The following is a 57,671-nucleotide window of genomic DNA, read 5'->3' as shown; positions in this document are numbered from 1 at the left end:
AATAAACTTTTCGTTTAAATTGGTATAACAATTGTCCCTGATTTTTGTAAACCAATTTAAACGGAATTTATATGCAATGGTTCGGTAAAGGAAGTGGGAATATTGAAGACAGGCGGGGGATGAGCGGTGGTGTCATCGGCGGTGGTATAGGAATCATCGTGGTGATCCTCGGATTGTTCTTCGGGCAGGACTTAACAGGTCTGGTGAGTCAGCTGCCGATCGGCGAAATGACTCAGGGAACCGCTAAAACAGGTGAACCCACAGATAAAGAAGCGAAATTTGTGGATGGCGTGCTGGAATCTACCAATCAGGTATGGGAAAAGCAATTCCAGGAAATGGGAAAAAGCTATGAAAAACCGGTTTTAGTTTTATTTACCAATAGCGTTCAATCCGCTTGCGGAAGCGCCAGTGCCGCAGTAGGGCCGTTTTACTGCCCCGGCGATCATAAAGTATATATCGACCTGAGTTTCTATCAGGAATTACAAAATAGATTCGGTGCCGGAGGGGATTTCGCTCAGGCCTATGTGATTGCCCATGAAGTAGGACACCACGTTCAAAACCTATTGGGGATCTCAGAAAAAGTACAACGCGCCAGAGGACAACTCAGCGAAAAAGAATACAACAGACTTTCCGTGAAACTCGAATTACAGGCAGATTTCTTTGCCGGTCTATGGGCTAATCATGCGCAAAGTTTAAAAGACTTCAAATTGGATGAAGGCGACCTTGAAGAAGCCATTACCGCAGCAAATGCTATCGGCGACGATAAATTGCAGAAACAGGCCCAGGGAGAAGTTGTACCCGATGCCTTTACTCATGGTACCTCTGCCCAAAGAATGTATTGGTTTAAAAAAGGCTTCGATACCGGCGATATCCGTCAGGGAGATACCTTTAATACTACCCAGCTTTAAGGGGTCCTGCAAGTTTTTTGATATAAAGCATGTCTAAACACGTTTTATTCTTCAAACTTATATAAATTAGCAAAAGACTAATTGCACAATTATGCATTGGCAGCTGATGATTCAGTCGCCTTATTTATTTTATAATGATACTAATTGTAGACGATACCCCCGAGAACCTGATCTCATTAAAAAAGGTTCTGGAAAAACATACTTTTGAAGTAGATACCGCATCATCAGGAGAAGAGGCATTAAAAAAAGTTCTTAAAAATGAATATGTCCTGATTATCCTTGATGTGCAAATGCCCGGAATGGATGGTTTTGAGGTTGCTGAGGCCATTTCTGGCTATAGCAAAGCCAAAGAAACGGCTATTATATTCCTTTCTGCGGCAAATACAGAAACCAAGTTCATCACAAAAGGATATTCTTCCGGCGGACTGGACTATATCACCAAACCGGTAGATATGGACATCCTCCTCCTGAAAGTGAAAACTTTCTACCGCATTTATGAGCAAAGTCGAAAACTGATAGAAATTCAAAAGGCATTACTGGATGAAATTGAATTCAGAAAACAGGCAGAGCGTAAAAAAGATGAATTCATCAGTATTGCCAGTCATGAGTTAAAAACCCCGCTAACCAGTGTTAAAGGCTATGTTCAACTGCTCGAAAGGAGTATTGATAAAGGTGATGTACCCACTTTAAAAAAGCATCTGGCAAAAGCACAGGTACAGCTGGAAAAATTAAATGAACTCATTACCGACCTCCTCGATATTTCTAAAATTGAAAGCGGTAAATTAAAATTCAACAAACAACCATTTGTTATAGATGATCTGCTGGATAGTGTCATTGAGATCATCCACCAATCCAACCCTGAGTTTAAACTGGTTAAAACCGGTTCTGTAAGCCGGGAAATCTGTGGCGATGAAATGCGCATCGAACAGGTGGTCATTAACTTTTTAACCAATGCCATTAAGTACTCTCCGGGAACCTCTGAGGTACATATCCATGTTGAAGAACGTGGGAAAGATGTATACGTAGGGGTCAGGGATTTTGGAATTGGCATCGATAAAGAGCTGCAAAAGAACGTATTTGAAAAGTTCTACAGGGTAGAGGAAACCGCCATTCATTTCCAGGGACTGGGGATCGGACTTTACATATCCTCAGAGATTATCAGAAGACACGGCGGTGAAGTTGGCGTGAAAAGTATCCCTGGAGAAGGTTCAGAATTTTATTTTAGTATTCCATTTGAAGCTACATCCGAAAAGGATTAAAAAGAAAATAATTATATGCAAAATAAGCAACGGTCCTTAAAAGGAAAACTGCGTATTGGACTAGGTCTATCCCTGTTGATTTTATTTATCAGTTCCCTCGCTTCTTATAAAAGCATCACCAGCCTGATTACCAGTGCCGAATTGGTGCGGCATAGTAATGAGGTGATTACCGGTCTGGAAGAAATCATTTCTACACTAAAAGATGCAGAAACCGGACAGAGAGGTTATCTGCTGACTGGCGAAAATGTCTTTCTGGACCCTTATGATGGCGCTAAACAGCGTGCAATTGTCTTGCTGCAAAATATAGGACACCTCACCAGAGACAACCCTTTACAACAAAAGCAGGTGGCGAAACTGGATGAGATCATTACTGGGCGCTTAGACGTTCTTGAAAAGACGATTAGCATCAAACAAAGAGGTGGAAATGTGAGCGTTGCTGAGCTCATGAATGGCAAAACCTATATGGATAGTGCCCGTGCGGTGATTTCCAACATGGAAAAGGAAGAAAATCGACTGCTGGAAGAACGTACTGCGGACATGAACAAGCTGTCCAGATTTACCCCCATGCTGATTTTGGTAGCCGCCATGCTGGCCATCATGATTACCATTTTCTTTTACCGTAAAGTCATCTATGATTTTAATGAGCGACTGAAACTGGAAGATGAACTGAAAGAGAAAAACGAAGATATTGACCGCAGAATTGAGGTGGTCCGTGAAATTGCGTCAAAGATCTCCAGCGGAGATTATGAGGTAAGAGCAGATGAGGAAGGCGAAGATGGCCTGGGCAGTGTGGCCGTATCACTCAATGCCATGGCAGAGTCCCTTAAATATTCTTTCGCACTTCTGGAAGATAAGGAATGGCTACAATCGGGAGTTGCCAGCCTCAACGATCAGATGGTCGGTGAAAAGAGTGTCCCTGAGTTGGCAAATGACATTCTGGAAAGTATCGTTGCCCATACCAGCAGTCATGTGGCTGCCTTTTACTTACTGGAGGAAGAGTCGCACCTGGAGTTAATCGCTGGCTATGCCCTTTTGGAAAGAGAGAAAAAACAAACGTTAAAATTAGGCGAAGGTCTTGCCGGACAGGCCTGGAAATCTGCAAAACAGATCTTAATCAATGACATTCCTGATGAAGAACTCACCATCAGCTATGCTGCCGGAAATACTAAACCCCGCAATGTGGTGGCCGTGCCGGTTTTCCGTCATGAGGAACTGGTTGGCATACTGGAACTGGGTTCCTTAAACACGTTTAATCCTTTACAACTCGAGTTTTTAAATACGATTTCTACCAATATCGGCATTGCCATTCATGTGTCTCAAAACCGTAAAAAACTACAGGAGTTCCTGGAAGAGACACAGGCACAAGCAGAAGAATTACAAGCACAACATAGCGAACTGGAAGGCCTGAACGCTGAACTGGAAGCGCAAACGCAGAAAATACAAACTTCAGAAGAGGAGTTAAGGGTGCAGCAGGAAGAGCTTTTACAAAGCAATCAGGAGCTTGAAGAACGTACCAGTCTGCTGGAAGAAAAAAATCAACTGATCCAGGAGCGCAATCTGGACATTCAGCATAAAGCCGAACAGCTGGAACAAAGCACCAAATACAAATCGGAATTCCTGGCCAATATGTCTCACGAATTGAGAACTCCATTGAATTCGATCTTGTTGCTTTCCAAACTGATGTCTGATAATAAGGAGCTTGACCCGGAGTATATTGAGTATGCTGAGGTGATTCAGAGCTCCGGACAGGGATTACTGGCCCTGATTGATGAAATTCTCGACCTCTCAAAAATTGAGGCCGGAAAGATGAAACTGGAATTTGCTGAGGTCTCCATGACCGAAGTCGCAACTGATATGCGCGCCTTATTTGCACCTGTAGCCGCAGACAAAAAACTGGATCTGGAGTTGGAGCTTGCAGAAGACCTGCCCCTGGTAGAGACGGATAAAATGCGTTTGGAGCAAGTGTTGAAAAACCTGCTTTCCAATGCGATTAAGTTTACCAGCAAGGGAAAGGTAAGCCTGAGCATCAAAAAAGAGGAGACAGGTAAATTCCTGCAGTTTAAAGTGACGGATACCGGAATCGGGATTCCTGACCATAAACAGGCGATGATATTCGAAGCTTTCCAGCAAGCCGATGGTTCTACCAGACGCAACTTTGGAGGTACCGGCCTTGGGCTTTCCATTAGCCGAGAGCTGGCAAAACTACTAGGGGGCGAAATCCAGCTCAGCAGTCAGGAGCAGGTAGGTAGCGAGTTTACACTGCTATTGCCGGTGAGACAAACCGATGCCATTGTTTCTGGCTTTGGAACGTTCGAAGATAGCCCCTCCTCAGCTAAACCTTTTTATACAGAGCCGCTGGTAGAAGCACCTATAGCACGCTTTACCGTGCAAAAAATCCCTCAGGAGATTGCAGACGACAGGGATGATATTCTCTCTGGTGATAAGATCATTCTGATCATTGAGGATGACACCAACTTTGCTAAAACACTCCTGCAATTCACCAGAAAAAGAGGCTATAAAGGAATTGTGGCAGTAAGAGGTGATGTGGGTATTGAGCTGGCCAACCAATACAAACCGCTGGCAATTTTACTGGACATTCAGTTGCCCGTAAAAGATGGATGGGAGGTGATGGAAGAGTTAAAATCCAATCCGGCAACCAAACCGATTCCAGTACACATCATGTCTTCCCTGGAAGTGAAAAAGGAAAGTCTGCTGAAGGGTGCCGTTGATTTTATTAATAAACCGGTGGCCCTGGAGCACATGAAAGAGATTTTCCAGAAACTGGAAGATGCCTTTAGCCGCTCGCCGAAAAAAGTACTGATTGTAGAAGAAAACAAGCAACACGCAGAAGCACTGAGCTTTTTCCTGAGCAATTACAACATTCAGACGGAAGTGGTCAATAACGTAGGGGAAAGTATTGGCGCGCTACATAAAAAAGAGGTCGACTGTGTGATTCTGGATATGGGTGTGCCTGATAAAAATGCCTACGAGACCTTAGAGACGATCAAAAAGAGCGAAGGACTGGAGCATCTGCCAATCATCATCTTTACCGGTAAAAACCTGTCAAAAGGCGAAGAAACCAGGATCAAGCAATATGCCGATTCCATCGTGGTGAAAACCGCGCACTCTTACCAGAGGATTCTGGATGAAGCCGGTTTGTTTCTGCATTTGGTTGAAGAAAAAGAAACCGCAGGAAAACATAAAAAACCGGCATCTGAAAAACTCGGCGGGCTATATGAAGTGCTCAACAACAAGACGGTGTTAATTGCCGATGATGATATCCGGAATATTTTTTCACTAACCAAAGCATTGGAGCAGCATAAAATGAAAGTTTTGGCCGCTACTGACGGAAAAGAAGCACTACAGTTGCTTAAAGATAATCCGACGGTAGATGTTGTCCTTATGGACATGATGATGCCGGAGATGGACGGATATGAGAGTACAAGAGAGATTAGAAAGATACCTGCCTTCAAACAATTGCCTGTATTGGCTGTTACTGCGAAAGCAATGATGGGAGATCGGGAGAAATGTATTGCTGCGGGTGCTTCAGACTATATTTCTAAACCCGTAGACATCGATCAACTTATCTCCTTGCTTAGGGTATGGCTTTATGATAAAGCGTAACTTACACCCGGGCTTAAATAGAATGTTCAATTGGTTTTGATATATGGCAGAGCATAAAATACTAATAGTAGATGACGATAACAGAAACATTTTTGCCCTTTCGGCAGTGTTGAAGTCAAAAGGTTTTCAATGTGTTTCAGCAATAGGCGGGGAAGAGGGACTGGATCTTTTGAAAAAAGAGAAAGGAATAGCGGTAGTATTGATGGACATGATGATGCCCGGAATGGATGGATACCAGGCCATGGCGCATATGAGTAGACATCCGGAGCTAAAAGATATTCCGGTGATAGCCGTTACTGCACAAGCCATGCTGGGAGATCGGGAACGCTGCCTCAATGCCGGTGCCGTTGGTTATGTTTCAAAACCGATCAATGTGGACGAATTAACCGATCTGTTAAAGCTTTATATCTAACCCTATTTTGGAAATTGCTGCCGTTAACGACGATCAGGTTGAAATCCTGCTTTCAGATTTACTGGAACAATACGGGTATGATTTTACCGGATATTCTAAAGCGTCTTTAAAAAGAAGGATCAACAGGCTGTATAGCCTGGATAAGTCCCTCAGCTTTGCTGAATTCCGGTATAAAGTGAACAATGACCCGATCTATTTTAAGCGCTTTGTAGAACAGATTACAGTGAATGTGACGGAAATGTTTCGTGATCCGGAATTCTTTAAAACACTGAGGGAAGAAGTATTACCCCAACTAGGTACCTATCCTTTTATCCGCATCTGGCTTGCCGGATGTTCTACAGGAGAAGAAGCCTATTCTATTTCCATCGTACTAAAGGAGTTGAATTTACTGCATAAGTCATTGATCTATGCAACGGATTTAAACCCTACAGTGCTTGAAAAGGCCGCTCAGGGGATGTTTGCACTTGGTCAAATGAAGCAATATTCTGAGAATTACATTACCGCCGGTGGAAAGCGGGATTTTTCCAGCTACTATACGGCAAATTATTCCCTTGCTAAATTTGATGAGGAGCTGAAAAGTAAAATCATCTTTTCTACGCATAATCTGGTCTCAGACCATTCTTTCAATGAATTTCAACTGATACTTTGTCGTAATGTCCTGATCTATTTTGACCGTGATTTACAAAATAAAGTCCTGGAACTTTTTAATGACAGTCTGGAAGATTTGGGTTATCTGGCATTGGGTACCAAAGAAACCATTGAATTTTCAGATATTCACAAACATTATAAAAGATTACCAGGGAATAAAATCTGGAGGAAACAACGCTAATGAAGAAATGTAAGGCATTTATTATCGGCGGCTCGGCTGGAAGCCTGGAGGTACTGTTAAAAGTCCTCCCGGCGATTGATCCGGAGCTTTCCTTTCCGATTGTGATTGTAATACACCGGAAACATGGGGTCGATTCTTTGTTGCCGGGACTACTGTCTTCCAGAACAAAAATGGCGGTGAAAGAAGCCGATGAGAAGGAGTTGATGGTTCCCGGAACCATTTATATTGCCCCATCAGACTATCATTTGCTTATTGAAATGGATGGCACTTTCTCTTTAGACTATTCAGAGAAGGTGAATTATTCCAGACCGGCAATAGATGTGACCTTCCAAACCGCAGCAGAAGCCTATAAAGAGGATCTGGTTTGTCTGTTGCTTTCCGGTTCCAATGCCGATGGCGTAAATGGACTGCTGAGCGTAAAACACTGGGGAGGAATTGCAGTGATACAAGACCCTGAAACGGCGCAGGTAGCCTATATGCCGGAGCAGGCACAAAAAAATGTACATATAGATCGTGTGTTGCGCATTGAAGAGATGGCAACATTTATAAATTTACTAAGCTAGAAACAACAACAAGATAAATGGGGAATTTGAAAAAGGTTTTTGTGTTTGATGATAATGCGGATATTTTAGAATTGTGTACGATTATTCTGGAAGATGCAGGCTATGAGATTAAGACCTCTGCGACTTCTAACCAGATTATCGATCAGGTTATGGCTTATATGCCGGATATCATTTTTATGGACAATTGGCTACCTGATGTAGGTGGAATTGATGCCACAAGAGAGCTGAAGGGGGATGAGCGCTTAAAAAACATTCCTGTGATTTACTTTACGGCCAATAATGATGTTAAATCTTTAGCGGAACAGGCAGGCGCGGATGGCTATCTGTCTAAGCCCTTCGATATTCAGGAACTGGAAAATATCATTGTAAGACATTTGAACAAATAAAGCGGCTGTTGAACAGACCGTCTTTCTAACAAAAGCTTTTGTGGCTATGAAAAAAGGGCAGCAACCATAATCTGGTTTGCTGCCCTTTTGTATACAGGCTTGCTGCCTGTTATAAACGGAATTGCTTCGTTTATTTTACGCCAAGCACATCTACACCCTGTTCAAATATAATATCTACAGGAATGCCTTTTTGCGTCAGTTTGTCCAGGTCTTTTTGTAACTCAGCACTGATTACGGCATTCTCTTTTTGTACTTTCGCTACGGCTGCTTTATCGCCATTTCCCTGAAGGGTAATGATCAGTTTACTCAGCTTGTTCATCGCAGTTTCAAATTTCGTGAAATCTACTTTATATGTTCCGTCCGGGTTTCTGATGAAAGCACCATTCTCTTTGAAGAAATTGAAACATTGCATATTGGCTTTACCATGTGCACTTGCAGCACCAAATCTTACTGAACGTAGGATTCCGGCCATATATGTCGTGTAAAAGGTTTTGAGATCACCTTCTAACTCTCCTTTTTTAAGTAAACCGGTTACCATGTAAAGACCCAGTACATCGGCTTTACCTTCTTCTAACCAGGAATATTGCTCCTGTAAAGCTTCTTTAACGAAACCCTTACCAGTTACTGTTTTCTTGATTCCAAGACCGTGAGCCACTTCGTGGAACATCACATTGGCAAAAAAAGCATCGAAATTAATATACTGCTGCTGGTCTTTGTCGATCAGTTCTTTTGAAATCGGAAGCAAAATTTTATCAAACTTGGCTTTCATCGCGTTTTTCAATTGAGAACGTCTCGTGCCTTTTTTCTGCTGAATGATTTCATCATTCGGTAGGTTTACCGCAATGGTTTTTGATCCCGCATTACAATCTCCTGCGTAATAAACTACATCATAAGCATTTAGCTCTGAGTCGATTCCAGGTTTTTCTTTTTTGTACTTTGCCTCAACCGGTAGACCCTCCTGTAATTCAGGCAACATGGCTACATATTTGGCCAGACGTTTACTCCAAACCTTATCTTTTACCAATACATAAGACTCATAAGAAGCCCTGGCATTGAATAATTTATCTTCATAGTTTTCAATCGGACCGATAATGATGTCCAGATTATTCGTTTTCATGTCTAACCAGGCATAATCACTTGCCGTGAAATCATCTGTGGTTAAAGCATCAGCACGAAGGTTCAGGTATTTTTTGAAACCGGCATCATCAGTTAATAATGCTGCTTGCTTTAATAATGAAGAAGCATTTTGCAATTCCGAAGCGAACAATACATGGTAAGGAATTTCAACTAGTTTTCCGGTACTGTCTTTTCTGATGACAGAATACTGGTTGAATTTATTTTTTAAATCAGATTTCTCCACTTGTTCTTTAGTCATCCCGGCAGGGTAGAACGTTGCACCATCAGGTTTTGGACCGATGCCTGCAATAAATGGCTTATCACCGTTTAAGCGATCCCATGGTCCATAGTTGATCCATACAAATGCTTTGGTTTTTTCATCTTTTATCGTGCTCAGCAGACTGTCGCGTTGAGGATAAGCCTGTTTCCAGAACAAATCATCCATAATCTGAGCAGCCTGAATCAATAAAGGCAAGATCTTACGGTCGGTGGCAGATAAATCGTTCAGGTTGGTACTTAATTTCACCTTTTCATAGATGCCAATTCGCTCGTCTACGTAATGTTGTAAGCTGTCTTCACCTGAGCTGATCTCTTTGGCATGGGTATTGGTGGTTCCCTGAGGATTACTACAAGACGAAATCCATGTAGCGACCGCACATCCGGCAATAATAAGCGTTAATTTGCTTAAGTTCTTCATATAGATACTTGTTTTTTTATCGGTAGCAAAGTTACATCAAATGCGGGCATTTCTGTCACGATCCTGCATTGATCTGAGTATAAGATGGCAACTAAATTAGTAAAAAATAGTAATTTTACCAGTTCTATATCCTTCATTATGATCCCAACTTCTCAAATTAAAGGCGCAGGCTTATTTATATTCTCCTTGTTCTTTATGGCTTCCTGCTCTTCAAACAAGTATGCCGCTACCAATAAAATCTATAAAGAACAAGCGACTGGTTTTTCCGAAATCATCAAATCTACTCCACCAATAAAACAAAGTAAAGAGACGCTGGATCCGACCATGCAGGACTGGATAGGCTCAGTAAACTTCGGAATGCGCCGTCCTAACTTTGTGATTCTGCACCATACGGCACAGGATTCCCTGAATCAAACGGTGAAAACCTTTCTCAACAAAAAAGCAGAAGTAAGTGCACATTATGTGATCGGCAGAGATGGTAAAGTGGTTCAAATGGTCAATGAATACCTGCGTTCCAATCATGCAGGAATAGGGAAATGGGGCAATGATACCGATCTGAACTCCTCTTCGATAGGGATTGAGCTGGATAACAACGGAAAAGAGCCGTTTGCTGATGCACAGGTAAGAAGCCTGGTGACATTGTTAGGCGCATTAAAGAAAAAATATAACATTCCTGCGGCCAACTTTATTGGACACTCGGATGTAGCGCCAAGGCGTAAAATTGATCCTTTAAACTTCCCATGGAAGGTTTTATCAAAAAAAGGATTTGGATTATGGTATGATGACGTGTTAAAAATGCCACCGGTAGATTTTAATGCAGAACTGGCATTGAGAGCAATCGGATACAATGTAAGCAATGTAACCTCCGCGATAGTTGCCTTTAAAATTCACTTCGTACAAACAGATATAACGCCGGTATTGACACCTGCTGATAAGCTGATTCTGTATAATTTGTACACTAAATATTTATAAGCGAAGAAAAACCAGGCTCCCTGAAAGAGATGGGGATTAAATGCTTTACATGAAAAAGGCCAGATTAACGGATATCCGCTGATCTGGCCTTTAATATTTTCATCCCTTTTATCCTTAAAAGGCTGAGGTCAGCTTATTTTTTTGCTTTTGCCCAGGCATCTTTCAATCCAACCGTACGGTTAAAGATCAAATGTTCCGGAGTAGAATCTTTATCTACACAGTAATATCCTTTGCGGATGAACTGGTATCTTGAATCCAGGTCTGCATTGGCTAAATAAGGCTCGATATAAGCTTCTTTAATCACGTCAACGCTATCAGGGTTCAGGTAATCTTTGAAATCACCTTCTTCCGAATCCGGAGATTCTACTGTAAACAGGCGGTCGTAAGTTCTGATTTCTGCTTTTTTAGCATGTTTTGTACTTACCCAGTGGATTGTTCCTTTAACATTGATACCGCTGGTATCTTCGCCACTTTTCGATTCAGGGATATAAGTACAATGAACTTCCGTTACATTACCTTCTGCATCTTTTACGAAGCTTTCACACTGTACAATGTAGGCGTGTTTCAATCTTACCGTTGCACCAGGCGCTAGTCTGAACCATTTTTTAGCCGGTTCTTCCATGAAATCTTCGCGCTCAATCCATAGTTCATTGCTGAAAGGAATGGCTCTGATTCCGCCTTTATCTTCTGCTTCAGGGTTGTTTTCGCCGTTTAAGGTTTCTTCCTGTCCTTCAGGGTAATTGGTGATGATCAGTTTAATCGGATCTAATACCGCCATTACTCTGTTGGCAATTTTATTCAGGTGTTCACGTACACAGAATTCCAGTAAGCTGAGTTCGATCAGGTTTTCTCTTTTCGCAATCCCGATTCTTTCGCAGAATTCACGGATACTGTCCGGAGTATATCCTCTTCTTCTCAAACCACTGATGGTAGGCATGCGTGGATCATCCCATCCGGTTACAACGCCTTCATTTACCAATTGCAGTAGTTTTCTTTTGCTCATTACCGTATAAGAAAGGTTTAAACGGGCAAATTCATATTGTTTAGAAGGGAAAATTTCCAGGTGTTCAATAAACCAGTCGTACAGCTCACGGTGCGATACATACTCTAAAGTACAGATCGAATGCGTGATTTGCTCAATGCTATCACTTTGTCCGTGTGCAAAATCGTACATCGGATAAATACACCATTTGTTGCCGGTACGGTGATGTTCTGCATGTTTGATGCGGTAAATAATCGGATCGCGCATGATCATATTCGGGCTGGACATATCTGCCTTCGCTCTTAAAATACGTGCACCATCAGGGAATTCACCCGCTTTCATACGGGCAAACAGGTCCAGGTTTTCCGCAATGCTGCGGGAACGGAATGGGCTGTCTGTTCCGGGCTCTGTAGGCGTACCTTTCAGGGCTGCAATTTCTTCGGCAGTGCTATCGTCGATATAAGCCAGGCCTTTTTCGATCAGTTTAACTGCGAAATCGTATAAAGTATCAAAGTAATCTGAAGTATACAGTTCATTTTTCCACTCAAAACCAAGCCATTTAATGTCTTCCTGCTGACTGTCTACATATTCAGTTTTCTCAGTTACCGGGTTGGTATCATCAAACCTCAGGTTTGTATAGCCACCATATTTTTTGGTCAGACCGAAGTTCAGGCAAATCGCCTTCGCGTGTCCGATGTGTAAATAACCATTCGGTTCAGGCGGAAAACGAGTAATTAAGGTCTCGTATTTTCCACTTTTCAAATCGTTTTCAATGATCTCTTCAATAAAGTTCAATGATCTTTCCTCACTCATAAAAACTGTAAATTTAGTCTTCAAAGTTAACATAAAACCGCTAATTTACTTACATTTACAACCTACTATTCGTATATTTTATGAGCAACACATTAAACAGACCCATTCGGGTTTTAGTGGCTAAAGTTGGATTGGATGGGCACGATAGGGGCGCAAAAGTCATTGCTACTTCGTTGCGGGATGCCGGGATGGAAGTGATTTATACCGGCCTTCGACAAACGCCGGAGATGGTGGTAAACACCGCTTTACAGGAAGATGTGGACGCAATTGGGGTCTCGATTTTATCAGGCGCACACATGACCGTCTTCCCCAAAATAGTAGAAATCATGAAACAGAAAGGAGTGACGGATATCCTGCTGACCGGCGGTGGTATCATTCCGGAAAGCGACATGGACAAGCTAAAAGCGATTGGTGTCGGAGAACTATTTGCTCCGGGAACTACCATGGAAACCATCACCAATTACATCAAAGACTGGGTGGCTGAAAACAGAAACTTCTAACATTTAAACTTCCTTAACCGAAATTTATGGCGTATCAAAATCTTCTATCAGAAATCAGAGAATCCGTATTATATGTGACCATTAACAGGGAGCAGAAGTTGAATGCGCTCAATAAAGAGACCTTAACGGAGCTGGCGGATGTCATTGCTTTTGCTGCACAGAACGATCAGGTACGTGCAGTTTTACTAACCGGTGCCGGGCCAAAAGCCTTTGTTGCCGGAGCAGATATCTCCGAGTTTGCGGCCTATTCCGGTGCAGAAGGAGAGGCCCTGGCCAGAAATGGACAAAATCAGGTCTTTGATGCGATCCAAAATTGCCCTAAACCAGTAGTTGCCGCGATTAATGGTTTTGCTTTAGGCGGCGGATTGGAACTGGCCATGGCCTGCCACATTCGCATTGCTTCAGAAACGGCAAAATTAGGATTGCCGGAAGTGACTTTAGGTTTAATTCCGGGCTATGGGGGCACACAACGCCTCACACAGTTGGTAGGAAAGGGTAAAGCGATAGAAATGATCACTACCGCGGATATGATTACCGCTGCGGAAGCCGGAAAAATCGGACTGGTAAATCATGTCGTTCCTGCAGAAGAATTGCTTACAAAAGCGGAAGAAATCCTGTCAAAAATCAAGCTTCGGGCACCACTGGCAATTGGGAGTGCAATCCGCGCGGTTAATGCCGCCATTCGTTTTGACGAAAATGGCTATGAAACAGAGATTAAGGAGTTTGGTAAGTGTTTTGATACACAAGACTTTAAAGAAGGTACTTCTGCATTTTTAGAAAAAAGAAAAGCAGTGTTTTTAGGGAAATAATCTCGTTTAAACTATAATTTAGGCCCATTTGATCTTTTTCAATGGGCTTTTTTGTTGCGTAAAAAATGGCCTTTTTATAGGGCAGCGGATTTAAAAGTGTAGAAAATTTTTCCCATACAAAAAAAGTATTTATATTTATCTGGTAATAATGGAGTAAACTATTTAATTTCCCTATGAGAAAAATATTGATTGTTGACGACGAAATAAACATCGGTTTATTACTTTCTAAGTTTTTAACCCGAAATTCATTTAGTGTCTCAACAGCTACGAGTGGTGTTTCAGCGATGGAATATCTGGCAAAGGAAAGCTATGATCTGGTCTTATGTGATTACCGTTTGGAGGATACTGATGGTAAAGAAATGCTGATCAAGATTAAAGAAAGCTATCCGGGTACCGGAGTTATCATTATTACAGGATATTCAGATATTAAACTTGCTGTAGAACTCATTAAGCTGGGCGCCTACGATTACATTACCAAACCTTTATACCCTGATGAGATTTTAAATACCATCAATAAAGCGATTGATACACAAATGGCTTTGAATGTAAACAGACTGGAAATTCAGGATGAAGCACCAAAGCAAAAGGGATCAAAGCCGGGGAATAGCCATACCGATAATTTTGTTAACGGATCAAGTGCGGCCTCTAAGGAACTGTTAAGGCAGATTCACCTGGTAGCACCAACCACTTATAGTGTGATTCTGACCGGCGAAAGCGGTACAGGTAAAGAATCTGTAGCGATGGCCATTCACTTGAATAGTCCCCGGAAAAACCAGCCTTTTGTGGCAATGGATTGCGGATCATTAACGAAAGAACTTGCTGGAAGTGAATTTTTCGGTCACGAAAAAGGATCATTTACCGGCGCACTTTATACTAAAATAGGCCATTTTGAAATGGCCAATGGAGGTACTTTATTTTTAGATGAAGTAGGAAACCTTTCTTATGAAATCCAGGCCGCCTTATTGAGGACGGTACAGGAGCGTAAGATCAAAAGAATCGGAAGCACCAAGGAAATTGAACTGGATGTAAGGATCATTGTGGCCACGAATGAAAACCTGGCAGATGCCATCCAAAAGGGAAGATTCAGGGAAGATTTATACCATAGGTTTAATGAGTTTTCTTTGAGCTTGCCACCATTGAGGATGCGCGGTAGTGACATTATGTTGTTCGCACATACTTTCCTGAAAGGTGCAAATCAGGAGCTGAACCGTAAAATCCATGGCTTTTCCGAAGAAGTGGAAGAGTGTATCATGACTTATAACTGGCCTGGGAATGTGAGAGAGCTGAAAAATGTGGTTAGAAGGGCTTCCCTGCTAACTGAAACGCAGGAAATTCAATTGAAAGCCCTGCCATTGGAAATCTCTACTTATGCAAAAGCTTCCGCTATGGAAACTTCTATAGCACGTACAGAGAAGCCAAGAGACCTTAAAAACGCTGCTTTAGAAGCAGAATACGAAGCGATTTTGAAAGTCCTGAGAGAAGTGAATTTTAACAAAACTAAAGCAGCGAAAATCTTGAATATCGACAGGAAGACGCTTTACAATAAAATGAGAGCTATCAATCTGGAGAACTAAAAGCGATTATGTCCTTATTCAACCACAAACAACGGAATAACATCAATCTGGTGATTATCATTGCCCTGGGTTGTTTAATTGCTTATTCCATACAGGGGATCTTTGGATCTATTTTAAGTACCCTGGTGTTGTTTACGATATTGAGACCCGCTTATATTTACCTGGTAGAAGAGAAGAAATGGAATAAACAATTTTCTGCTCTTCTACTATTGTTTGCCTCCGTTATGGTGCTGATTCTGCCTTTTTATGCACTGAGCAGCATGGTGATCGAGAAAATTGCAGAATTGCAAAGCGATCACATCTATTTCAAAAACCTGATTTTCAAACTTAAACACCTGATTCCGCTGAACAGCGATTTTCAGAACCTGGTAGAAGAAGGATTGAAAAAGGCGGGAACATGGGCTACAGAGCTCTTTCCGTCCTTAATTTCCGGCGCCTTTAACATTATTCTGGGGCTGATTATCATGTACTTCCTATTGTATTTTATGCTGGTGGAACGGGAGAAGTTCGAAGCTTCTATGCTCAAATATGCCCCTTTCAGGGAGCAGAATGCCTATCGTTTTGCGGAAGAGATGAGAAATACCACCTATTCCAATGTATTGGGACAGGGTTTAATCACGATTGTGCAGGGCTCACTGGTTAGTCTGGCCTTTTATGTGCTGGGTTATTCTGACCCTTTATTCTGGGGGGTGATTACCATGTTCATTTCCTTCGTGCCGATATTAGGTCCGCCGGTAGTTTTTGTGCCTGCCGCCTTATTGCAGCTGGCCGATGGGAACAATTTTGCCGGCTGGGCAATGCTCATTTTTGGATTTGTGGTGGTGATCAATATCGATAATGTGCTGCGCTTCGTCATCGCCAAAAAAGTTGGAAATATTCACCCCATTATCACCGTAATTGGCGTAGTTATTGGTGTACCCTTATTTGGAATATTAGGCCTGGTCTTCGGTCCCTTGTTATTGTCATATTTCGTTTTATTGATCAAAATATACGAAAACAGCGCAATGGCGGCGGAAAGATTGGAAAGAATTAAAACAATTTCTGAAGAGGAATCGTTATAATTACTATATTCCAGCATCAACAAAATAAATATTCAACACAAAATGTAAATGTCATGAATGATAATTCAAAAGTATTAATTGGGCTATTAGCCGGTTTAGCTGCGGGTGCGGCATTGGGATTACTATTTGCTCCGGAAAAAGGCAGTGAAACAAGAGATAAATTGAGCCAGTCTTTAAAAGACCTTGGAGATACCATCAGAGATAGAGCTGCAGATGAAATTAATCAGCTGGCAAGCTTAAAAGATAAAGTTGTAGGCACTGTGAAAGAGAAGCTTCGCAAAGAAGAAGAAGAGTTTGAAGATGATTTAGAACACGCATAAGGAATCGTAAAATCACATTGTAATGCAGGAAAATAAAGAAAAAGATCTGGAGGAATTGGTAGGGGACGCCAAGGAGTATGTGAATACGAGATTGGAATATACCCGTTTGTACCTGATTGAGCGGGGCGCTAAAATGTTCGCCGATGTGGTAACCAATGCCGCGGTTGCGATTTGCTTTCTGCTGGCCTTCCTGTTCGGTACCTTTACTTTAGCCCTGTTTTTATCGGATGTTCTGGGTAGTTATACCAGAGGTTTTGGTTGTGTGGCCGCGATATATTTGCTGCTTGCCCTGATCGTCTATTTTGCGAAAGAGAAATACATTGAAAAGGCCATCATTAATTTTACCATCAGACGCTATTTTACTAAGCTAGCGGATAAGGAGGAGGAAGATGAACCGAAAGTATAACATCAACAACATCGAAGATCTACACCTGCAAGTGCGGTTGTTGAAATCTGAGTATACGGCCAAAGGGGACGCATTGGTGGGGGATTCTAAAAAATACCTTCATCAGTTTACCATAAATGGCTTTATTAAGAAGTATGCCACACCATCGGCCTTCCTTAAAATTGATGATAAATTTAACATCAGTAGTAAGGTACTTTCTATGGCGTTGCCTTTAGTGATGAACAGTACCTTTTTTAAAGGCTCTGGTTTAGTGACAAAGGCGCTGGTAAGCTTAGCCTCAGGGAAACTCGGAAAGTCGCTGGACGCAGAGCATTTGTCGGCGATATTCAATTCGGTGACCGGCTGGTTTAGTAAAACAAAGAGAACAAAAGAAAAACCACCGCTGGAAGTCGATTATGGCATTCCACCAGATAGTGAAACGTATTAAAATTTGAGATATCATAAAAAAAGGAAGCCCTGGAGCTTCCTTTTTTTATGTCCGGACGGTATTGCTGCGGCGTATATTTAAAATCTGAAACCAGATAAATCATCCGGTTTCAGATTTAGTATTTGATTAAACGGTAGTCTGAATTTTTAATTCTTTCATTTGTTTCTCATCAATAGTCGAAGGACTATCAATCATCACATCTCTTCCGGAGTTGTTTTTCGGGAAGGCGATCACATCACGGATACTATCCAGACCTGCGAAAATAGAACACAACCTGTCAAATCCGAAAGCAATACCACCATGTGGAGGTGCGCCAAATTCGAAAGCGTCCATCAGGAAGCCAAATTGTTTCTGCGCATCTTCCGGAGAGAAGCCTAAATGCTTGAACATTAATGCTTGCAGTGCTCTGTCGTGAATACGGATAGACCCACCACCGATTTCCGTTCCATTAACCACCATATCATAAGCGTTTGCTCTTACATTTCCCGGATCGGTATCTAATAAGGCAATATCTTCTGGTTTTGGCGAAGTGAATGGGTGGTGCATTGCATGGTAACGTTCAGATTCTTCATCCCATTCTAATAGCGGGAAGTCCAGTACCCAAAGGGCGCTGAATTTGTTTTTATCACGTAAACCTAAGCGGGTACCCATTTCAAGGCGTAATTCGCTCAATTGCTTGCGCACCTTATCAGTCAGACCTGACATGATCAGCACTAAATCACCCGGTTGGGTATTCATTGCGGCCGACCATTTTTTCAGTTCGTCTTCATTGTAAAATTTATCTACAGAAGATTTTAAGGAACCATCTTCGTTATGACGCATGTAAATCAGACCTGTTGCTCCAATTTGCTGACGTTTCACAAATTCTGTCAATTCGTCCATTTGCTTTCTGGTATAGCTTGCGCAACCAGTTGCATTGATTCCGAGGATCGTTTCTGCACTGTCAAAAACAGGGAAATCTTTTCCTTTTACCAGATCCGTCAATTCAACAAATTTCATGTCAAAACGGGTATCTGGTTTATCAGAACCATAGAATTTCATGGCATCTGAATATTGCATTCTTGGAACTTCCGGCAAATCAAAGTCTTTAAGGTCTTTGAATAAGGTACGGATCAGTCCTTCGAAAGTATTTAGGATGTCTTCCTGTTCGATGAAAGACATTTCGCAATCGATTTGAGTAAACTCCGGTTGTCTGTCGGCACGTAAATCCTCATCTCTGAAACATTTAACAATCTGGAAATAACGGTCAAATCCTGACACCATTAACAACTGCTTGAAAGTTTGTGGCGACTGTGGAAGGGCGTAAAACTGACCTTCGTTCATTCTGCTTGGCACCACGAAATCTCTTGCACCTTCTGGTGTAGATTTGATCAATACCGGTGTTTCTACTTCAATAAAGTCCAGTTCGTCTAAGTAACGACGAACGGCCTGAGCCATTTTATGACGCAAGATCATGTTGTTACGGACCGGATTTCTACGTAAATCCAGGTAACGGTATTTCATGCGCAAATCATCCCCGCCATCAGTTTCATCATCGATCATGAATGGTGGTATTTTTGATGCATTTAGTATTTCTAAGGCAGTGATTTTTATCTCGACTTCCCCTGTTGGCATTTTCAGGTTTTTGTTAGAGCGTTCTACGACAAGGCCGCTTGCTTTAATTACAAATTCCCTGCCCAGGCTACGTGCTGCCTCGCATAATTCCCGGTTGTCGTCCATATTGAAAACAAGTTGGGTAATCCCGTATCTGTCGCGGATGTCAATAAAAGTCATCCCTCCTAAATCTCTGGATTTTTGTACCCAGCCACATAAGATTACATTTTCACCTAAATTCTCAATAGTTAGAGCTCCGCAAGTAGTTGTTCTTAACATTATTAAAAGTATTAAGTCCCAAAAATATTGATTTTGAACCGGATATTTCAACCCTCATTGAATTTAGCTTAGTATATTCAAAATATTTTTGTTTGAGATGCAACGTTTCAAAAAATCAGCTGTCCTATAAGCGAATTGGAAAACATTGGAAACTGTATACATCGATAAGCACATCACACTCGTTCAGGAGTGCCGGCAAGGAAACCGGAAAGCACAATTTGAAATTTACAAATTGTATGCAAAGGCTATGTATAACGTGGCCCTGAGGATCGTAAATTTCGATGATGAGGCGGAAGATGTCTTGCAGGAAGCATTTCTGGACGCTTTTACACGGATAGAGAGCTTTAGAGGGGAAACAACCTTTGGACTTTGGCTGAAGCAGATTGTAATCAATAAATCGATCAATTACCTGAGGAAGCGAAAAGTGGAGTTTGTGAGTATGGATGCTGTAGATATCGCAGAACCGCTGGATCATATGGAGGAGGAAGATCTGGAATGGCGGGTTGAGGAGGTAAGAACGGCCATTGCCGCCTTGCCAGACCGCTACCGTGTGGTGCTCAGCTTATATCTTTTTGAGGGCTACGACCATGAGGAGATTTCTCATATTCTGAAAATATCTGAAAGCACTTCGAGAACACAGTACATGCGTGCGAAATTGAAATTAAATGGTTTATTAGTAAAGAGAGGGGTATAGCGATGAACAAGAGGAGTATCGAAGAGTACATTAAGGAAAACAAAAAAGAGTTTGACTTTAAAACACCATCTGATCAGTTATGGGCAAGAATCGATGCCGGATTGGATAAAGAGCAAGTAAAAAAAAAATTGGGGATGCCATTCTGGTTCGGTATAGCTGCATCGCTGATGCTGATCATGACGGTTACTTTTATTTATACTTATCGTAACCGCGATCAGGAATTGCAAATCGCAGATATCAGCCCGGTTTATGGGAAGAAAGAACTGAAATTTGCCAGCCTGATTGAAGAGAAAAAAGATAGCCTGCAGGTATATGCGAAGAAAAATCCGGTGTTATATGCGAAGTTTAGCGCAGATCTGAACCAGCTCGACGGGGATTATGAAAAGATGAAGAAGGAGTTGCAAAACAGCCCCAATCAAGAGATGGTCATTAGGGCAATGGTAAAGAATCTGGAGCTGCAATTGCAGGTGATCAATCAGCAATTGTCGATCATCAATGAAGTAAATCAATACAAAGAGGAGAATCAAATATGAAAAAGTTAGTTTGGGGAATATGTGGCCTGTTATTGGCTGCAAATCTGGCCGTCGCACAGCCGGTGATAAGAGAACTGAATAACGCGCCGATGCCTACAATGCCGCCTTTGCCACAGTTTCCGGCGATGGCAGCTATAGTACCATTGCCTGCTGCTCCGACACTACCTCCGGTACCTCCTTTACCTGCGCCGGATTTGATGAATCAAGATCCTCAGGAAGATTCCGGCGATCCGGTAAAGACAAAAAATTTTTCTAAATCTTTCTCCGTAAACGGGGCTGATAAACTGAGTCTGAGCAATAAATTTGGCGGGATTACGATCAAAACATGGGATAAAAAAGAAGTAAAGGTAGATATTGACATTAAAGCCTATAGTAATAATGCCGCTGAAGCGCAGCGTTTGCTGGAAGAAGTCAATATCGAATCTGGCAAAAGCTGTGATCAGATTGCATTCAAGACTGTTTTCTCGTCTAAGGATGGTAATTATGGCAGTGGGACAAGGAGGGGAAAGGTTTGGCGTAGAGAGCTGAAGATCAATTATGTGGTGTATATGCCCGCAAGTACACCATTAACGGTTAATAACCAATATGGTGGACTTAGTATAGGCGATTTCTCTGGCGCACTTTATGCAAAAGTTCAGTATGGCTCTTTTACCGCAGGGAACTTAGCCAGTACCAACAACTATGTAGATGTGCAATATGGAAGGGCAGATATTACGGGTATGAACAAAGGGGTGATCAAACAGCAATATGGTGCCGGATTAAATTTGGGGACCGTGGGTACCCTGGAACTGGACGCACAGTACGTTGGAGTGACCATCAATACGATAAAAGGTGATGCTTCTATCAAACAGCAATACGGAAAAGGGCTGAACATCGGCTCTGTAAATAACCTGGAACTAGACGCACAATATACCAATGTGAACGTGACTACGATAAATGGAAATGCGACGGTTAAACAACAATACAATAACCTCACGATTGGTTCAGTGAATAAGCTGAAGGTCAATTCCGGATACGTTACGGTGAAGGTCGGCACGTTAAAAGGAGATGGGGATTTCAATCTGGCCTATAATAAGCTGTTGGTCGACAATGTGCTTGCGGGTTGTAAAAACTTAACGGTAGCCGGTAACTATACAGGAGTTACGCTTGCCTTCGCCAGCAATTATAACGCTGATTTTGTCCTGAAAACTAGTTATGGGAGTTTTAAACCAGGAACAGACGTGCATGCTAAGCTGGTTTCTGAGAATGGAAGCACTAAAAATTATGAGGGCAGAATCGGGAACGGTGGAAATGGAAACCTAAATGTACGTACCAGTTACGGTAATATTTCCCTGAATTAATCTCTGTTTGTTTTCTGGAATAGCGTATTTAAGCAAAAGCTTGTTGATGAATTCGGCAAGCTTTTTTTATATCTTAGTAGCTTGATTTATTTTATTTCATATGGAAATTTTTAGTAGCCCGGAGGCTTGGATATCGCTCATTACCTTAACCATTCTGGAGATTGTACTGGGTATAGATAACATCGTATTTATCTCAATTTTAGCAGGAAAGTTGCCTGCTGACCAGCAGAAAAAAGCACGTCAGGTAGGTTTAGGCCTCGCGATGATCACCAGAGTATTGTTGTTATTGTCACTCACCTGGGTGATGAAACTAACTGCTCCATTGTTTAATGTGGGCGATTGGATCGGCATCAGCAATGCAGAATGGCTGGCGAAACTGGCGATTTCCGGAAGAGATTTGATTCTCATCATCGGCGGATTGTTCCTGATTTATAAAAGTACCCATGAGATCCACCAGAAGCTGGAAGGCGAAGAAGAAGGCGGTATCAAAGGAAAAGTTCATTCTTTTATGGGCATTATCATACAGATTCTGATTTTAGATGTGGTATTCTCTTTAGATTCTGTAATTACTGCAGTTGGTATGGCAGATCACATCGAGATCATGATTACAGCAGTAGTCATTGCCGTATTGATCATGTTGGTATCGGCATCAGCAATTAGTAATTTCGTAAACAAACACCCGACAGTGAAGATGCTGGCTTTATCATTCTTATTGTTAATCGGGGTTTCCCTGCTTGCAGAAGGATTGGATCAACACATTCCTAAAGGATATATCTATTTTGCGATGGCCTTCTCGGTATTGGTAGAGATGCTGAACCTGAAAATGAAGAAAAGCAATAAACCTGTTGAACTTAGAAATACCCCGCACGAAAACCAGTAATTTTACCGCATGATTTCATTTTTTGAAGCCGCATTGGCCGAATTATCTATACACCGCATTGGAAACAAGGCACAGGACGAGTTTTATGTATTGTCTGAAAAGTCTATCCCTGTAAAAGACAATATGCTGAGCAATTTGCTGCAGCAGTATTTTTTAGGACCTTTTGCGAAGGTGAACGAGATTTATCATTTCACACACCCGAATGCTGATTTAAACCTGAATGAGGTGTATCATTTTGCTTCCAAAATTTTTGAGGATGGCACTACATTCCATGAAAACAGTAAGGAGCTGGCAAAATACCTGTATGATGTTTCAGGTCATCCGAAGATCAAGCCGGGAGAGTTGTATGTCGCTTATTTTGAAAATGTTCAGATTGAAGGGGAGCTTCATGATGCCATCGGGATCTTTAAATCCGAAACGAAAGAGTCTTTCCTAAAGGTTTATCCGGAAGAAGGCGGATTTGGTTTAGGCTACGAAGAAGATGCAATCAATATCAATAAGCTGGATAAAGGCTGTCTGATCTTTAACACCGACAAGGAGGAAGGTTTCCGCGTAGCGGTGATCGACCAGACCAATAAAAGCGCAGAAGCGGTGTACTGGAAAGATGAGTTTTTGAAATTGAAAATCAGAAATGACAACTTTAACCAGACCAACAGTGTTTTGGGCGTTGTCAAGAACTTTGTAACGGAGAAACTGGATCAGGAATTTGATATTTCCAAAGCAGATAAGATCGATTTGCTGAACAAATCCATGAAATATTTCAAGGAAAAGGAGAGTTTTGACCTTGATGAGTTCTCCAATGAAGTGATTGGTAATGCGGAAGGAATTGAGTCTTTCAAGAACTATAAAAAGAGTTTTGAGGAGGAATTTGATACCCCGATTGCAGATACTTTCGACATCTCTGGTGCTGCGGTAAAAAAGCAAACCAGAGCCTATAAAAGCGTGTTAAAGCTGGATAAGAACTTCCACATCTATATCCACGGGGATAAAGAGCTGATTGAGAAGGGCTATGACGAAGACAAGTCTATGAACTATTACAAAGTGTATTTCAAAGAAGAAGAATAAAGCTTTCTTTTAGTATCAATTTATAATCAAAAGAACCAAATCATTTAGATTCTCTAAAAGATTTGGTTCTTTTTTTGCGAATTCCTTTTGCGTACAGTTAATATTTGAGAATAAATAGTAGCTTTATTTCTGAAGCCAAATTTCCTTAACGTATGAACCCGGAACTACAGAAGAACAGTATTTTCAAAGTCATTGGTGCCTCTTCTCTGGGGACATTGATTGAATGGTATGATTTTTACATTTTTGGTAGCCTGGCTACAATTATCGGGGCACAGCTCTTTCCTGCTGATGCAGGGGCTTCTGCGCTGATCAATACGCTGGCAATTTTTGCTGCAGGGTTTATAGTGAGGCCCTTTGGTGCCCTGGTATTTGGCCGCCTCGGCGATTTAATCGGGCGTAAATACACGTTTCTACTGACTTTGGTATTGATGGGTGGTTCCACCTTTTTAATTGGCCTGATCCCTTCTTATTCGAGTATTGGGTATGCTGCACCCATTTTGGTGTTGATTCTGCGCCTGGTGCAGGGTTTGGCATTGGGTGGAGAATATGGTGGCGCCGCGACTTATGTGGCCGAACATGCACCCGCCAATAAACGGGGATTTTTCACGAGTTGGATTCAGACAACCGCTACAGGTGGTTTATTTTTGTCGCTGGGCGTGATTGTGCTCACCAAAAACCTGTTAGGCGCAGATGATTTCGCCGCATGGGGCTGGAGAATTCCATTTTTATTGTCGATTCTGCTGGTCGGTGTATCGATCTATATCAGGATGAAAATGCACGAGTCTCCGATGTTTACAAAATTGAAAACAGAAGGAAAAGTTTCGAAAAACCCTTTAAAGGAGAGTTTCAATAATAAAGCGAATTTTAAAATGGTATTGCTGGCCTTGTTTGGCGCAACAATGGGACAGGGCGTGATCTGGTACACCGGACAATTTTATGCGCAATCCTTCATTGAAAACACCTGTAAGGTCGATTTCAATGATTCCAGGTATATACTGCTTTGGGGAATCGCCTTTGCGACCCCTTTCTTTGTGATCTTTGGCTCCTGGAGCGACCGGGTAGGTCGGAAGTGGATCATGCTGACAGGGATGTTGCTCGGAATTATCTTTTACCGGCCTATATATCAGATATTTTTAGACGATACAGATTTCAGTAAAGTAACGCAGCAGGATATTTCCGCTGTTTCGGACCCGGTGATTACGCGTACGGCTATCAATGGTACTGCGGATAGTCTGGTTACCACTACTGCCCTGGTGACTTTATTGGATGGCAGCAGTTATCATAAAGTACAATCTCATACAAAATTTGCAGCTGCGGATAAACCGGTGGAAATCCACCCGGAGCTGCTGAAAGATAAAAAGCTATCGACCCCGGTATTCTGGAAATTTGTATTCCTGATTTTCTTCCAGATCTTATTGGTAACCATGGTTTACGGACCTATAGCCGCATTTTTAGTGGAATTGTTCCCTACAAAGATCAGGTATACCTCTATGTCGCTGCCTTACCATGTTGGAAATGGGGTATTTGGTGGTCTGGTGCCTTTTATCGCCACGCTGATTGCCAGTTTCTCCGGTTCCACGCCTTTATCCGGCCTCTGGTATCCTATTGGCATCGCTACACTGAGCTTTGTAATCGGCGCGATTTACCTGTCTAATAAAAAACCTGTGGAAGCAGAAATTGAAGATTAACCTCCTAAAAAACAAGATTATGAACGGATTAAAAAAAGGATTAGGACTGTTTTGGATGATATTGGGACCCGTATCTATCATCTTTTTATTCTTGCAGGCTTATGAAAAAGTAGGATTGGCTGCGGAAGGGGTGGAAAAGACGAATACGGCCTTACAATGGGGGATTATCTTATTCATTTTTATCCCAATCAGCGCAGGCCTGGTGATATTCGGCTATTATGCGCTGAAAGGGGAATATGATCAACTGTCTGAAGGTTCCGAAGAACCTGCCGGTTAAAGTACTCTTAGTAACAAACCTTTCAGGTACTCACCTTCAGGGAAAGAAACCCGGATTGGATGGTCTTCTGGCTGGTGGAATTGTTTCAGGATCTGCACTTCTCTTCCTGCGTCTAAAGCGGCCCAGGCGATGATTTGCTTGAAGGTCTCCATGTCTACAGCTCCGGAGCAAGAGAAAGTAGCCAGGATGCCACCTTTTTCAAGCAACAGCATTCCTAGTCTGTTCAGGTCCTTATAAGCCCTTGCAGCCCTGTCTAATGCAGAACGTGAAGGTGCATATTTAGGTGGATCCAATACAATTACGTCGAACTTCTTGCCTTCTTCTTTGAAAACACGTAATTGTTTGTTGACGTCAGATTGAATGCTGTCCTGACGGGATGCTTCCAGTCCGTTAAGTTCCAGATTATGTTTTAAGGTTTCGATCGCCAATGCAGAACTGTCTACACTGGTTACATGCGCTGCACCTTGTTTTAAGCTGTTTAATGTGAAACCACCGCTGTAGCAGAAGCAGTCCAACACGTTTTTATCCTTGCTATAAGCGGCAAGAATATCGCGGTTATCACGCTGATCGCAATAGAAACCTGATTTTTGTCCGTCTGCAATATTGATGTGGTAAGCAATTCCGTTTTCCTTAACTTCAATGAATTCCGGTGGAGTTTCGCCCCAAAGTAAGCCTTGAGTCGCTTCCATGTTTTCATGTTTACGTGCACCAGCATCACTTTTATCGAAGATACCTCTTGGGTTTAACTCTTCAATTAAAATTTCAATCAGCTCTGCCTTCGCATTCTCCATTCCTGAACTCAGGATTTGAAGGGAAAGGAAGTCTGCATATTTATCTACGATTAATCCGGGAAGGAAATCGGCTTCACTGAATACTAATCTGCAGGTATTGGTGTTTTCGTTTAACAAATGCTGTCTTGAAGCAATTGCATCACGAAGTTTTAACTGGTACCATGATTTGTCAATGGTCTTACTTTCGTCCCATTCCATTAACCTCAGTGCTACCCTTGATTCGGCATTGTAATACGCATAGGCAAGAAACTCTGCTGTTGCAGAACAAACTTTAACGATTTCACCATTTTCTGGCTTCCCCTTAATTTTATCAATTGCTCCTGAAAAGATCCAGGGATGGTGAAGCATTGCCGCTTTTTCTTTTCCTTTTTTAAGTATTACATCAATCATGCTGCAAAGTTAGGAAAAACAATGCTCTTTTTAGGTTGAAGGATTTGGTCGAAAAAATAACCGCTGTATAGCTGAGGGGAATCTGTAGTAGATAAAACAGTTCTATCTGGTCTTGCCCATTCGAAATGCTATTCTGCCGCGCTCAAGGCCATTTTTATTGCCATACCGACCAACACACTTGCCATTACCCATTTTTGAACCTTTACCCAGGTTGGGTTATTCGCAAAAAAGCGGGCAACCTGTGACGCGCTCAACACGATTAAAAAGTTAATTGAAGCACTGATACTGACCTGAGTAAGGCCTAATTGTATGCTTTGCAGAAATACTGATCCATATTCGGGTTTGATGAAATAAGGGAACAGGGACAAGTAAAAAACAGCGACTTTAGGATTGAGCATGGTCGTGATCACGCCAATTTTGAAAAGTCTTGCCGGGGGATCATTCGCCAGTGTGGTATTAGCCTCAAACAATGGCTTCCCATTTGGTTTAACCGCCTGATAGGCGAGATAAAGCAGGTAAATTACCCCTAAAACCTGAATCACTGTAAAAGCATGAGGAACTGCATACAGGACGGCAGTCAGGCCAAAAGCCACCATGAAAATATGAAAAAGAAAACCGCACATCAATCCGGCTAAAGAAACCAGTCCGGCATTGCGCCCTTGTGTGATAGACCGGGAAATCAGGTACACCATGTTTGGCCCTGGACTCAGGACCAGCATTAAAGCTGCTAAAGCAAAATAAGTAAGTTCTTGAATGGGTACCATGGTGTTCGGGATGGGGCAAAATTACTTAAAATAATTAGGTTTTCAGACTGGTTACAGAGCAGCAGGGCTTTTGGGAAGCAGAAGGAAGTGGTCGGGTTGTGGTCGGGAAGAACGGCATCTTCGGATAGGGTATGGTATAGGTTCGGTATAGGTTGCTGGTAGTTTGCTGTAGGTTTACCTATCCGAACCCTTTCTAATAGTTTAGTCAACCCCTACCACGATTTGAGCTCTTCCCGACCACAACAGCTTGTCTTTTATCGATAAAACCAGCTGTTTTCTTTTTCCTGCTTTTTGCTTGTTTTTTCCCCGGAACCTTCCTTCAATTAAAGATCTTGACGTTTTGGCAATAAGTTGTAATTTTAGCGGATGGAAGAAATAACCTGGAATGATTTTGAAAACGTCGAACTTCGTGCAGGGACGGTTCTGGAAGTCTCAGATTTTCCGGAGGCCAGAAAGCCCGCTTACAAGCTGAAAGTTGATTTCGGCGACCTCGGTATTAAAATGAGCAGTGCGCAGGTGACTAAGCATTATTCAAAAGAAGAGCTGGTAGGTCAGCAGATTGTAGGTGTCGTCAATTTCCCCAAAAAACAGATCGGTAAGTTTATGTCTGAATTCCTGGTGACAGGTTTCGCAGATGAGAATGGAGATATTGTGCTGACAACGTTAAATGGTACTGTGCCGAATGGCAGTAAAATGTGTTAAATGAGTTATTTTAATTTTTCAGAAGAAGAGGGCCCTGCTGCCGAAGATGAACATTATATGCGCCTGGCTTTGCAGGAAGCGCAGAAGGCCTATGATGCAGAAGAGATCCCGATCGGAGCAATTATTGTGTGTAAAGGCAGGATTGTAGGGCGCGGATATAACCTCACCGAACAGCTGAACGATGTAACTGCTCATGCAGAAATGCAGGCTTTTACAGCCGCAGCACAGACTTTAGGGGGCAAATACCTCAAAGAATGCACCTTATATGTAACAATTGAGCCTTGCGTAATGTGTGCCGGTGCGAGTTACTGGACGCAAATCGGGCGCCTCGTATATGGTGCAACAGAACCTAAACGTGGTTTTACCTCCAAAAATGCCAACCTGCTTCACCCGAAAACGGAATTGAAAGGTGGCGTGCTTGCGGAAGAATGCGGATCACTAATGACGCGGTTTTTCGCCAACAAAAGAGGCTAACTTGACAAAGTATTGAACAAAAACTAAGGTTTGAATGTTATATTTGTGCAAGAAATAATATTTAACCTTAAAATATAATAATATGGCTTTTGAATTACCTGCGTTACCTTACGCAACAGATGCACTAGAACCGCATATTGATAAACTTACAATGGAAATTCACCATGGTAAGCATCACCAGGCATACGTTACCAACTTAAATAAAGCTTTAGAAGGTAAACCAGAAGCGAATCAAAGCATTGAAGAAATCGTTAAAAACATCTCTAAGTTTCCTGTAGCAGTAAGAAACAATGGTGGTGGTCACTATAACCACTCTTTATTCTGGGAAATTTTAGGCCCAAACAAAGGTGGCGAGCCTAAAGGAGAATTGGCAGAAGCAATTAATGCTGCTTTCGGTTCTTTCGCAGATTTCAAAACTAAATTCGCAGAAGCTGGTGCTACTCGTTTTGGTTCAGGATGGGCCTGGTTAATCGTTACTGCTGATAACAAATTAGCAGTATGTTCTACGCCAAATCAAGATAGTCCATTAATGGATATCGCTGAAGTAAAAGGTACTCCACTATTGGGTATGGACGTATGGGAACATGCTTACTACTTAAAATATCAAAACAGACGTCCGGATTATATTTCAGCTTTCTGGAATGTAGTAAACTGGGATGCAGTTGCTGCTCGTTTCAAAAAAGCATAGTCAACGCGTTTTGAAGCTACCATAAGCTTATGATGGTTTCGAAAGAAAAGCCTGTAGGGATTCCTTACAGGCTTTTCTCGTTTATTTCTTTTATCATCAATTTGAACAGCAGTTAAATGGAGGTGTTTTCAGAATTCGTTAGATCCCAACTACGTCTTTTCTCTTTTTCTGTTTCATTGCTTTAGGAATGATCGCCAGAATTTCTTCTTTTAAGGCATTCAGCATGCGTTTCTTAATGAAGTTCTTATGAGTCACCAGACTGATCTCTCTGACCGGTTCAGGCGACTTAAAATGGCGTACTTTGCTGAGTTGCTTGCTGCTCAGGTCCGTCAGGGCCAGTTCAGGAAGTAAAGTCGCTCCATTGTTTACGTCAACCATGCGGATCAGGGTTTCTACACTTCCCGTGTTATAGGTTAGTCCCGCGAGGCGGTTGTCTTTTGTGGAACGACAAATATTCAATACCTGAGAACGCATACAATGCCCTTCATTGAGTAGCCAGATGTTTTCTTCTTCCAGGTCATTGGCATCAATAGTTTTCTTTTTATAGAGCTTGCTGTTCTTGCTAATATAGGTCACAAAATTTTCATAATACAGCGGAAGCTCATTGATATTGTTGTCGGCAAGGGGAGTGGCAAGGATGCCGCAATCCAATACACCCGTTTTCAGGTGATGAATGATGTCTTCTGTCGTATACTCCCAGATCAGCAGCTTCAGATCAGGAAATTTTTCCATCATGCCGGAGATCACCCTGGGCAATAAATACGGGGCTACAGTAGGGATAATCCCGACTTTAAGCTCTCCAACAACGTCTTGCTGCTGACTGCTGATAATTTCTTTGATTTTTTGGCTTTCCTGTAGGACTAGTCTGGCCTGTTCAATGAGCTGGGCGCCGATTTCTGTAGGAACTACCGGCTGTTTGCTGCGGTCAAAGATCTTGACATTCAGCATTTCTTCCAGTTTTTGTACCTGCATGCTTAAAGTTGGCTGTGTCACAAAACACTTTTCTGCGGCGCCAACAAAGCTTCTGTAGGTATCTACGGCGACAATGTATTCCAGTTGAACTAAAGTCATATAGTTAAAATTTATCTTGTTTTACAAAGATATCAATTTAAACTATATGACTCCGGTGTTGGATTGGTTGTGACTTAAATATGTCCTTAACCAAATAAATGGGGTATCCGGTCTTAAATATGTTTCGCAAGAAAGTCCAGATAAGCCATTTTAATGCCTTCTTCCAGCTCTATTTTGTGTTTCCATCCTAATTCATGCAGTTTAGAAACATCCATTAATTTACGTGGTGTTCCATCTGGTTTACTGCTGTCGAAGGTCAGGTCTCCTTCAAAACCGATTACTTTTTTGATCAATAAAGCAAGGTCTTTGATGCTCAGGTCTACTCCGGTTCCGATATTGACAAAGCCAGCTTCATCATAATTCTGCATCAGGAAATAACAGGCTTCTGCCAGGTCGTCTGCAAAAAGAAACTCGCGCATTGGTGATCCTGAACCCCAGATGTTTACTTCCGTCGTGCCATTTACCTTTGCTTCATGAAACTTACGGATCAATGCAGGTAGCACATGGGAGTTTTGTGGGTGATAATTGTCGTTATAACCGTACAAATTGGTCGGCATCACAGAGATAAAGTTGCAATTGTATTGCGCTCTGTAAGCTTCACACATCTTGATTCCCGCGATTTTAGCAATGGCATAGGGTTCATTGGTTTCTTCCAGAAGCCCGGTCAGCAGGTATTCTTCTTTCAATGGCTGAGGCGCCAGTTTCGGATAAATACAGCTCGATCCCAGGAACATCAGCTTCGTTACACCAGTATTGTAAGCCTCATGGATCACATTGTTCTGAATGCAAAGATTTTCATACAAAAAGTCGGCTCTGTAAGTGTTGTTGGCGATAATCCCACCCACTTTCGCTGCGGCAAGGAAAACATATTCCGGTTTTTCTGCTGCAAAGAAGTCGGCCACATCCTGCTGATTGCGTAAATCAAGTTCCGATGAGGTTCTGGTGATCAGTTGGGTATATCCTTCCTTAACCAGCTTACGATAGATTGCTGAGCCTACCATACCGCGATGGCCGGCTACATATATTTTTGCGTTCTTTTCCAATTAAAATTCGATTATAGGGGCAAAACTACGAAATAGTTCGCATCATCTTTAAGAGACTGATTTAATTGTATTTTTGCATAAAAATATTTTAGTAGTGGGTAAAGATAAATTAAGAAAATTTGCAGAGATAGATACTTTTTCCAATGTATATCAGATGGAAGAAGGGAAACCTTTACAGGGTAAATGGGGTTCTGAACATTTCAAAAATGAGCAGCCAATTGTATTGGAACTGGCTTGTGGTAAAGGAGAATACTCGGTAAACATGGCGAAATTCTTTCCGGAGAAAAACTTCATCGGGATTGATTTAAAAGGAAATCGCATCTGGAGAGGCGCAAGAACGGGTGTTGATGAGAACATTGAAAACCTGGCCTTCCTAAGGATTCAGATTGAAGACCTGATGGAATACTTCGCAAAAGGAGAAGTAGACGAGATCTGGATTACTTTCCCCGATCCTCAGCCTCAGGACAGCAGAGAAAAGAAAAGATTAACCTATGATCGCTTCCTTGATATGTACAAAAGCCTGCTTAAACCTGGTGGAAGGGTAAACCTGAAAACTGATAATGATGGTTTATACGCTTATACCGTTGAAAAAGTGGAAGAATTAGGTTTAATTTGTCATAAGAAAACAGATCATTTATATACTTCTGAGTATTATGATGACGTTTTAAAGATTAAAACACATTACGAGCGCATCTATCTGAAACACGATAAAAACATCAATTACATACAGTTCTCTTTTGAATAGTATGGTTTAGTGGAGTTTCTGGTTTCATTTGAATTTTAACCTTAGAAAATCATCAATGGAGCAATTATTTTATGACCAGGTTTTTGAGTTGGTGAGGCTCATTCCTAAGGGAAGGGTGTCTTCTTATGGCGCAATAGCGAAAAGTTTGGGCGCTGGCGGTTCCGCTCGTATGGTAGGTTATGCCATGAGTACTGCCGGTGCTGCGCATCCGCCTGTTCCCGCTCACAGGGTGGTGAATAGTGCCGGCTTGCTGACCGGTAAATTCCATTTTAAGACACCGGAAATGATGCAGGAGCTGCTGGAAGCGGAAGGGGTAGCGGTGAAAAATGATAAGGTTCAGAATTTTAAAGCCTTGCTTTGGAACCCCTTACTGGAACTTTAAGTAGTTTACAGCATTTCATTTGCGAACAACTGATCGTTTGGAGAGATAGGTGATCGTTTAGAATGATAAGGGATCAGAGAATTGCGATAAGAAAAAGAGAAACATAAAAAATTGAAAGCACCAGCTTATTATGGGAAAATTAGTAGAAGAATTTAACGATTACCGTTCTAAAATGAACGATAGAATTATGGAGACTGCCAACACGAACATCAAAAGGTTTTTGGCGTTGGATACCACCACTTATGCGGATGGTGCATTGAATGTGAAAACCAAGGAAATGTTGGGGCTAGTAGCTTCTATGGTATTGCGCTGCGACGATTGTATCAAATATCACCTGGAAAAATGTTTCAATGAAGGCGTAAGCAATGAAGAGATCAATGAGGTATTTATGATTGCAAACCTGGTAGGTGGCTCGATTGTGATCCCGCATTACAGAAGAGCCGTTGAATATTGGGACGAACTTAGTCAGTAGAAACTCATTCAGAAAAACTTATCCAATAGCATTTTTTCAGTAGTATTTTAGCCAGTATAACAATGTCAGAAATTATCAGATGCGGATGGTGTGGTACCGATCCTTTGTATGTAAAATACCACGATGAAGAATGGGGAAAGCCGGTTTATGACGACCAGACGCTCTTTGAATTTCTGATTTTGGAAGGTGCACAGGCTGGACTCAGTTGGATCACGATATTAAAGCGTAGGGAAGGTTATAAGGCTGCTTTCGCCGGTTTTGACGTGCAAAAAGTAGCCGCTTTCACGGAAGCCGATGAGGAGCGTTTAATGAATGATGCCGGTATCATCAGGAACAAGTTAAAAGTAAAAGCAGCCATCACGAACGCCCGCCTTTTTATAGAGATCCAGAAGGAATTTGGTTCTTTTTCCGACTTTATCTGGGGATTTCTGCCGGATAAAAAGCCCATTGTTAATGTCGTAAAGTCTTTAACTGACGTTCCTGCGCGCACAGAAATATCGGATGCCATCAGTAAAGACATGAAAAAACGGGGCTTTAAGTTCTTTGGGACTACGATCTGTTATGCGCACATGCAGGCTACCGGTATGGTTAACGACCATATTGAAGGCTGCATCAGTAAAGCAAGAAAGTAAAACAGCCTATTTTTTATGAGCTTCATTGTAAGCCGTCACAAAAGCGATAATTAACTTTGAATCAAAGTTTTCTGTCGCTTTTATTTTTTCCGCCAGATCCGCATCATCGCCTAGTTGTTCTAGCAATACCTTTTTGATCTGCTGGTTTTTTTCAGCCGAACCGACTCCTTCCACAGGCATTTCCATCAACCGGCCGGTGCCAGGCTTCTCCATAAAAAACGTAGCAGGCATCATTTTTCTTTTCGGGGCCTCTTGTCTGCGGCCACCACCAATAGAGATTCCACCACCAATTCCTACGCCACTACCGAAACTGCCTGTCCCGGCTCCAATGCCAATACTTGGCCTGATCCGCGCTCTTTTAGGCTCCGGAACATCTACAAGGGCATTTCCACCTATGGAATATAGGTTTATGGCACCATGCTCAATGATTTTGAAAAATTTGTGCTGCGTTTTATTGTTGACCACAATTGGTTTACTCACATAAGTTTCCCCATTCCATACAAATTCCTGGATGTCTGTAGCTTTCAATTGCACCACAGATTCATCTTCTTTTATGAAAACTACGGTCGAATAGTCGGTTCCCTTAATGGTTCCCCGAAGGAAGTTTCCCGGTTCTATCACTACAATATCCTGCGCCATTGCGCCAATACCTGCAATCATTAGTAAAACTAACAGGCCAAGGGTCTTTATCGCTTTCATCATAATCAAATAACGGAAATTATTTGCTGTTGTTATGGATAATGACAAACAATTATTTAAGTATTAGTACCTTTATCCGATGCGGTTAATTCCGATATGGAGGTAACAGTCCATCGTTATAACCGCGCTATAATAAAGTATAAATGTAATGGAGGATCAGCAGCTGATGATCGCTTCCCAATCAATAAAATAACGACATACTGATGAAAAAACTTTTTCTTCTTGACGGCATGGCGCTCATCTACAGAGCGCATTTTGCATTGAGTAAAAACCCCCGTTTTACGTCCACAGGGATCAATACATCGGCTGTGATGGGTTTTGCAAACACCTTAATGGAGGTGCTGAAAAAGGAAAAACCAAGTCATATTGCCGTGGTTTTTGACACATCGGCTCCTACGGAAAGACATACAGATTTTGAGGCTTATAAAGCCCACAGACAGGCGATGCCGGAAGATCTTTCTGCGGCTTTACCTTACGTGTTTAAGTTGATTGAAGGCTTTAAAATCCCTGTGATTACGAAAGATGGCTTTGAAGCGGATGATATCATCGGGACAATGGCCAAAGAAGGCGAGAAGCAAGGCTTTACCGTATTCTGTATGACTCCAGATAAAGATTTTGCACAACTGGTGTCTGATAATATTTTCATTTACAAGCCTGCGCGTATGGGTAATGAAATGGAAATTATGGGCGTAGCTGAAGTGAAAGCGAAATGGGAAATTGAAGATGTGAAACAGGTAATTGATATCCTTGGCCTATGGGGTGATGCAGTGGATAATATCCCTGGTATCCCCGGTATCGGAGAGAAAACTGCGAAATCATTGATTCAGAAATATGGCTCAATGGAAAACATCATTGCACATTCTCATGAGTTAAAAGGAAAACAACGTGAAAACGTAGAGGCCTATGCAGAGCAAGGCTTATTGTCCAAAAAACTAGCGACCATCATTCTGGATGTTCCGGTAGAATTTAATCCTGATGAACTGGTGTTAGAATCTCCAAGTCGTGAGTTATTGGAACCATTATTTGCAGAATTAGAATTCAGAACCATCGGCAAACGTGTTTTTGGAGAAGAATTTAATGTGAATGAGGCAAAAGCTCCTGCGGCTTCTCAACAAATAGACTTATTTGGCAGCCCTGTGGATCAACCAGCAGGAAAGACCGGCACATTTGTGTCTGCTCCGACCTTCTCCGAAGAAACGCAGGCCTCAAAAACAATAGAAAATACTATCCACGATTATCAATTGGTGGATACTCCGGAACTGCGTAAATCATTGATCGCGCATCTGAAAAAACAAGACAGCATTTGCTTTGATACAGAAACTACAGGCACAGATGCCAACCTTGCAGATTTAGTAGGAATGTCATTCAGTACCAAACCCGGAGAGGGATATTATGTTCCTTTGTCGGCGGAGAGGGAAGAAGTATTGACTATTCTGGAAGAATTCAGAGGGGTTCTTGAAAATGAAAATATCGGGAAGATCGGACAAAACATCAAATATGATATCCTGATCATGAAATGGTATGACATTGCTATCAAAGGAAAACTTTTTGATACGATGCTTGCGCATTACCTGATTGATCCGGATACCAGACATAACATGGATGTCCTTGCAGAAAACTATCTGGGTTATACCCCAATCTCTATCACTAAACTGATTGGTGCGAAAGGTAAAAATCAGGGAAATATGAGAGATGTTCCGGTAGCGCAGGTCGTTGATTATGCAGCAGAAGATGCGGATGTGACCTTGCAGCTGGCAGATGTTTTCAGACCGATGTTAAAGGAATTGAATGTGGAAGAACTGGCCAGAGATGTAGAAAATCCTTTGGTGTATGTACTCGCAGCTATTGAAAAAGAAGGTGTAAAAATCGATGTAGATACGCTGAAAAACTATTCAAAAGAACTGGAAACCGACATCAGGAAGTTTGAACAGAATGTTTTCGAAAAATGTGGGGTTACTTTTAATCTTGCTTCGCCAAAACAACTTGGTGAGGTTCTTTTCGATAAATTACAACTAGATCCTAAAGCTAAAAAAACTAAAACAGGACAGTATCAAACTGGTGAAGATGTGTTATTAGCACTAGCCAATAAAAGCGATATTGTGCAGGACATCCTTGATTTCCGCCAGTTGCAAAAGCTGAAATCTACTTATGTTGATGCTTTACCGCTATTGGTAAATCCTAAAACCGGAAGGGTGCATACCAGCTATAATCAGGCTGTAGCAGCAACAGGAAGGTTGAGTTCTAACAATCCAAACCTGCAAAACATTCCTATTCGTAGCGATCGCGGCAGAGAGGTACGTAAAGCCTTTATTCCAAGAGATGAGCACCATGTATTGCTTTCTGCGGATTATTCGCAGATTGAGCTTAGAATCATTGCCGAAATCAGCAAGGAAGAAAACATGCTGGAAGCCTTCAATAATGGTATTGACATTCACACGGCAACCGCAGCCCGCGTATATGGAATTGCTATTGACGAAGTAACGTCAAACCAACGTCGTAATGCTAAAGCAGTAAACTTTGGTATTATCTACGGTCAGTCTGCTTTTGGATTGTCTCAGAATCTGGGTATTCCAAGAAAAGAAGCTGCCGCAATTATTGAGCAATATTTCGAACAGTATCCAGGTATTCAGCGCTACATGTCAGATACCATGAACTTCGCCAGAGAAAACGGCTTTGTAGAGACCATCCTCGGCAGAAGAAGGTACTTAAGAGATATTAACTCAGCCAATCAAACTGTACGTGGTTTTGCAGAGCGAAATGCGATCAATGCCCCAATTCAGGGTTCTGCCGCAGATATGATTAAAGTGGCCATGCTGAACATTCATAAAGACATTCAGGATCAGGGCTTACAATCTAAAATGACCATGCAGGTGCATGATGAGTTGGTCTTTGACGTGTTGAAAACAGAAGTAGAAGCCATGAAAAAGATCATTACACATCGTATGAAAACCGCCATAAAAACTACTGTGCCGATTGAAATAGAAATCGGTGAAGGTAATAACTGGCTGGAAGCTCATTAAAAAATTGGTGTAGGATTAATAAAAAAAGGAGATATGTCAGGAGATTCACCGGAAATTTTGCCCTTTTCAGGGTAAAAGATTCCAGAATCGACGACATGCCTCCTTTTTTACATTATTAAATAATTACTAATAATCCAGCAATTAATCTCCTGACGCAATCTGCATTCTAATGCATACTGCTTTTTAATTATAACTCAATCGTTTCACCAATCGATGGCAACAACAACACTTTATTTTCTCTGTTGAACTTTGCAATCGCTTCTTCTGTGTCAATTGCAATCACTGGAAACGTATTGTAATGCACCCCAATCACTTTATTACAGTCGAAATATCTTGTAGAGACCAATGCATCATCCACATCCATTGTGTAATTCCCACCAATCGGTAGAATCGCGTAATCTAGATTGTAAAGTTCTGCAAGCAATTTCATTTCTACCGTTAACGAAGTATCTCCGGCAAAATAAATAGCCTTTCCAGCTGTTTCAAGTACAAATCCTGCCGGATTTCCACCATAACTACCGTCAGGCATAGAACTCGAATGTGCTGCCCATACCATTCTTAATTTACCAAACTCAAATTTCTGAGCCCCATAATTCATATCATGCGTATTGGTAACCCCCTGAGCTTTTGCCCAGGCAATTACTTCCGGCATGGCAATTACTTTCGCGTTGGTTTGTTTTGCGAGGCTCACCAGGTCTGCCACATGATCACCATGTCCATGACTTACCAGAATATAATCTGCTTCAATCTTCGTGGTGTCAATGTGTTTCGCCAGCCCATTCGGACTAATAAATGGATCAAAAAGAAATTTCTTGCCAGCTGCTTCTAATAGAAAGCAGGATTGACCATAATAAGTATACTTCATGAGGCTAAAAGTTAAGGTTAAAAACGACTATTGGCCGAACATTCCGCCAAGACCACCCATCATCGACTGAGTCGCAGCTTGCATTTCATGTGCGCTTACTTGCTCTGCCTGTGCTAAAGCTTTGTTGATGGCAGTTAACAAGAGCTCTTCTAATTCTTCTTTATCTGCTTGTTTGTAAAATTCTTCATCGATCTCTACGGCGGTAATCGCTTTGTTTGCTGTTGCAGTAATGCGAATAGCACCACCTTCTACTTCACCAAAAACAGAAACGGTATCTAATCTCTTTTTTATCTCTTCGGCCTGCTTTTGTGCAGCCATTAATTTTTCGAACATAAGCTTGTTTATTTTATTATAACAACGAAATTAAGGGAAATTGGTTTAAAGAAAACATTTTATGTAAAGATTTCCTGCAGGGGATTTAAGAAAAACAGCCATATCCGAAGGGATACAGCTGTCGTCATAAGTAGATAAAAGAAGGTTACATGCCTAAGCCAAGGGTCATTGCGGTAACTGTTTTCGGGAAATCAGCAACCGATGTAGCTATCCCGCTGGTTAGGTTAATCGTATATATTTTGTTCAGGGCGCCAATGGTAAAAATGGCGTACCCTGTTCCGGAGTTACTGCCGATGTCAAAACCATTGGTGCTTTCTACATTGATGCCCAGGCTGCCGACCTCTACTAAAATCCCGTCATTTGGCGGAGTTTGTTTGTAAAGTTTATCGGTGACATGGTCGATATCGAATAGTACGGTTTCTGTGGCTCCGGCAAAGTTATTGGTATATGCGGCGGCACTAACGGATGGAGTTCCTGGTTTCAAGATGGCATCTATCGCGGCTACAGCACCTGTTTCAGGGTTTAAGCGTAAATTCTGACCATTATTGCCAACCACACGAATGCGGTCTGCCATAGGGTTGAAATCAAAGCCATAGCTAGTGCCGGTGAGTAGGGTAGTCAGGACTCCCGAGCCCAGCGGGGTGAAGGCGCCCGTTGCGGCATTTACGGTATACAATCTGCTGGTACTTCCTAAAGCATAAATCTGGCCGTTAACCGGTCTGAAGTCGATGCCAAGCACCGTTTCCGCTGGTGCTAAACCTGTGATTGGCTTAATGACCATTGCTGCCGGATTCATTGGGTTAAAGATTAAAAAGTTGTTGGCATTGTCCACTGCATAGGCTACAGGATCTGTAGGTATAGCCAGGCCTTCAATTGGACTGGATGCAGGGAATTTTCCTGCAAAAGTCGCTTTTCCGGTTTCCAGATTGATGGTGTAAAGGCTGGATGCGCCGGCAATAGTACCCGCAGCCAGAACTTTGGTATTGTCCGGCGAAATGTCAAACGCGGCACTACTGCCAATTTCTACACCTAGTGCGCCAACTTCTACCAATTTCCCGTCGTTTGGCGGGTCTTGTTTATAGAGCTTTTTGCTGGTCAGATCGATGTCAAAAAGAACGGTTGTTGCGGCTCCGGCTTTGCTGTTTGTATAAGCTGCGCCTGAGATATTGGGATTGGTAACGCCATTAATATTGCCATCTGTGGCAGCTACAGCACCTGTTTCCGGATGTAACCTAAGGTTTTGGCCTGTGTTGGTGATCAGTCGGATGCGGTCTACGGTTGGGTTAAAATCCAGAGAAACAGCAGTGCCGTTAATTACAGGACTAATGCCTGTTCCAATTGCTCTGGCAGCCCCATTTAACCGGATCACAAATAACTTATTGGTATTACTTACTCCGTAAAGTTCTCCTGTGGCAGGGCGGAAGTCAATACTCAGTATTTTTTCGTTACCGGTAAGCCCGGTAATGGCAACGGTAGACATTGCTGTGCTTATGTTTTTCGCGTTAAATTTGAGCAGACTGTTGTTGGATAAAGCGTAAAAAACCTGATCCGGGCCTGCAACAGGTAGTGTTGGCGGTTCAATAACTGGATCCTTATCTTTCTTGCAAGCCGTTATGATTGCCGCAAAAAGCAGCAGTAGGAACAGGGATTTCCTCAGGAGAATCCCTTTTAAGTTAAAGTTTTTCATAGGTAGGTGTTTTAGTAGAAGGTTTTGGGTATCTACGGAAAAACACTTAGCCTGGTTTTATTGCTTCTGGCTCCGTTATGGTTGAGAATCGGAGTGTTTGTTGTTGGTGTACAGTTAATTAACCCTCCGTTACTACTGCAAGAAAACTTTCCCTGTAGTTTTTAGAGATCGGAATCGCACTATCATCCTCAAGAACCACAATGTTTCCGGTGATGGTTTTGATCGCGTTGATCTGTACAATAAATGATTTATGGGTTCTTACGAATTTCTTATGCTGCAGACGCTCTTCAAAGCCCTTAAACGTTGAATAGGTAACCAGTGTTGCTGTTTTAGTGATGACTTTAACATAATCTCCCATGGCCTCTACATAAAGAATATCTGTAAACAACACTTTCGTCAGTTTATCATTTTCTTTGATAAAGAGGTGCCCATTTTCATTTGAAGGGCTGCTGGAAGATCCTTTAACCCTGGATTGTTCAATCTGTAATTTCGCTTTATTGCAGGCTTTCAGGAACCTGGAAAAGGAGATGGGCTTCAGCAGATAATCTACGATACCGATATCAAAACCATCGAGTGCATATTCACCAAAAGCGGTGGCGAAGATAATTGCCGGTGGATTTGCTAAAGACTGGACCATCTCCAATCCATTGATTTTGGGCATTTGGATATCGGAGAATAACAGATCAATTTCATTCTTTTGAAGGAAATCAATCGCTTCAAATGCATTTTCACACTTACCCTCAAACTTCAGATAGTCGACTTTACCGATAAAGCTTTCCATGATTTCTAAATTTAAAGGTTCATTATCAACAACGAGGCATCTTATATATTCGCTCATATTATAGCTTGATTTTTAAATTGGTATGGTAATATTCAGAGGTGCTTTTAATTTCTAATATATGTCGGTTCGGATATAAAAGTGCGAGTCTTTTTTTTGTATTTTCCACGCCTATGCCACCAAAATACTCTTTTAACTCATTATTGTTCTTTTCAGCTTCTTTACTGTTTTTAATATCAAAATGGAAGGTATTATCCAGTACTTTAACGTTTATTTCCAGCCATGGATTCTCTATAGAGTTACCCAGGCCATGTTTGAATGCATTTTCCAGAAACGGGAACATCAGTAAAGGAGAAATACTAAGGGCATCTACTCCGGAAAGGTCGCAATTGACCACTACGCTGGTTTTTTTATTTAGCCGTACGCGTTCCAGATTCACATAATTGTTCAGGAAGTCAATTTCCTGTTGGAGCCTGACTTTCTCTTTATTTGATTCATATAAGGTATATCTTAGCGTATCTGACAAGTCTAAGATGACATCAGCGGCTGCCTCGTCTTCCTTCATATTTAAGATGTAGATGCTATTTAAAGTATTGAACAAGAAATGAGGATTGAGCTGCGACTTTAAATAGGCGATTTCTATGGCTGCCTTTTCTTTTTCCATTTCCGTAGTCCTATAGGCAGATTTAAGCATCTCTACAATGATCTTCAGGCAAAAAACAGGTGAAAGGGAATAGATGATGTCTATAAACCCACCAAATAGCCTTTCAAAAGTAAAAATATGCAGGAATCCATTTTGTAGTCTAATCTCTTGTTTTCTTCTGAAGACCTCATCATCTATATAAGAAAATTGGTTAATCAGTAAATCGTTTAGGTATCCGTTTACCCGCCATAAATAAATTAAGGCAATGGTACTTAATATGCTCAGAATGATCTTCTTCTTTCGAATTAAATGCGGGTAAATGAAATAGAAAAAAGGATAAAAAATGATAAAATTTCCAAGAAGAACGTCAATGAGAATAAGAAGCGATGCATTAATGGAGAGATCAGTAGTCAGGAGCAAGCTGGTTTCTATGATTGCCCCATAAATTAACCACATCAGGACATGAAGCCCAATGCGCCTTTCTTTGGTATAGTAGGAATGAAACCATAAAATAAAGTCTTGATTAGCAGGAGTTGTCGTGTTATTCATGATTTAAGGTTGATCATTAATTCTATACTGTATTCGTCTGAGGTATTCACAATCTCTAAAATGTGCTTTCCCGGATATAAAAGCGCTAATCTTTTTTTGGTGTTCGATACACCTATTCCCCCAACGTACTCCTTTAGTTGTGTGCCGTTATTTTCATCATTTTTACTATTCCTGATGTTAAAATGAAAAGTGTGACCAACCACTCTCGCGGTTATTTCTATCCATGCATCCTTCAAAGAAGTCCCCAATCCATGTTTAAAGGCATTTTCAATAAAAGGGAAAGTGAGCAAAGGAGAGATATTGAGAACTCCGGCGGCAGACCTGTCACAATCGAATTCTATTCTGGTATGTGCAGGGTACCGCACACTTTCCAGCTTTACATAGTTTTCCAGAAAATCCAGTTCCCTGTCTAAGCTTACTTGTTCTGTATTGGATTCATACAAAGTATATCTTAATGTTTCTGACAGTTCCAAAATGAGGTCTGATGCCGCTTTATCCTTTTTCATATTCAGGATATAGAGACTATTTAGTGTATTAAATAGGAAATGTGGGTTCAGCTGTGACTTTAAAAAGTTGATCTCCATAAGTGCTTTCTCTTTCTCCAGCTGCGTACGCTTATAGGCCAGTTTCATAATGTCGACCAATATCTTAATGCAGAAAAACGGGGATAGTGAGGCGATAATGAAAATCAGATCACCCATGATGTTCTTGAAGGAAAAAATATGGAAAAAGCCTTGCTCAGCCATTTTTTCGAACTGGATCTTCATAATCGGATTGTCTACTTCTCCATAATGATAGGTGAATATCATCCCTAAATATTGAATGATCTCAGAAATATAAATTAGTCCGATACTCAATAAAACGGATGCTAAGATCTTCCTTTTAAGTATAAACTGAGGAAGAATCCAATAAAAAAACAAGTAAAACAGCACCACATTTAATGCAATGCGGTGCAGCAGAAAAAACAGTGAGGAATAGAAGGAGACTTTATGACTGAGGATTAAACCCAGCTCTATGAAGATTCCAAAAGCCAGCCACATGGCTAAATGTAGGGTAACTCTGTTCGTCCTCTGGTAAAAAGAGTGAAACCATATAATGAAGTTGGACATGATTTTAAATTAAAACGGTTTCTAGCAGGCTTACTTTTATTTCTTAATGTATTTTATTTCTTCGCGTAAAACTAAGTTTTTTCACAAGCGCTTTCCTTCCTCTTCACTGCTTTTTTGCAATATTTTGGATTTAAATGCTTTTCCCAGATCAAAATTATAGTTCATGGACACATTAAATGTTCTGGTTTGTCTTCTTTGACTCAGTTTTGAGCTGTAATCCTTGTAAACCGTTGTCCCTTTTATTTTGTACGTATAGAAGGGATCTGATATGGTGGTTTTTAGCAACAACTTATTGTTTAAAAGTTTGTGCTGAGCACCAATGTCCAGGCTAACCAGATTCTTTGCAAGAAAGTTGCCGCCAATCAGATTCGAAAGATAGAAGGCATTCAGGTTGATGCTTGTTTTTGGTGATAGCTTGAAATCATGATTCATTTGCAGGGCAACCATCCCTTTACCGATGGTTAAGTCTGGGGTATTGATTTTTTGATGCCTGATTTCAACGTTCGTATTCGATTCCCACCATTCGGTGATGGAAACAGGAACATTAACCGATAAACTTAAATTTTTGTTGTTTCCGAAATTTTCATAGGTATAGATCGCTAACAAGGGGTTTTGCTCGTCAATTTTGATAAGTTGTGAAACCAGGTCTTTGTCATTTTGATAACCGGCTTTAAAAGAATATTTGCCTTTTAAGGTGAATCCGATTTCATAAACATTGCTAAAGGATGGTTTTAAATATGGGTTTCCACGGCCTACAGCATAGTTGTTGAGGTAAGATTCATAAGGATTTAAGGTGTTGTAGGAAGGGCGGGCAATTCTTCTGCCATAATATAATGACAAATAATTATCTCCATCTTTATTCAAGCCATGTTTCAAAAACAAAGAGGGAAACAAATTGAAATTAGCTGTTTCAGTCAGCATATTGGAGGTCACTAAATTACCGGACGTTGTTGTATACTCCCCACGCATTCCCAGTTTAACATCAGTATTGAATATTTTACCAGTATAGTTGAAATAACCAGCAAGGATTTTTTCTTTGTAATCATAACGGTAAGCTTGTTCAGGATTGTTTTTCCAGTCACCATCTTCCAGCCCTTCAAATGTAGCACTGTTTTTAATCACACTGGAAACGCCTTTTGCTCCAAAAGTTACGCTGTTATTTTTGCCAAAAACCTTCAGATATCTGGCATCAGCCGTATAAATGGAAGCATTGCCTGGCGTGGTATTTCTGAATGCCGTGTCCGACAAGCGTACGTCGCTATCATTGTAGAAGGCACTATAGGCGGCACTGTTTTTCGTCAGTTTATTGCTCGTGTAATCTGCTAATAATTGGAAACCGGATCCGGATTTATCGAAAGTGATGTTATAATTCAGGCCAATATTATGATAGTTGGTCTTTGTGCCTACTGGAAATGTGCCGATATTTCTGAGGTCCTGTTCGTTATTCGGGTAATCTACAGTGGCAACAGACTGTGAAGTAGCCGTTTTTCTGTTAAATGAGCCAGCATAATCAAGCCCAATATATTGTGTCTTTGATAAATCATAGATCAACCCGGTATTTATCCTGTGTCCGGTGTTATTGTTGATGTAGCTGGCGGCTTCTGCAAATTGATAGGGTTGATTAACATACTGTCTGTTGATCTCGTTATCTTCATAGCTTTTTAATTTATTGAAGGTATAGTTGACAAAAAAAACGGTTTTGTCCTCCTTGAAATTTAGACGAACACCTTCATTGGTCCCGGCATATCGACCCTGAGTATAACCCGCATTAATAGATCCGTTGATCCCCGCAGCGCTTTGCTTTTTTAAAATGATATTGAGCATCCCCCCCGTTCCTTGTGCTTCGTATTCGGCTGGCGGATGCGCAATCACCTCTATAGATTCGATGTCATCTGCGCGAAGGTTGTTCAGATAATTTGTTAAATCATCCCCGTTAAGTGGTAGAATTTTTCCATTAACCATGACCCTGGTTCCGGCATTACCATTAATTGAAATGACGCCGTTATTCACAAATACACCTGGAGCCATACTCAAAATCTCTAAGGAGGATTTTCCCGCACTGAGCGAATTGTTGCTGATATTTAAGACCAGGCGATCAATCTTTTGTGTAATGAGGGCTTTCCTGGCAGTTATAGAAACTTCAGCCAGATTATTTTCCTGAGGCTTAAGGCTGAGACGTAAAGTATCGTTGAGATTAGATTGAGCAGTTGACAGCACCTTAATTAAGGAGGCATAACCAAGGTAGCTGACCGTTAATGAAGGTTTTTGTTGAGCGTTATATTGTAATTTGAATACGCCGTTTTGGTCAGTTAATTTAACAAGGGCGGGAGTGTTGTCATTTGGGGATGATAACTTTAGTGTGGCAAAAGGAATGGCCAGGCCAGCTTCATCCAGCACTTTTCCAGTTATAGTGTCCTGTGCTTTTGTGTAACTTACCGTTAGGAGTAAAATAATTAGGAGGAGGTTTAGCGTTTTCATGATATCATCTTGTTTTTCTTATCGTAAAGATGTGTTTCATAAGAAAATGAAAAGATTTTATTAGCCGAGTGGACGGTTTTGACCTATGAAAATGAATTTTTACCCGACAACAGGATTTTGGAAAAATCGTTACCCCATACCTTTTAAGGTTTAGGAGGGTTTATCAGGTAGCCGGGCTTATTTCATTAAGGCGGTGTTAAAGTCTACAAACAATTTGAAAAGGCTTTCAAATGCGGTAAATGGCAAGGTTGCGGCCTGATCGTTAACATCATGGTAAGCAGCAATTCCCCCCTGCGTATACATAAAGAATGCAGGAACACCCCTTTCCGTGAAAAAGTAATGGTCACTATTTGCGGCTTTCCCTCTGGAATTGATTTTAGTCAGGTATTTTTTATCCTGATTGATCTGCCGGAGCAGGGTGAATTCTTTGGGATGAATTGTTGCATTCACTACGGTGATGCCATCTTCCCCGGTTCCCACCATATCTACATTCGTCATAAAGCGGATCTTGCTAAGCTCGATTAATGGGTTTTCCGTAAAATACTTTGAGCCTGACAGACCGATTTCCTCGCCGGCGAAGCAAATAAAAGCCATAGTATAAGGCTGTGGATGGTTGGCATAATATTCTGCGAGGTTCAATAATAAGGCAATGCCACTGGCATTGTCATTTGCGCCAGGGAAATAAGTATCCTTCCCCAAACCTCCCAGGTGATCGTAATGGGCCGTAATTAACACGACAGAATCGGGATTGCGGGTACCTTTTACCATCGCACAGATATTGGCTGCCGGAAAGTCAGGAATAAATTTGTTCTCCATATTGAGCTCAATACTTTCAGGAGTACCGGATATTGCTTTAGGGTCGAGTTCTATCCGGGTATAATCCCCTGCTGCGGGTGCCACAGACCAGGTGAGTTTGTCTTTTAACAGTAAGAGGATACGATGTTCGGGGTTGAGGAACGTGACGCTGTCTTTTTGCGTCAATGCTCCTTGTGTTTTTTGTCCCATGCTTTCCGGGCCTGGTAAAAAATCCTTTCCCGGAAGGAGCGTCTTTCCGTTAATCTGCAACATCATTTCTCCGGGGAAAGTATTTACAGGGTAGCTAAAGGCTTGTTTGAAGTCCTTGCCGTCCATGGGGATCAATCCGTAATCCTTAAAGGTTGCACTGATAAAATTGGCTGCTTTGTCCATGCCGTCCCTGGTATAACCGCGGCCCCACATCTCCCGGGACGTCAGTGTGTCTACCACTTTTCTTGCCGTTTTCAAATCCTGTCCGAAGACTGGTTTCGTCAGGATAAACAGAAGGAGAAGCAAGCACTTTTTCATGTAGCTGAGGGGGTTGAAAACGAATATAAGGGATTTAAAGCTGTTGGGGATTAAAACAGATCGTTAAAAGTATTGTTATTCCTGGGAAAGCAGAACCTTTATCTAATCCCTGAGCCCCATAAAATATGAACATCCGATCAAATGAACCCTTCTGGTTAGTAAAAAATGGATTGCTGCACACTTATCCTTCCCTGAAGGAGAACATCATTTGTGAAGTATTAATTGTAGGAAGTGGAATTACAGGTGCGCTGATGGCCCATTCCATGATGAAGCAAGGCTATGATACGGTGTTGATAGACAAAAGAGAAATCGCCAATGGCAGTAGCTCGGCCACTACTTCCATGCTACAATATGAGATCGATGTGCCCTTATACCAGTTAACGGAAATGATAGGTGCGCAAGGCGCAATTGCAAGTTATAAAGCTTGCAGGGATGCCATATATCGTTTAGAAGAACTGGTTGCGGAGATTGATTCGCCCTGCGGATTTGAAAGGAAGGATTCGCTTTATTTTGCAGGTAGGCGTAAAGAGGTGTCCTGGTTGAAAAAGGAGCTTGATGCCCGTAAGACGGCTGGTTTTAAGGTGAAGTGGTTAGAAAAAAAGGAAATTAAAGAGCGCTATGGCTTACAGGCAGAAGGAGGGATTTTATCAGAAGAAGGCGGAAGTGTGGATGCTTTTTGTCTGGCGCACAATCTCCTGCACTATAATGCCAAAAAAGGTCTGCGGGTGTTTGATAAAACTGCTTTAAAAAAGGTCAGATATGACAAAAACAAGGTCCTGGCAGAGCTGGAAACAGGGCTGCAAATTACAGCAGGGAAGGTGATTTATTGTACTGGCTATGAAACACAGGCGATGTTGCCGGAAAAGATTGTCTCGCTGAAAAGTACTTATGCGATGGTAAGTGAGAAAGATCATACCTTATCACCGGAAATGGAAAGCACCCTGTTTTGGAATACTGACACCCCATATCTGTATATGCGAACTACAGCCGATGGCCGGTTATTGGTTGGTGGTGAAGATGAAAATTTTAAAAATCCCAGGTTAAGAGATGCTTTACTCGGGCGTAAAAGAGATAAGCTGGTTAAGGCATTAAGGCAGTATCTGCCAGGTCATCAGTTTGTTGACGATTTTTGTTGGTGCGGGACTTTTGGCGAAACCAAAGACGGTCTGCCTTATATCGGGGCACATCCGAAGTTCCCTAACAGTTATTTTGTTTTGGGTTTTGGTGGAAATGGCATCACTTTTTCTATAGCAGGAATGGACATCATTCCGGAGATGATGAGAGGGACGCCAGGTTTGCTTTCTCATTATTTCCGGTTCGGAAGGTAATGTGTTGTTTTTAAGTCATTTATGTGATTCAGTGGTTTTGAAAAATTAATGAAAACTTAATGCTTATAGGTGTCATACTTTTATCTATTAGCTTATTTTTGAACGATAAGTTAAAACCAGGATGGGTCATATTTTTAAAAAACCGTTGTTATTCTGTCATTTAAATGGGCTTGAAAATAGAAAGGGAGGTCAAAAACAGAAAGCATGAAAAAGGGGCTTGATTTTTGATTAATTATAGCGGCGAAAGGAGAGCAGGGAACTCCGTTTTTAATTCAATCTTTTTTCACGTAAAAGTGTAAAAAAATTAAAAACGTATTGCACAACTCAATATTTATTTAAACCTTTGCGCCTCAACTATTTTAAAGAAGTATCAGACACAAGAAATGATTAAGCAAATTATACATAAACTTTCTATTGTAGAAGCAAAGAACATTGCTTCCAAAAGTCTGTTTATTGTCCGTTTGCGACCCATATTTTCTGTTACCACTAATCGGCAAAATTTCACGCCCCGGATTTGAATCATTTCTGAGTAACCCTCAGTACATTTCCATAGAGGATTGCCTCTTAAAAAACAATTAATCAGAACATTTATTTTTTTTCGTTAACCTATTAATGAATACAAACGATTTTATAGTGCAGGTTGCACTTCCTGAACATCGTGTCTTTGCCGAAGAAATTTGCGAAGAAATGGCCGAATCGGCCAAAGCACGTGGTACAGGTATCGCTAAACGCTCTCCGGAGTACGTTGCAGGTAAAATTTCGGATGGAAAATCTGTCATCGCTTTCCATAAAGATGGAAGCTGGGCAGGCTTCTGTTATATCGAAACCTGGAGTCATGGACAATTTGTGGCCAACTCTGGCCTCATCGTAAGTCCTAAATTCCGAAAGGCCGGACTGGCCCATGCCATCAAAGAAAAAATCTTCGCACTTTCCAGACAGAAATATCCGAAAGCTAAAATTTTCGGCCTGACCACTGGTCTGGCAGTCATGAAGATCAATTCTGACCTTGGCTATGAACCGGTTACCTACTCAGAACTTACCCAGGATGAAGATTTCTGGAAAGGGTGTCAAAGTTGCGTGAACTTTGAAATCCTGACGATGAAGGAACGTAAGAATTGCATGTGTACCGCAATGCTCTACGATCCTGCAACGCAAAAGCACGATGTGGCAAAGAAATTTGCAGAAGAATTAGCGCGAAAGCCGAAACTGTATGAACGCTTTATGCGCATCAAACAAAGACTGGTGTTAAAGCCTAAACCTTCGGGAAAAGGGGGATTAAAAGCCCTTGTATTATTGTTTACCTTTTTATTTAAATAGCTGTTATTTTAAGATGAAGAAAAAAGTTGTTTTAGCTTTTAGCGGAGGTTTGGATACTTCGTTTTGTTGTATTTATTTGGCACAGGATCGTGGAATGGAAGTTCACTCTGTGATTGTTAATACTGGTGGTTTTTCTGAGGAAGAATTGAAAGAGATTGAGAAACGTGCCTACGCTTTAGGAGTAGCTTCTCATGCGGTAGTAGACGAAACAGCCAATTATTATGATGGCTGTGTTAAATATTTAGTGTTCGGTAATGTGTTGAAAAATGCAACATACCCGCTTTCTGTAAGTGCAGAGCGTGTAAGTCAGGCAACAGCCATTGCGAACTATGTGAAAAAAATTGGTGCTGATTATGTTGCTCACGGTAGTACCGGTGCAGGAAATGATCAGGTACGTTTCGATATGATTTTCAATATCATCATCCCGAACGTAGAAATCATCACGCCAATCAGAGATTTGAAATTATCCCGCGAAGCGGAAATAGAATATTTAGCCAATCATGGCGTAGAATATAGTGCGGAAAAAGCAAGATACTCTATCAATAAAGGTTTATGGGGTACTTCAGTAGGAGGAAAGGAAACTTTAACTTCTAATGAAACTTTACCTGAAGAAGCATGGCCAACACAGGTTTCGGTTACGGAGCCACGTAAATTAGCGCTGACTTTCGAAAAAGGTGAGTTGGTAGGTATCGACGGAGAAACTTTAGCTCCGGTTGCAGCCATCCAAAAATTACAGGCGATTGCACAGCCTTACGGTATCGGAAGAGACATTCACGTTGGTGATACCATTATCGGTATCAAAGGTCGTGTAGGTTTTGAAGCTGCGGCGCCAATGGTGATCATCAAAGCACACCATACTTTAGAAAAACATACCTTGACCAAATGGCAGTTGTCATGGAAAGAGCAATTGGGTTCTTTTTATGGAAACTGGTTGCATGAAGGTCAGTTTCATGATCCGATTATGCGTAATATCGAAGCTTTCTTAGCCGATACGCAGAAAACAGTAAGCGGAAAAGTATTTGTAGAATTGCTGCCTTACCGTTTCCAGATTATCGGTATCGAGTCTGCGCATGATTTAATGAGCAATAAATTCGGTAGCTACGGCGAAATGAACAATGCATGGAGTGGTGAAGATGTGAAAGGTTTCTCTAAGATTTTTGGTAACCAGGTGATGATCTGGCACAAAGTGAACAGCGATGAGAGTTAGAGCAGGAATCGTTGGCGGTGCCGGTTACACCGGTGGTGAGATGCTGCGATTGCTGATCAACCACCCTTCGGTGGACATCGTTTTTGTAAATAGCAAAAGCAACGCCGGAAACCTGATCTCTGATGTACACACAGATCTTTTTGGAGATACTGACCTGCGTTTTACAGGTGAGTTGTCTTCGGATATTGATGTGCTGTTTTTATGTGTAGGTCATGGCGATGCGAAGAAGTTTTTAGAAGCCAATCCGGTTGCTGCGGGGATCAAAATTATTGACTTGAGTCAGGATTTTAGATTGAATGCTGCAGCGGGAGAAGATTGGGTTTATGGTTTACCAGAACTGAATCGCGAACGCATTAAAACCGCAGGTTATATTGCAAATCCAGGTTGCTTTGCCACTTGTATCCAGTTGGGATTATTGCCACTGGCGGCTAAAGGCTTGTTAAAAGGAGAAGTTCATGTGAACGCAACTACCGGTTCTACCGGCGCGGGACAAAGCCTTTCGGCAACTTCTCATTTCAGCTGGAGAAATAATAATCTGTCGATTTATAAAGCTTTTGATCACCAGCACCTGAATGAAATCGGCGAAAGCCTGATACAGATGGACCCAAATTTTGATGGCGTCCTGAATTTCATCCCACAACGTGGGGATTTTCCAAGAGGAATTCTGGCATCCATGTATGTGGAAAGCGAGCTGACAGCAGCGGAAGCGCAAACCTTGTATGAGGAATACTATGCGGCACATCCTTTCACGCATGTGAGTAAGAAAAATATAGATTTGAAACAGGTGGTGAACACAAATAAAGCATTGGTGCATGTAGAAAAACATGGCAATAAGCTGTTTGTGATCAGTATCATCGATAATTTATTAAAAGGGGCGAGCGGACAAGCAGTGCAGAATATGAACTTGATTTTTGGACTGGAAGAGCGGCAGGGTCTGGCGCTTAAAGCAGCAGGGTTTTAATTAAATCCCGCTGTACTGAACGTTGTTCAGGAACCGTTTAATCTTTTGATCACCTATTCAAACCTTTGAAAAATGAACTTATTTGACGTATACCCGTTAAACAATATTGAAATCGTAAAAGCCGCAGGTAGCACCGTTTGGGATGCCGATGGCCAGGAATATTTAGACCTTTATGGCGGCCATGCCGTGATTTCTATCGGTCATACCCACCCTCACTATGTGAAAAGACTGACCGATCAGTTGAATAAAGTAGGTTTTTATTCTAATTCCGTTAAAATTCCTTTGCAGGTAGAACTGGCTGAAAAGCTGGGAAAAGTATCTGGAAAAGTAGATTATCAGCTGTTTTTATGTAATTCAGGCGCAGAAGCAAATGAAAATGCCTTGAAATTAGCATCTTTCTATAACGGTCGTAAAAAAATTATTGCCTTCAAAGGCGCCTTCCACGGAAGAACTTCCTTAGCAGTTGCCGCTACTGATAACCCTAAAATTATTGCACCGGTTAATGAAACGGAAAATGTTGTTTTCCTTCCTCATAATGACGAGGCAGCTTTAGAGGCAGCTTTTGCATCCTTCGGAAACGAGGTTTGCGCCGTAATTATTGAAGGTATTCAAGGTGTGGGTGGCATTAAAGAGGCTTCTGTAAGCTTCCTTCAAAAGATCCGTTCGCTTTGCGATCAGTATGATGCCCTTTATATCGCCGATAGCGTACAATGTGGCTATGGCAGAACAGGGGAATTCTATGCTCATGATTATGCCGGCGTAGTAGCTGATGTGTATACGATGGCAAAAGGAATGGGCAATGGTTTTCCGGTAGCCGGAATCTCTATCGCTCCGAAATTTAAACCATGGCATGGGATGTTAGGCACTACTTTCGGTGGTAATCACCTGGCTTGTGCCGCTGCTCTGGCAGTACTGGAGATTATGGATCAGGATCAGCTGATGAAAAATGCAGCAGAAATTGGTACCTATCTGATTTCGGAACTTCAGAAAATTGAAGGGGTAAAAGAGGTTCGTGGTCGTGGTCTGATGATCGGGATCGAACTTCCGGAAAGCTTGCCAAACGTAAAGAAAGATTTGTTGTTTAAGCACCATATCTTTACTGGTGAGGCTAAGCCTAATGTAATCAGATTGTTGCCGGCTTTGAATTTAACAAAAGCACAGGCAGATCAGTTCTTAACCCATTTTAAAACTGCATTAACAGGATCATAAGATGAAACAATTCACTTCAGTAAATGATGTTGAAGACATCAAAGAGTTAGTAGAAGCGGCATTGGCCTTGAAAAAGGACCCTTATGCGCATCAGGAATTAGGAAAGAACAAGACTTTAGGTCTGGTTTTTCTGAACCCTAGCTTGCGCACCCGCTTAAGTACGCAAAAAGCTGCCTTGAATCTGGGTATGAATGTGATGGTGATGAATATGGACAAGGAAGGCTGGGCATTGGAAACACGTGATGGTGTGGTAATGAACGGTACAACTGTAGAACATATCAGGGAGGCTGCCGCTGTAATGGGGCAGTATTGTGATGTATTGGGATTACGTTCTTTTCCGAAGTTAGTGAACAGGGAAGAAGATTATAACGAAGAGTTTTTTAATAAATTTATCAGCTATTGCGGCGTTCCGGTAGTAAGTCTGGAAAGTGCTACGCGTCACCCTTTACAAAGTCTGGCGGATCTGGTAACGATAAAAGAAACCTGGAAAGGTAGCAAAAAGCCGAAAGTAGTTTTAGCCTGGGCGCCACATATCAAGGCTTTGCCGCAAGCAGTGCCGAATTCTTTTTCGGAATGGATGTGTAAAGCACAAGAAGAGGGAATCCTGGATTTCACAATTGTGCAGCCGGTAGGTTATGAGCTTTCAAAGGATTTTACGCCAGGTGCGAATATCAGTCATAATATAGAGGAGGCTTTGCAGGATGCCGATTATATCTATGTGAAAAACTGGTCCAGCTATAAGCAATATGGAAAGGTCCTGCCTTTCCCGGAAGGTTGGATGATTACTAATGAGCGGCTAAAAGTGACAAATGATGCGAAAGTGATGCATTGCTTGCCTGTGCGCCGGGATCTGGAGTTGTCATCTGAAGTATTGGACGGACCAAATTCTTTGGTGATACAGGAAGCAGGAAATCGCTTGTGGGCCGCGCAGGCAGTCCTGAAAGCAGTTTTGGAAGATTTATAAATGACATAGGGGATGCCGGAATAAATCCGGCATCCCTTTTTTTATATGGCTTGGTTTTCCGGAATACTGAGGTCCGGTGTTAACGGAAAGCCTCAGGTGTTTTCCCGGTTTGTAATCCCGGGTTCCTGAATTGCCACAAACAAAAATCTGCGGGAATAAAAAGGTAACCAGCCCTGTAAGGGCTGAAATATGGAAAAAATTTGGAATAGAAATGAAGAAACTAAGTGTAATTAAAATCGGCGGAAATGTAATTGACAATTCGGAGAAACTGCATCAGTTCTTACTGGACTTTAATGCGCTTCCCGGAGATAAGATTTTAATTCATGGAGGGGGTAAAATTGCGACTGAACTTGGAGTTTCCCTTGGCATAGAAGCGAAAATGGTAGAAGGCCGGCGCATTACAGATATTGAAACGCTGAGAGTCGTAACGATGGTGTACGCCGGTCTGATTAACAAAAATATGGTGGCACAATTGCAGGCGAAAGGTTGTAATGCAATCGGCCTTACCGGTGCCGATGGAAACATCATCAAGGCGGTTAAACGCCCCGTAAAAGATATTGACTATGGTTTTGTAGGTGACCTGGATGACCATTCTGTGGATTCCGGAACCTTAGATAGTCTGATGAAAGCTGGATTAGTACCCGTTTTATGTGCGATTACGCATGATGGCGAAAGTCAGTTGTTAAATACCAATGCGGATACAATTGCTTCTGCGGTAGCCGTAGCAATGTCTGATTTATACGATACCGTATTGGTGTACTGTTTTGAAAAAAGAGGCGTGATGCGCGATATAGAGGATGATAATTCCTTAGTTCCTGAGATCAGAATGCAGGAGTTTGAAGGATTAAAGTCCGAAGGGGTCGTATCCGGCGGAATGATTCCGAAATTACACAATGCCTTTGAAGCGATAAAAAAAGGAGTGAACGCGGTTTATATCGGCAAGGCTGATGAGCTTCCTCAGTTAAATGAACAGGGTTTTGGAACCCGTTTAATCATTTAACTACCTTTGAACACCTACAATCAATCAACCAACCAACCATATTAAAGATGAAACAGTTTAACGGCAATATCGCCATTTTAGGAAGCGGAAATATCGGCATTTCTTTGGCCAGGGGACTAGTGAAAGCAAATTATGCAAGCCCGGGTCAGATTAGTTTGACCAGGAGAAACATCGACAATTTAGCCCCCTTTGTGGAACAAGGCTTTATCGTTAGTGGCGATAATGCGGCAGTTGTTGCGCATGCAGACGTGATTGTGCTGGCAGTTTTGCCCCAGCAGTTGAACCAGTTAATGGATCAGATTCGCCCTGCGGTAGACCTGAAAAAACATCTTTTTATCTCGGTGGCCTCCGGTGTCAGCTGCGCAGACATCAGAAGTAAACTGGGCGAAGAAGCACAGGTGGTTCGTGCAATGCCAAATACGGCCATCGCCATCGGACAGTCCATGACTTGCATTGCTACCGATCAGGCTTCTGCCGAATATATGGAAGAGGTAACCCGAATGTTTGAAACCGTAGGTGCGGTAGTGAAAATAAATGAAGACTTAATGACAGCCGCTACAGCACTTTGTGCCTGTGGAATTGCTTTCTTTTTAAGGGGGATCAGGGCCGCTTCGCAAGGAGGGGTAGAAATAGGTTTCCATGCGGATGAAGCGTTGAAAATGGCGGTTCAGACGGCAAAAGGAGCCGCAGACCTGCTGTTACAGATGCAGTCGCACCCGGAACAGGAAATAGATAAAGTAACTTCGCCGAAAGGCTGTACCATTGCCGGATTAAATGAGATGGAGCACAATGGCTTTAGCTCCTCTTTGATTAAAGGCATCAAGCTGTCGGCACAAAAAGCCGGCGCTTTATATACCAAAGAATAAAAAATTATGATAGAACAACTGCAAAAAGATAGTTTAGAACTGTTGAAACAATTGATTAGCATCTCCTCATTTTCTAAAGAAGAAGATCAGACCGCTGATGTAATTGAACAGTTTTTGCAGACGCGCGACATAAAAACTCTGCGCAAATTGAATAATGTGTGGGCTTACAACAAGCATTTTGATCCGAAAAAGCCAACCATGCTTTTAAATTCGCATCATGATACGGTGAAGCCAAATTCGGGCTATACACGCGATCCTTTCGCGCCAACCGTTGAAGACGGTAAATTGTATGGATTGGGGAGTAATGATGCAGGAGGATGCCTTGTTTCGCTTATAGCAACCTTTCTTTACTTCTATGAGCAGGAGGGTTTAAGTTATAATGTGTGTCTGGCAGCTACCGCAGAGGAGGAAATCTCCGGAAATAACGGTCTGGAGTATGTGCTTCCGGAACTTGGTGAACTGGAATTTGCAATCGTAGGGGAGCCTACTTTAATGAATTTAGCGATCGCAGAACGCGGTTTGCTGGTTTTAGATTGTGTGACTACCGGAAAGGCAGGCCATGCCGCCCGCGAAGAAGGCGACAATGCGATTTATAAAGCTTTGAAAGATATAGATTGGTTCCGCAATTACCGTTTTTCTAAGGTATCGGAAATGTTTGGCCCTTTGAAAATGTCGGTGACGATTATCAATGCAGGCTCTCAGCATAATGTAGTACCCGCAACTTGTACGTTTACCGTAGATGTGAGGGTAACCGATGCCTATGCAAATGAAGAGGTTTTGAAAATTATCAGAACAAATGTGGATTGCAAGGTTACGCCAAGGTCAGTTCGTTTGAAGCCTTCTTCAATTGATAAGGAACATCCGATTGTGCTTTCCGGAATTGCATTAGGCAGAACAACTTATGGTTCTCCGACAACTTCTGATCAGGCGCTATTGAGCATCCCTTCTTTGAAAGTCGGGCCTGGTGATTCTGCACGCTCTCATATGGCAGACGAATATGTGTTTGTAAATGAAGTAGAAGAAGGAATTAAGTTGTATATCGAAATGTTAAAACCAGTAATTAACGGGAAATAGGGCTGATCAGCAGGGCTCCGATGTTTTACATCAGGTATTCCGGCTAGATTTATTTTGACATAAATGAACAGGGCGCAACACTGATCTGGTGTTGCGCCCT

At 41.8% G+C, this 57,671-nt stretch carries 55 protein-coding genes; 39 read left to right on the top strand and 16 right to left on the bottom strand.

The window, feature by feature from the left end:
• Positions 1-71: 71 nt before the first annotated feature.
• From OQX61_RS16570 to OQX61_RS16540, 7 genes are all read left to right on the top strand, one after another.
• The gene (locus OQX61_RS16570; RefSeq protein ID WP_265842908.1) at positions 72-908 is read left to right on the top strand and encodes a neutral zinc metallopeptidase; all 837 of its coding nucleotides are present in this window, start codon (positions 72-74) and stop codon (positions 906-908) included.
• A gap of 134 nt (positions 909-1,042) precedes the next feature.
• A complete protein-coding gene (locus OQX61_RS16565; protein ID WP_265842907.1) occupies positions 1,043-2,167 on the top strand; it encodes a hybrid sensor histidine kinase/response regulator in 1,125 nt (374 codons plus the stop codon).
• A gap of 15 nt (positions 2,168-2,182) precedes the next feature.
• A complete protein-coding gene (locus tag OQX61_RS16560; RefSeq protein ID WP_265842906.1) occupies positions 2,183-5,791 on the top strand; it encodes a response regulator in 3,609 nt (1,202 codons plus the stop codon).
• Positions 5,792-5,834: 43 nt separating this feature from the next.
• On the top strand, positions 5,835-6,203 hold the full coding sequence (locus OQX61_RS16555; RefSeq protein WP_265842905.1) for a response regulator: 369 nt from the start codon (positions 5,835-5,837) through the stop codon (positions 6,201-6,203).
• Between the two features lie 4 nt (positions 6,204-6,207).
• Positions 6,208-7,032 (top strand): protein-glutamate O-methyltransferase CheR, encoded by an 825-nt coding sequence (locus OQX61_RS16550; protein WP_265843080.1) that lies wholly within the window; start codon positions 6,208-6,210, stop codon positions 7,030-7,032.
• On the top strand, positions 7,032-7,595 hold the full coding sequence (locus tag OQX61_RS16545) for a chemotaxis protein CheB (protein ID WP_265842904.1): 564 nt from the start codon (positions 7,032-7,034) through the stop codon (positions 7,593-7,595). Before OQX61_RS16550 ends, OQX61_RS16545 begins: the two co-directional genes overlap by 1 nt.
• Before the next feature lie 17 nt (positions 7,596-7,612).
• Positions 7,613-7,981, top strand: coding sequence for a response regulator (locus OQX61_RS16540; protein ID WP_265842903.1), 369 nt, complete (start codon positions 7,613-7,615; stop codon positions 7,979-7,981).
• Between the two features lie 130 nt (positions 7,982-8,111).
• Here the strand turns inward: OQX61_RS16540 and OQX61_RS16535 are convergent, their stop codons facing one another.
• Positions 8,112-9,794: a Zn-dependent hydrolase gene (locus tag OQX61_RS16535; protein ID WP_265842902.1), complete on the bottom strand. Its 1,683-nt coding sequence runs from the start codon at positions 9,792-9,794 to the stop codon at positions 8,112-8,114.
• Positions 9,795-9,932: 138 nt separating this feature from the next.
• Between OQX61_RS16535 and OQX61_RS16530 the strand changes: the two genes are divergently transcribed.
• Complete coding sequence (locus tag OQX61_RS16530) at positions 9,933-10,766, top strand: N-acetylmuramoyl-L-alanine amidase (protein WP_265843079.1); 834 nt, start codon at positions 9,933-9,935, stop codon at positions 10,764-10,766.
• Positions 10,767-10,899: 133 nt separating this feature from the next.
• Here OQX61_RS16530 and OQX61_RS16525 read toward each other — a convergent pair whose 3' ends face one another.
• A complete protein-coding gene (locus tag OQX61_RS16525) occupies positions 10,900-12,561 on the bottom strand; it encodes a glutamine--tRNA ligase/YqeY domain fusion protein (protein ID WP_265842901.1) in 1,662 nt (553 codons plus the stop codon).
• An 80-nt stretch (positions 12,562-12,641) separates the two neighbouring features.
• On the opposite strand from OQX61_RS16525, the gene OQX61_RS16520 reads away from it, so the two are divergent.
• From OQX61_RS16520 to OQX61_RS16490, 7 genes are all read left to right on the top strand, one after another.
• Entirely contained in the window at positions 12,642-13,061 is a 420-nt protein-coding gene (locus tag OQX61_RS16520) for a cobalamin B12-binding domain-containing protein (protein ID WP_265842900.1), read from the top strand.
• A 26-nt stretch (positions 13,062-13,087) separates the two neighbouring features.
• On the top strand, positions 13,088-13,870 hold the full coding sequence (locus tag OQX61_RS16515; protein ID WP_265842899.1) for an enoyl-CoA hydratase-related protein: 783 nt from the start codon (positions 13,088-13,090) through the stop codon (positions 13,868-13,870).
• Between the two features lie 173 nt (positions 13,871-14,043).
• Positions 14,044-15,444, top strand: a complete 1,401-nt coding sequence (locus OQX61_RS16510) for a sigma-54 dependent transcriptional regulator (RefSeq protein ID WP_265842898.1) — start codon at positions 14,044-14,046, stop codon at positions 15,442-15,444.
• Between the two features lie 8 nt (positions 15,445-15,452).
• Positions 15,453-16,505: an AI-2E family transporter gene (locus OQX61_RS16505; RefSeq protein WP_265842897.1), complete on the top strand. Its 1,053-nt coding sequence runs from the start codon at positions 15,453-15,455 to the stop codon at positions 16,503-16,505.
• Between the two features lie 53 nt (positions 16,506-16,558).
• A complete protein-coding gene (locus OQX61_RS16500) occupies positions 16,559-16,825 on the top strand; it encodes a YtxH domain-containing protein (protein WP_062546416.1) in 267 nt (88 codons plus the stop codon).
• A gap of 22 nt (positions 16,826-16,847) precedes the next feature.
• A complete protein-coding gene (locus OQX61_RS16495; RefSeq protein WP_265842896.1) occupies positions 16,848-17,231 on the top strand; it encodes a phage holin family protein in 384 nt (127 codons plus the stop codon).
• Complete coding sequence (locus OQX61_RS16490) at positions 17,215-17,658, top strand: hypothetical protein (RefSeq protein WP_265842895.1); 444 nt, start codon at positions 17,215-17,217, stop codon at positions 17,656-17,658. The genes OQX61_RS16495 and OQX61_RS16490 overlap by 17 nt, the downstream gene beginning before the upstream one ends.
• 126 nt (positions 17,659-17,784) lie before the next feature.
• Here the strand turns inward: OQX61_RS16490 and aspS are convergent, their stop codons facing one another.
• On the bottom strand, positions 17,785-19,530 hold the full coding sequence (gene aspS / locus OQX61_RS16485) for an aspartate--tRNA ligase (RefSeq protein ID WP_265842894.1): 1,746 nt from the start codon (positions 19,528-19,530) through the stop codon (positions 17,785-17,787).
• A 145-nt stretch (positions 19,531-19,675) separates the two neighbouring features.
• Between aspS and OQX61_RS16480 the strand changes: the two genes are divergently transcribed.
• The 7 genes from OQX61_RS16480 to OQX61_RS16450 all read left to right on the top strand — a co-directional run bounded on the left by OQX61_RS16480 (position 19,676) and on the right by OQX61_RS16450 (position 26,007).
• Positions 19,676-20,224 (top strand): sigma-70 family RNA polymerase sigma factor, encoded by a 549-nt coding sequence (locus tag OQX61_RS16480; RefSeq protein ID WP_265842893.1) that lies wholly within the window; start codon positions 19,676-19,678, stop codon positions 20,222-20,224.
• 2 nt (positions 20,225-20,226) lie between these two features.
• Positions 20,227-20,757 (top strand): hypothetical protein, encoded by a 531-nt coding sequence (locus OQX61_RS16475; RefSeq protein ID WP_265842892.1) that lies wholly within the window; start codon positions 20,227-20,229, stop codon positions 20,755-20,757.
• The gene (locus tag OQX61_RS16470) at positions 20,754-22,097 is read left to right on the top strand and encodes a hypothetical protein (protein WP_265842891.1); all 1,344 of its coding nucleotides are present in this window, start codon (positions 20,754-20,756) and stop codon (positions 22,095-22,097) included. Before OQX61_RS16475 ends, OQX61_RS16470 begins: the two co-directional genes overlap by 4 nt.
• A gap of 100 nt (positions 22,098-22,197) precedes the next feature.
• Positions 22,198-22,977 carry a TerC family protein gene (locus tag OQX61_RS16465; RefSeq protein ID WP_265842890.1) on the top strand — a complete coding sequence of 260 codons (780 nt, stop codon included), beginning with the start codon at positions 22,198-22,200 and terminating at the stop codon, positions 22,975-22,977.
• A 9-nt stretch (positions 22,978-22,986) separates the two neighbouring features.
• Positions 22,987-24,042, top strand: coding sequence for a nucleoid-associated protein (locus OQX61_RS16460; RefSeq protein ID WP_265842889.1), 1,056 nt, complete (start codon positions 22,987-22,989; stop codon positions 24,040-24,042).
• A 152-nt stretch (positions 24,043-24,194) separates the two neighbouring features.
• A complete protein-coding gene (locus tag OQX61_RS16455) occupies positions 24,195-25,730 on the top strand; it encodes an MFS transporter (RefSeq protein WP_265842888.1) in 1,536 nt (511 codons plus the stop codon).
• Positions 25,731-25,749: 19 nt separating this feature from the next.
• Complete coding sequence (locus OQX61_RS16450) at positions 25,750-26,007, top strand: DUF6814 family protein (RefSeq protein WP_265842887.1); 258 nt, start codon at positions 25,750-25,752, stop codon at positions 26,005-26,007.
• Here OQX61_RS16450 and OQX61_RS16445 read toward each other — a convergent pair.
• Both OQX61_RS16445 and OQX61_RS16440 read right to left on the bottom strand, forming a co-directional pair.
• Entirely contained in the window at positions 26,004-27,188 is a 1,185-nt protein-coding gene (locus OQX61_RS16445; RefSeq protein ID WP_265842886.1) for a class I SAM-dependent rRNA methyltransferase, read from the bottom strand. The genes OQX61_RS16450 and OQX61_RS16445 overlap by 4 nt on opposite strands.
• Before the next feature lie 128 nt (positions 27,189-27,316).
• Complete coding sequence (locus tag OQX61_RS16440; RefSeq protein ID WP_265842885.1) at positions 27,317-27,952, bottom strand: LysE family translocator; 636 nt, start codon at positions 27,950-27,952, stop codon at positions 27,317-27,319.
• 366 nt (positions 27,953-28,318) lie between these two features.
• Between OQX61_RS16440 and OQX61_RS16435 the strand changes: the two genes are divergently transcribed.
• The 3 genes from OQX61_RS16435 to OQX61_RS16425 all read left to right on the top strand — a co-directional run bounded on the left by OQX61_RS16435 (position 28,319) and on the right by OQX61_RS16425 (position 29,816).
• Entirely contained in the window at positions 28,319-28,654 is a 336-nt protein-coding gene (locus OQX61_RS16435) for a tRNA-binding protein (RefSeq protein WP_265842884.1), read from the top strand.
• Positions 28,655-29,128, top strand: a complete 474-nt coding sequence (locus OQX61_RS16430; RefSeq protein ID WP_265842883.1) for a nucleoside deaminase — start codon at positions 28,655-28,657, stop codon at positions 29,126-29,128.
• Between the two features lie 82 nt (positions 29,129-29,210).
• Positions 29,211-29,816: a superoxide dismutase gene (locus tag OQX61_RS16425; RefSeq protein WP_265842882.1), complete on the top strand. Its 606-nt coding sequence runs from the start codon at positions 29,211-29,213 to the stop codon at positions 29,814-29,816.
• A gap of 138 nt (positions 29,817-29,954) precedes the next feature.
• Here the strand turns inward: OQX61_RS16425 and OQX61_RS16420 are convergent, their stop codons facing one another.
• Both OQX61_RS16420 and OQX61_RS16415 read right to left on the bottom strand, forming a co-directional pair.
• Entirely contained in the window at positions 29,955-30,887 is a 933-nt protein-coding gene (locus OQX61_RS16420) for a hydrogen peroxide-inducible genes activator (protein WP_265842881.1), read from the bottom strand.
• 113 nt (positions 30,888-31,000) lie between these two features.
• The gene (locus OQX61_RS16415; protein ID WP_265842880.1) at positions 31,001-31,930 is read right to left on the bottom strand and encodes a GDP-L-fucose synthase; all 930 of its coding nucleotides are present in this window, start codon (positions 31,928-31,930) and stop codon (positions 31,001-31,003) included.
• Positions 31,931-32,024: 94 nt separating this feature from the next.
• On the opposite strand from OQX61_RS16415, the gene trmB reads away from it, so the two are divergent.
• The 4 genes from trmB (at position 32,025) to OQX61_RS16395 (ending at position 34,161) form a co-directional block, all read left to right on the top strand.
• Complete coding sequence (trmB, locus tag OQX61_RS16410; protein WP_265843078.1) at positions 32,025-32,675, top strand: tRNA (guanosine(46)-N7)-methyltransferase TrmB; 651 nt, start codon at positions 32,025-32,027, stop codon at positions 32,673-32,675.
• A 55-nt stretch (positions 32,676-32,730) separates the two neighbouring features.
• Positions 32,731-33,057 carry an MGMT family protein gene (locus OQX61_RS16405; protein ID WP_265842879.1) on the top strand — a complete coding sequence of 109 codons (327 nt, stop codon included), beginning with the start codon at positions 32,731-32,733 and terminating at the stop codon, positions 33,055-33,057.
• Positions 33,058-33,187: 130 nt separating this feature from the next.
• Entirely contained in the window at positions 33,188-33,529 is a 342-nt protein-coding gene (locus OQX61_RS16400; RefSeq protein ID WP_265842878.1) for a carboxymuconolactone decarboxylase family protein, read from the top strand.
• 62 nt (positions 33,530-33,591) lie between these two features.
• Positions 33,592-34,161, top strand: a complete 570-nt coding sequence (locus OQX61_RS16395; protein ID WP_265842877.1) for a DNA-3-methyladenine glycosylase I — start codon at positions 33,592-33,594, stop codon at positions 34,159-34,161.
• Positions 34,162-34,167: 6 nt separating this feature from the next.
• Here the strand turns inward: OQX61_RS16395 and OQX61_RS16390 are convergent, their stop codons facing one another.
• Positions 34,168-34,863 carry a hypothetical protein gene (locus tag OQX61_RS16390; RefSeq protein WP_265842876.1) on the bottom strand — a complete coding sequence of 232 codons (696 nt, stop codon included), beginning with the start codon at positions 34,861-34,863 and terminating at the stop codon, positions 34,168-34,170.
• Positions 34,864-35,063: 200 nt separating this feature from the next.
• On the opposite strand from OQX61_RS16390, the gene polA reads away from it, so the two are divergent.
• Positions 35,064-37,880: a DNA polymerase I gene (polA, locus tag OQX61_RS16385; protein WP_265842875.1), complete on the top strand. Its 2,817-nt coding sequence runs from the start codon at positions 35,064-35,066 to the stop codon at positions 37,878-37,880.
• Between the two features lie 187 nt (positions 37,881-38,067).
• Here polA and OQX61_RS16380 read toward each other — a convergent pair whose 3' ends face one another.
• The 8 genes from OQX61_RS16380 to OQX61_RS16345 all read right to left on the bottom strand — a co-directional run bounded on the left by OQX61_RS16380 (position 38,068) and on the right by OQX61_RS16345 (position 47,645).
• Positions 38,068-38,745 (bottom strand): metal-dependent hydrolase, encoded by a 678-nt coding sequence (locus OQX61_RS16380; RefSeq protein WP_265842874.1) that lies wholly within the window; start codon positions 38,743-38,745, stop codon positions 38,068-38,070.
• 27 nt (positions 38,746-38,772) lie between these two features.
• The gene (locus OQX61_RS16375; RefSeq protein WP_265842873.1) at positions 38,773-39,078 is read right to left on the bottom strand and encodes a YbaB/EbfC family nucleoid-associated protein; all 306 of its coding nucleotides are present in this window, start codon (positions 39,076-39,078) and stop codon (positions 38,773-38,775) included.
• A 145-nt stretch (positions 39,079-39,223) separates the two neighbouring features.
• Entirely contained in the window at positions 39,224-40,765 is a 1,542-nt protein-coding gene (locus tag OQX61_RS16370; RefSeq protein ID WP_265842872.1) for a DUF4394 domain-containing protein, read from the bottom strand.
• Between the two features lie 118 nt (positions 40,766-40,883).
• A complete protein-coding gene (locus tag OQX61_RS16365; RefSeq protein ID WP_265842871.1) occupies positions 40,884-41,603 on the bottom strand; it encodes a LytTR family DNA-binding domain-containing protein in 720 nt (239 codons plus the stop codon).
• Position 41,604: 1 nt separating this feature from the next.
• Positions 41,605-42,735, bottom strand: a complete 1,131-nt coding sequence (locus OQX61_RS16360) for a sensor histidine kinase (protein ID WP_265842870.1) — start codon at positions 42,733-42,735, stop codon at positions 41,605-41,607.
• Positions 42,732-43,844, bottom strand: a complete 1,113-nt coding sequence (locus OQX61_RS16355) for a sensor histidine kinase (protein ID WP_265842869.1) — start codon at positions 43,842-43,844, stop codon at positions 42,732-42,734. The genes OQX61_RS16360 and OQX61_RS16355 overlap by 4 nt, the downstream gene beginning before the upstream one ends.
• Positions 43,845-43,925: 81 nt before the next feature.
• The gene (locus OQX61_RS16350) at positions 43,926-46,322 is read right to left on the bottom strand and encodes an outer membrane beta-barrel protein (RefSeq protein ID WP_265842868.1); all 2,397 of its coding nucleotides are present in this window, start codon (positions 46,320-46,322) and stop codon (positions 43,926-43,928) included.
• 177 nt (positions 46,323-46,499) lie between these two features.
• Entirely contained in the window at positions 46,500-47,645 is a 1,146-nt protein-coding gene (locus OQX61_RS16345) for a M28 family peptidase (protein ID WP_265842867.1), read from the bottom strand.
• Between the two features lie 125 nt (positions 47,646-47,770).
• On the opposite strand from OQX61_RS16345, the gene OQX61_RS16340 reads away from it, so the two are divergent.
• The 9 genes from OQX61_RS16340 (at position 47,771) to OQX61_RS16300 (ending at position 57,571) form a co-directional block, all read left to right on the top strand.
• Positions 47,771-48,973, top strand: coding sequence for an FAD-binding oxidoreductase (locus OQX61_RS16340; protein WP_265842866.1), 1,203 nt, complete (start codon positions 47,771-47,773; stop codon positions 48,971-48,973).
• Between the two features lie 612 nt (positions 48,974-49,585).
• Positions 49,586-50,290 carry a GNAT family N-acetyltransferase gene (locus OQX61_RS16335; RefSeq protein WP_265842865.1) on the top strand — a complete coding sequence of 235 codons (705 nt, stop codon included), beginning with the start codon at positions 49,586-49,588 and terminating at the stop codon, positions 50,288-50,290.
• 13 nt (positions 50,291-50,303) lie between these two features.
• Entirely contained in the window at positions 50,304-51,497 is a 1,194-nt protein-coding gene (gene argG / locus OQX61_RS16330; protein WP_265842864.1) for an argininosuccinate synthase, read from the top strand.
• Positions 51,487-52,458: an N-acetyl-gamma-glutamyl-phosphate reductase gene (gene argC / locus OQX61_RS16325; RefSeq protein WP_265842863.1), complete on the top strand. Its 972-nt coding sequence runs from the start codon at positions 51,487-51,489 to the stop codon at positions 52,456-52,458. The genes argG and argC overlap by 11 nt, the downstream gene beginning before the upstream one ends.
• A 72-nt stretch (positions 52,459-52,530) precedes the next feature.
• Entirely contained in the window at positions 52,531-53,667 is a 1,137-nt protein-coding gene (locus tag OQX61_RS16320; RefSeq protein ID WP_265842862.1) for an aminotransferase class III-fold pyridoxal phosphate-dependent enzyme, read from the top strand.
• 1 nt (position 53,668) lies between these two features.
• On the top strand, positions 53,669-54,631 hold the full coding sequence (locus OQX61_RS16315; protein WP_265842861.1) for an acetylornithine carbamoyltransferase: 963 nt from the start codon (positions 53,669-53,671) through the stop codon (positions 54,629-54,631).
• Positions 54,632-54,842: 211 nt separating this feature from the next.
• Positions 54,843-55,631 (top strand): acetylglutamate kinase, encoded by a 789-nt coding sequence (gene argB / locus OQX61_RS16310; RefSeq protein ID WP_265842860.1) that lies wholly within the window; start codon positions 54,843-54,845, stop codon positions 55,629-55,631.
• Between the two features lie 47 nt (positions 55,632-55,678).
• Entirely contained in the window at positions 55,679-56,497 is an 819-nt protein-coding gene (gene proC / locus OQX61_RS16305; RefSeq protein WP_265842859.1) for a pyrroline-5-carboxylate reductase, read from the top strand.
• Between the two features lie 6 nt (positions 56,498-56,503).
• Positions 56,504-57,571 carry a M20 family metallo-hydrolase gene (locus OQX61_RS16300; RefSeq protein WP_265842858.1) on the top strand — a complete coding sequence of 356 codons (1,068 nt, stop codon included), beginning with the start codon at positions 56,504-56,506 and terminating at the stop codon, positions 57,569-57,571.
• Positions 57,572-57,671 lie beyond the last annotated feature (100 nt).

Source organism: Pedobacter sp. PLR (assembly GCF_026239675.1).
Lineage (GTDB): Bacteria > Bacteroidota > Bacteroidia > Sphingobacteriales > Sphingobacteriaceae > Pedobacter.
The sequence above is the reverse complement of the archived record's forward strand: the minus strand, read 5'-3'. Positions and strand labels throughout refer to the sequence as shown.

Coding starts and splice junctions, on each gene's coding strand:
- OQX61_RS16565 (WP_265842907.1), top strand. CDS start 1,043: ATGATACTAATTGTAGACGATACCCCCGAGAACCTGATCTCATTAAAA.
- OQX61_RS16405 (WP_265842879.1), top strand. CDS start 32,731: ATGGAGCAATTATTTTATGACCAGGTTTTTGAGTTGGTGAGGCTCATT.
- OQX61_RS16435 (WP_265842884.1), top strand. CDS start 28,319: ATGGAAGAAATAACCTGGAATGATTTTGAAAACGTCGAACTTCGTGCA.
- OQX61_RS16540 (WP_265842903.1), top strand. CDS start 7,613: ATGGGGAATTTGAAAAAGGTTTTTGTGTTTGATGATAATGCGGATATT.
- OQX61_RS16465 (WP_265842890.1), top strand. CDS start 22,198: ATGGAAATTTTTAGTAGCCCGGAGGCTTGGATATCGCTCATTACCTTA.
- OQX61_RS16425 (WP_265842882.1), top strand. CDS start 29,211: ATGGCTTTTGAATTACCTGCGTTACCTTACGCAACAGATGCACTAGAA.
- OQX61_RS16505 (WP_265842897.1), top strand. CDS start 15,453: ATGTCCTTATTCAACCACAAACAACGGAATAACATCAATCTGGTGATT.
- argB (WP_265842860.1), top strand. CDS start 54,843: ATGAAGAAACTAAGTGTAATTAAAATCGGCGGAAATGTAATTGACAAT.
- OQX61_RS16545 (WP_265842904.1), top strand. CDS start 7,032: ATGAAGAAATGTAAGGCATTTATTATCGGCGGCTCGGCTGGAAGCCTG.
- OQX61_RS16395 (WP_265842877.1), top strand. CDS start 33,592: ATGTCAGAAATTATCAGATGCGGATGGTGTGGTACCGATCCTTTGTAT.
- OQX61_RS16535 (WP_265842902.1), bottom strand. CDS start 9,794: ATGAAGAACTTAAGCAAATTAACGCTTATTATTGCCGGATGTGCGGTC.
- argC (WP_265842863.1), top strand. CDS start 51,487: ATGAGAGTTAGAGCAGGAATCGTTGGCGGTGCCGGTTACACCGGTGGT.
- OQX61_RS16495 (WP_265842896.1), top strand. CDS start 16,848: ATGCAGGAAAATAAAGAAAAAGATCTGGAGGAATTGGTAGGGGACGCC.
- OQX61_RS16530 (WP_265843079.1), top strand. CDS start 9,933: ATGATCCCAACTTCTCAAATTAAAGGCGCAGGCTTATTTATATTCTCC.
- OQX61_RS16380 (WP_265842874.1), bottom strand. CDS start 38,745: ATGAAGTATACTTATTATGGTCAATCCTGCTTTCTATTAGAAGCAGCT.
- argG (WP_265842864.1), top strand. CDS start 50,304: ATGAAGAAAAAAGTTGTTTTAGCTTTTAGCGGAGGTTTGGATACTTCG.
- OQX61_RS16440 (WP_265842885.1), bottom strand. CDS start 27,952: ATGGTACCCATTCAAGAACTTACTTATTTTGCTTTAGCAGCTTTAATG.
- OQX61_RS16375 (WP_265842873.1), bottom strand. CDS start 39,078: ATGTTCGAAAAATTAATGGCTGCACAAAAGCAGGCCGAAGAGATAAAA.
- OQX61_RS16445 (WP_265842886.1), bottom strand. CDS start 27,188: ATGATTGATGTAATACTTAAAAAAGGAAAAGAAAAAGCGGCAATGCTT.
- OQX61_RS16355 (WP_265842869.1), bottom strand. CDS start 43,844: ATGTCCAACTTCATTATATGGTTTCACTCTTTTTACCAGAGGACGAAC.
- OQX61_RS16455 (WP_265842888.1), top strand. CDS start 24,195: ATGAACCCGGAACTACAGAAGAACAGTATTTTCAAAGTCATTGGTGCC.
- proC (WP_265842859.1), top strand. CDS start 55,679: ATGAAACAGTTTAACGGCAATATCGCCATTTTAGGAAGCGGAAATATC.
- OQX61_RS16460 (WP_265842889.1), top strand. CDS start 22,987: ATGATTTCATTTTTTGAAGCCGCATTGGCCGAATTATCTATACACCGC.
- OQX61_RS16420 (WP_265842881.1), bottom strand. CDS start 30,887: ATGACTTTAGTTCAACTGGAATACATTGTCGCCGTAGATACCTACAGA.
- OQX61_RS16555 (WP_265842905.1), top strand. CDS start 5,835: ATGGCAGAGCATAAAATACTAATAGTAGATGACGATAACAGAAACATT.
- OQX61_RS16320 (WP_265842862.1), top strand. CDS start 52,531: ATGAACTTATTTGACGTATACCCGTTAAACAATATTGAAATCGTAAAA.
- OQX61_RS16500 (WP_062546416.1), top strand. CDS start 16,559: ATGAATGATAATTCAAAAGTATTAATTGGGCTATTAGCCGGTTTAGCT.
- OQX61_RS16345 (WP_265842867.1), bottom strand. CDS start 47,645: ATGAAAAAGTGCTTGCTTCTCCTTCTGTTTATCCTGACGAAACCAGTC.
- OQX61_RS16560 (WP_265842906.1), top strand. CDS start 2,183: ATGCAAAATAAGCAACGGTCCTTAAAAGGAAAACTGCGTATTGGACTA.
- OQX61_RS16340 (WP_265842866.1), top strand. CDS start 47,771: ATGAACATCCGATCAAATGAACCCTTCTGGTTAGTAAAAAATGGATTG.
- OQX61_RS16350 (WP_265842868.1), bottom strand. CDS start 46,322: ATGAAAACGCTAAACCTCCTCCTAATTATTTTACTCCTAACGGTAAGT.
- OQX61_RS16520 (WP_265842900.1), top strand. CDS start 12,642: ATGAGCAACACATTAAACAGACCCATTCGGGTTTTAGTGGCTAAAGTT.
- OQX61_RS16370 (WP_265842872.1), bottom strand. CDS start 40,765: ATGAAAAACTTTAACTTAAAAGGGATTCTCCTGAGGAAATCCCTGTTC.
- OQX61_RS16515 (WP_265842899.1), top strand. CDS start 13,088: ATGGCGTATCAAAATCTTCTATCAGAAATCAGAGAATCCGTATTATAT.
- OQX61_RS16450 (WP_265842887.1), top strand. CDS start 25,750: ATGAACGGATTAAAAAAAGGATTAGGACTGTTTTGGATGATATTGGGA.
- aspS (WP_265842894.1), bottom strand. CDS start 19,530: ATGTTAAGAACAACTACTTGCGGAGCTCTAACTATTGAGAATTTAGGT.
- OQX61_RS16365 (WP_265842871.1), bottom strand. CDS start 41,603: ATGAGCGAATATATAAGATGCCTCGTTGTTGATAATGAACCTTTAAAT.
- OQX61_RS16470 (WP_265842891.1), top strand. CDS start 20,754: ATGAAAAAGTTAGTTTGGGGAATATGTGGCCTGTTATTGGCTGCAAAT.
- OQX61_RS16430 (WP_265842883.1), top strand. CDS start 28,655: ATGAGTTATTTTAATTTTTCAGAAGAAGAGGGCCCTGCTGCCGAAGAT.
- OQX61_RS16525 (WP_265842901.1), bottom strand. CDS start 12,561: ATGAGTGAGGAAAGATCATTGAACTTTATTGAAGAGATCATTGAAAAC.
- OQX61_RS16390 (WP_265842876.1), bottom strand. CDS start 34,863: ATGATGAAAGCGATAAAGACCCTTGGCCTGTTAGTTTTACTAATGATT.
- OQX61_RS16510 (WP_265842898.1), top strand. CDS start 14,044: ATGAGAAAAATATTGATTGTTGACGACGAAATAAACATCGGTTTATTA.
- OQX61_RS16300 (WP_265842858.1), top strand. CDS start 56,504: ATGATAGAACAACTGCAAAAAGATAGTTTAGAACTGTTGAAACAATTG.
- OQX61_RS16570 (WP_265842908.1), top strand. CDS start 72: ATGCAATGGTTCGGTAAAGGAAGTGGGAATATTGAAGACAGGCGGGGG.
- OQX61_RS16315 (WP_265842861.1), top strand. CDS start 53,669: ATGAAACAATTCACTTCAGTAAATGATGTTGAAGACATCAAAGAGTTA.
- OQX61_RS16490 (WP_265842895.1), top strand. CDS start 17,215: ATGAACCGAAAGTATAACATCAACAACATCGAAGATCTACACCTGCAA.
- OQX61_RS16360 (WP_265842870.1), bottom strand. CDS start 42,735: ATGAATAACACGACAACTCCTGCTAATCAAGACTTTATTTTATGGTTT.
- OQX61_RS16475 (WP_265842892.1), top strand. CDS start 20,227: ATGAACAAGAGGAGTATCGAAGAGTACATTAAGGAAAACAAAAAAGAG.
- polA (WP_265842875.1), top strand. CDS start 35,064: ATGAAAAAACTTTTTCTTCTTGACGGCATGGCGCTCATCTACAGAGCG.
- OQX61_RS16335 (WP_265842865.1), top strand. CDS start 49,586: ATGAATACAAACGATTTTATAGTGCAGGTTGCACTTCCTGAACATCGT.
- OQX61_RS16400 (WP_265842878.1), top strand. CDS start 33,188: ATGGGAAAATTAGTAGAAGAATTTAACGATTACCGTTCTAAAATGAAC.